We start from the raw sequence: 56,687 nt of genomic DNA on the forward strand, positions 1-56,687 counted from the left end.
CGGCGACGCGGCCGCGGGACGACACGGCCCCGACCAAGCCGGAGGCGCAGACAATCGAGCCGCAGAAGCCGGTCTGCGAGGTGCCCCAGGCGGAGCCCGCTCCGAATGCGGACGAGCTGGCACGAGATCCCGTCATCGCCGATCTCAGCCGCAAGATCACCGCCAACGCCAACGATGCCATCGCGCGCTACAAGCGCGGCCAAGTCTACGCGATCAAGCGCGCCTATGCGCTCGCGATGCCGGATTTCGACGCGGTGCTCCGCCGCGCGCCCAAGGACGCGGAAGCCTTGAACAACCGCTGCTGGACCCGGGCTGCGACCGGCGACCTGCAAGGCGCGCTCGCCGACTGCAATCTGGCGCTCCAGATCAACCCGGGCTTGAGCGATGCACTCGACAGCCGCGGGCTCGTCAACCTCAAGCTCGGGCGCAATGCCGAGGCGATCAAGGATTATACCGACGCGATCCAGCGCAACCCGCGCTCCTCATCATCGCTGTACGGCCGCGGCATCGCCGCGCGCAGAAGCGGCGGCGACGGCGCCACCGACATCGCGCAGGCGAAGTCGATGAACCCGAACATCGCGAAGGAATTCGCAGGCTACGGCGTGACGGAATGCGCGCCTTGAGCTGAGGCCGCCTTCCTGATCCAGACCTTGTTGTCGTGGAACGCCGCGCCGCCGATCGGCGCGATGGTGTCCGCGCCCGTCAGCATGTTGATGCCGCGGCCGCCGATGTGGTTGCTGTTGGGATGAACGGATTCGGCAATCAGGACGCCGCGCCGCACGCCCTCGAACAGCGTCGCGATCAGCGTGGTCTCGCCGCGGCCGTTGCCGAGCGTCACCGCATCACCATCGGCGATGCCGAGCGCGGCCGCGTCGAGCGGGTGGATCATCACGCTGGCCCTGCCCTCGCGTGCCTGCGAGGACGGCGTCTCGTTGAAGGTGGTGTTGAGGAAGCTGCGCGAGGGGCTGGTCGCGAGCCGGAACGGATGAACCTGGTCGGTGTGCTCGATCACCGCCCAATGATCCGGCAGATCGGGCATCTTGTCGACATCGCCCATGAGCTGGCCGAACGGCGGATGGGCCCAGTCGGCTTTGAAATGGAATTTGCCGTCGGCGTGAGCGAAGCCGTCGAGATAATGCGAGGTGCGGAAATCCGGCTGCAGGTCGCGCCAGATGTCGGCTTCGAGGCCGGCGATGTCGCCGTGATTGCTCAGCTGCAGCGTGGCGTCGATCAGTTCGCGCGGGCTCATCTCGAAGCCGGGATGCCTGGCGCCGAGCCGCGGCGCCAGGGCCTGCAACACCTCGTGGTTGGAGCGGCATTCGCCGGGTGGGTCGATCAGCTTCGGCCCGACCGAGATGTGCTGGTGGCCGCCGCCGTAATAGAGGTCGTCATGCTCCATGAACATGGTCGCCGGCAGCACGATGTCGGCCATCTGCGCCGTCTCGGTCATGAACTGCTCGTGCACCGCAACGAACAGATCCTCGCGCGCAAAGCCCTGCCGGACCAGCGCCTGCTCCGGCGCCACCGTCATCGGATTGGTGTTCTGGATCAGCATCGCCTTGACCGGGCCCTTGCCCTGCAGAGCTTCGGCATCGCCGGTGAGGATGCGTCCGATCTGCGACTGGTCGAGCGCGCGCGTCGACTTGTCGATGGCGTCGTGGGCCTCGATGATGGATTCGTTGAAATGCCACAGCGCGTAATTGTTGAAGAAGGCGCCGCCGCCTTCATACTGCCAGGCGCCGGTCACCGCGGGAATGCAATTTGCCGCGTGCATCTGAGTGGCACCATTGCGGCTGCGCGTAAAGCCATAGCCAAAGCGGAAGAACGTGCGCTTGGTTTCACCGACGGTCTTGGCGAAGGCCTCGATCTCCGAGACCGGGACGCCGCAAATGGCGGAGGCCCATTCCGGCGTGCGCGTCTTGAGATGCGCCTCGAGCTCGGCCGGGCAATCGGTGTATTTGTCCATGTAGGCGCGGTCGGCATAGCCGTCGCGGAACAGGACATGCATGACGCCGCAGGCGAAGGCGCCGTCGGTGCCGGGGCGCAGGATGATCTTGATGTCGGCCTGCTTCATGGTCTCGTTGTCGTAGATGTCGACCGCCGCGATCTTCGCGCCGCGCTCCTTGCGGGCGCGCGAGGCGTGCGTCATCACGTTGACTTGGGTGTTGACGGGATTGGTGCCCCAGATCACGACGAGATCGGACAGCGCCATCTCGCGCGGGTCGACGCCGGCGATCTTGCCGGTGCCGATCGCAAAGCCGATGCGCGCGACATTGGCGCAGATGGTCTGATAGAATCGCGAATATTTCTTCACATGCGTGAGACGGTTGAGCCCGTCGCGCATCACGAGGCCCATCGTGCCGGCGTAGTAATAGGGCCAGACCGATTCCGCGCCGAATTCGCGCTCGGCCGCATTGAAGCGGTGGCCGATTTCGTCCAAGGCCTCGTCCCAGGAGATCCGCGCGAACTGACCCGAACCTTTGGGGCCGGTGCGGCGCAGCGGATAAATCAGCCGCTCGGGGTGATGGATGCGCTCGGCATAACGGGCGACCTTGGCGCAGACGACGCCGGCGGTGTAGGTCTGCTTTTTCGAACCGCGGACCCGGCCGATGCTGCGGCCTTCGACCACCTCGACATCGAGGGCGCAGGCCGAGGGGCAATCATGCGGGCAGGTCGAATGGCGGATCTCGATCTTCGTGTCGATCTTGGCGTGCTGGTTCATGTCCCAGTTCGTAACACCAAAATACCGGCCAGCCGAGCGCATTTATCCGGCAAGCCCCATGCGATTTGCTCAAGCCCCGCGCGCGCCGGAGCTTCCTGCTGCGGTTGCGAAGGAAGCCCAGCGAGATGGCCGCGCTACGCAAAAGCGCAACCCGAGCTGCGCCTTTCGCTATTTGTGCAACTGGGTGAGACCGGTCGGCGGACCGTCGACAGCGGTCCAGCCGCCGTCGACGAACAGCGTGCTGCCGCTGACATAGCTCGCGGCGTCCGAGGCGAGATAGGCGACGGCGGTTGCGACCTCGTCGGCGCTGCTCCAGCGGTTGAACACGGTGTGGCCGGCGTAGAGATTGTAGATGTCCGGGCGCTGCTTGAAGGGGCCGGTCAGCGCGGTCTCGGCGATGCTCGGCGCGATCGCATTGACGCGCACGCCGGCGTGCCCGACCTCGGAGGCAAAGCCCTTCACCAGGAGGCCGATCGCCGCCTTGGTCGAGCCGTAGACGCCGAGGCCCGGCTCGATGGTCACCGCGCGGACCGAGGAGCAGGCGATGATGCTGCCGCCCTTCTGCGCGACCATGATGCGGCCGAAGGCCTGGAAGAAAAAGACCGTGCCCTTGACATTGAGGTTGAGAACGCGGTCGAGATCCTCCTCGGTGTAGTCGAGGATGGTCTTGCGGATGTTGAGCCCCGGTGTCGTCACGGCGATGTCGAGCCGCGGAAATTTCTGCATCACGGTTTTCGCGAGTGCGTCGACGTCCGCGGCGCTCGCAGCGTCGCAAGCCGCTGCTTCCGCCCAGCCGCCCCTCTCGCGAATGCCGGCGGCGGTCGCCTCCGCTGCGTCGAGCGCGCGATCGGCGCAGACGACGCGGGCACCGAGATCCGCAAGCGCTTCGGCCGACGACTTGCCGATGCCGGATGCGGCGCCGAGAACGAGCGCGGTCTTGCCGGTGAGATCGAAGAGCTTGCGATAGTCCGTCACTGACAATGTCTCCCTGGTGCGGCTAGCCCTTGTAGCCCATCAAGAGGCGCGGCAGCCACAGCGAGAATGCAGGGACGTAGGTCACGAACATCAGTGCTGCGATGAGCGCAGCATAGAACGGCAGGATGGTGCGCATCACCGCGCCGACCGAGATGCCGCCGATGGCGCAGCCGACGAATTGCGTGGTTCCGACCGGCGGCGTGTTGAGCCCGAGCGCGCAATTGATCAGCATCAGCATGCCGAACTGCACCGGGTCCATGCCCGCCTTCATCGCGATCGGCAGGAAGATCGGGGTGCAGATCAGGATGGTCGCCGCCATGTCCATGAACGTGCCGAGCACGAACAGGATGATGTTGATGAGCAGGAAGATCACCCAGGGCTGCGTCGACACCTTGCTCATCATCGCGCCGGCGAGATCCGCCACCTCGTAGAGTCCCATCAGGTACTGGAACATGGTGGAGACGCCGATCAAAAGCAGCACCACCCCCGTCGTCTTCACCGCCTTGGCGGCTGCGCGCAGGAAGTTGCCCCAGGTCATGGTGCGGTAGATGAAGAAGGTCAGCAGGATCGTGTAGGTGACGGCGATGGCCGCCGATTCGGTTGCCGTGAAGACGCCGGACAGGATGCCGGCCAGGATGATCCCGACGATCAGAAGTCCCGGCAGCGCGGCCGCCAGCGAGCGGACGACCTCGGCCCAGCCCGGGAACTTGCCGGCCGGATAGCCGCGCTTCACCGCGACTGCGTAGGCGGCAACCAGCATGCAGACCATCAGCACCAGCGCCGGCAGGAGGCCGGCGGCGATCAGCGCGCCGATCGAGACCTTGCCGCCGGCCGCCAGGGCATAGATGATCATGTTGTGGCTGGTCGGCATCAAGGCGCCCACGAGCGAGGCGTGGGTGGTGACGTTGACGGCGTAATCGGTGTCGAAGCCCTCCTTCTTCATCATCGGGATCATCACCGCGCCCATCGCCGACACGTCGGCCACGGGGGAGCCCGAGACGCCGCCGAACAGCGTGCAGGCGACCACGTTCGACATGCCGAGACCGCCGCGGATGTGCCCGACGAGGTTCTTGGCGAGCTGCACGATCTTGTCGGCGACGCCGCCATGCAGCATCAGCTCACCGCTGAAGACGAAGAACGGAATGGCGAGGAAGGAGAAGATGTTCATCCCCGACATCATCTGCTGGAAGATGACGGCGACCGGCAGGCCCTCGTAGAGGATGGTGCAGATGGCCGACAGGCCAATCGCAAAGGCGACCGGGACGCCGAGGATCAAAAAGCCGAAGAAGGTGGCGCCGAGGATGATCAGTTCCATGACGGGACGACCTCTTCGCCGCGCAGGAGAGCAATGATGTGCTCGATGGAAAATGAGACGATCAGGATGCCGGAGGCGATCAGCGGCACATAGCGGATCACTTCGGGCAGACCGAGATTGGGGATCTTCACGGTGCCGACCGACGCGCCGAGGATCCAGCCGTTATAGGCCATGGCAAGGCCGAACACGGCGACCAGAACGTGGATCACGATCTCGATCTTCTCCCGCACGCGATCCGAGAGCATGACCAGCAGGCTGTCCATGCCGATATGCCCGGCATCGCGTACGCCGACGGCGGCGCCGATCAGCGTGACGTAGAGAATCAGGACCAGTGCCAAATTCTCCGTCCAGGTCGGGCTGGAGTTGAGCACGTAACGTCCGAACACCTGGTAGAAGACGATGGCGACGATGACGAGCAGGCCGGTCACCGACAGGTACATGCCAAGGCGCGCGATGGGGGCATTGATCCGCGACAGCAAGCCCGTGGACGGGCGTGCCGCTACGGCCCCCTGCTCGTGACTTGCGACGTGTGGGTCTGTCATCCCGCGCCTCCTTTCGGGGTCGTCCGGTGCCGCCTCGCGGCGACGCCGGACCCGATCCCCTGACTTGTCTTACTTCGTGTCCTGGATGCGCTTGACGAGGCTCTGCAGCTTCTCGTCGCCGGCGAACTTCTGGTAGACCGGCTTCATCGCATCGACGAACTCCGCCTTGTTGCCGATCGTGATCACCTGGACGCCGGCGGCCTCGACGGTCTTGCGGGCGGCCTGCTCGCGCGCGTCCCAGAGCTTGCGCATCACGGGCACCGATTCCTTGGCTGCCTTGCGGACCATCGCCTGGTCCTCCTTGCTCAGCGTGTCCCAGACCTTTTTCGAGATTACGAGAACTTCGGGCGCGAGGGAGTGCTCGGTGATGTTGTAGAACTTGGCGGCTTCGAAGTGACGGGAGGATTCGTAGGACGGCCAGTTGTTCTCGGCGGCGTCCACGAGGCCGGTCTTGAGCGCGGTATAGACCTCGCCATAGGGCATCGGCGTCGGGTTGGCCCCAAGGCTCTGGATCATGCCGACCCACAGGTCGGATTGCTGGACGCGGATCTTCAGGCCCTTCAGGTCAGCCAGCGATTTGACCGGCCCCTTGACGGTGTAGATCGAGCGCGCGCCGCTGTCGTAATAGGCAAGGCCGACCAGACCCGCGGGCTCCATGGCTGCCAGGATCTCATCGCCGATCGGACCGTCGAGCACGGTGCGCATGTGCTGCGTGTCCCGGAAGACGAAAGGCAGGCACAAGGCGATGGTCTCGGGCACGAAATTGTTCAGCGGCGATGCGTTGATCCGCATCATGTCGAGCGCGCCGATCTTGAGTTGCTCGATCGTGTCCTTCTCCGAGCCCAGGGCGCCGTTCGGAAACACCTTCACGCCGAGCTTGCCGCCGCTCGCCGCCGCGAGCTGCTGGCCCATGAACTTGACCGCCTCGACGGTCGGATAATCGGCGGGGTGAACGTCGGCAGAGCGGAAATCGCGCGCGGTGGCCAGGGGTGCTGAGACCGCCAGTGCAACGGCTGTGATGATACCGGTGAGCGTCTTCATTTGGGCTTTCCTCCTGGGTTAATTGGATTGATTGTATCGTTGTCGGCCCGGCTGCAGGCCGCCTTGGGTCGCTCCGCTTCAGGTGTGAAGTCAAGCGCCAATGTCGTCCCTAGGGCGGGCGGCATTCTCTGTCCAAGCCAAATCCGGCATCGATCGATGCAAGACTTGCATCGATCGATTTCTGGCGCAATTCGCACTATGGTGGGTATGGCGGGCGGGCTCGACGTCGCTGGCCGGTGACTTGACGCCTCCAATCGCAAGTGCGCTCCCTCTCGCGCTTGCGGGAGAGGGCTGGGGAGAGGGTGTTTCCGCGCCGGGACAATCCCTAGAGGAGAAAAGCCTCACCCGCGCCTAAGCCTGTCATCGGGCGGCCCTTCGGCGCGACCCGGTGGACGCGACCTCTCCCGCATCCGCCTTCGCCAAAGGCTTCGGGGGACAAGAGCGGGAGAGTTTGGACCGAGCCCGCGGCGAGCAATTCCAATGCCACCGGGTTCAGGCAGACGGCGTCACTCGCCGTCGAGGCCGCTCTCGGCGAGCTCGCGCAGCGCGTCGGTATCCAGCACGACGATGGCGCCGTGCTCGAGGCGGACCCAGTTTCGGCCGGCCCAGGCACGCAATTGCTTGTTGATGCTCTCGCGCGTCATCCCGACCATCTCGCTGATCTCCTGCTGCGTGATGGCGAGCGTGCCGCTGCCGGAATCGAACTTGCGCTCTTCAGTGAGACCTAGCAGCGCACTGGCAAGCCGGCCCGGCAAATTCTGCAGGATCACCTGCTCGACCTGCTGACTGGTCCAGCGCAGACGCGCGCACAGCAGCTCGATGAATTTCATCGCCAGCGCCGGCTGGCTCTTCACGAACGGCAGGAAGTCTCGGCGATCGATGACGTAGAGCTCGCAATTGGTATTGGCGGTCGCATCCGCCGACCTGGGCGCCCCGTCGAGCACGGCGATCTCGCCAAAGATCTCTCCCGGACCGATCAGATTGAGGATCGCGTTCCGTCCGTCAGGCGAGGAGGAGGAAATCTTCACCGTGCCAGAAATCACCGCGAACAGATTGTTGCCGGGATCGCCCTTGGCGGCGATCGTGGCGCCACGCTTGACGTTGGTGTGCTTGGCGTAGCGGCAAAGCTGATCGAGCGCCTCCGGCTCCAGATCCGCGAAGATCGGGTGCTTGCGCAGGACCGATAGTTTGTTGCCCGCCTGTTGTCGGGGGTCGCCGGTCTTGTCCTGAGGCACGCCGGAGCTCCTAAGACTACGAGGCATCGAGTTCCTGCGTAGTCAACGTTACCAGGCATTTCAACCGGAAAGCACGCGCTCGATTTGAGCCAAATGCCACGAAAAGGCCGGTAACGTCGGAAGTCAGCAGCCGAAAGCTGCGGCGATGCGTCTTCTTCGACGCAGAGTTGCGGATTACGCAAACCGCGATTGCGTCGAGACGCTGCCGAGGGCCAGCGGCCGCCTGGGCAAGTATCGGCCCTGGCGCGCTGGACTCGGACCTAGACCTGAAGAAGCTTCAGAGCCTGGAATCCGGATCGAGCCGGCCCGCGCCGGTTTGCCGGTCGGCCTAAGCCAAAGCTACGGCGAACGCGACGAAGATCGCGACGACGATAACGGTCACCAGCAACGCGTCAGCAGGCATCATCCCCTCCCGGATTTGTCTCCGGCATGATTTTGCGGGGGCGTGGCCGCCGTCATTGATCGGGATCAAATTGCCGCGAGCGTCGCGGACAGGAGGTCAGGCTGCGGCGATGGCCTCGACGCGAGCGGGATCGAGCAGGCTGATGCCGCCGTGAATGATCTCGATCACGCCGAGACGCTCCAGCTTGGTAAAGGTGCGGCTGACGGTCTCGATGGTCAGGCCGAGATAATCGGCAATGTCCTGGCGGCTCATCGGAAGCGCGACCATGTCGGACGGACCCTTGAGCGCGACCAGCCGCTCACGCCAGCCGAGCAAAAAAGTCGCGACCTTCTCGTCGGCCGAGCGGCGGCCGAGCAGAACCATATGGTCGCGCGCCTGACTCAACTCGCGAACGGCCAGCTCGTTGATGCGCCTGAGCAATTGCGGCCGCTCTTCGGTGAAGCGGCCGAATGGCCCTCTTGGGAATTGGCACACGTTCACCACGCCGATCGCATCGGCCGAAAAATTGTGCCGGCCGGACAGATTCATCCCCAGGAAATCACCGGGCAAGGCAAAGCCGACGATTTGCCGCCGGCCGTCGGGCAGCAGTTTGTAAAGCCGCATGACGCCTTCGAGGACGTTGTAGAACGAGGTCGTGATGTCCTCCTCGGAAAACACGGTCTCGCCCGAATCAAAATGGACGCGGCGGCCGAGATGCTCGAACTCCCGGAGTTCGGCTGCATCGAGCGACGAGCAGACCGCCGCTCCGCGCACGGCACAATCGTCGCAAAAATGCCCGTTCGGCTCACTCGTGACCACGGAAGGCTTCATCCACCGCTCCCCCGCGCCGGCCGCTCCCGACGTCAGGCCGAGTCCACCGCGCGGCTGCATTTTACTGCACCGAACCGCAGCCGATTGACCCAGATCAAATTAGAGCGGCATCGCCGTCATATTCTGCTTCCACGGTTCGACGGGATGATTTTTCCATGCTGCAAAGCGCACGGCGCCACGGCCTGATTGGGCTGCTTCTGATCACGCCTGCGCTAGCGGCCCCGACCGCCGAACAACGCGGCAAGGCTTTTGCCCGAGCCAATTGCGCACGCTGTCACGCGATCGACCGTGCCTCCAAGAGCCCCCTGGAGATCGCACCTCCGCTACGCAACCTGCATCGGCGCTATCCGATCAACAGCCTTGGCGAAGCGCTGGCCGAGGGGATCTCCACCGGACATTCCGACATGCCGGCCTTCGAGCTCAGCCCGGACCAGATCCACGACCTGCTGTTCTACCTGAAGACGCTGGAATAGTCGGCCTCACACCGCCTGCACGGTCCACCCGATCAGTTCCTTCGCGATGCGTGCGAAGGCCGTATCGAAGGCGGCGACTGAAGCGGCCGGATCGACCTTGTCGAGCTTTTCGCTGGTCTCGATGAGCCGCGATGCGATCACCTTGCCGTTCTTGTCGACGATCCGCGCCGACAATCCGATCTCGGCCCGAGCCTCCCCATCCGTCGCGATCCGAAAGCGCCGGATGTCGATCAAGAGCTGGTAATCCGCCGGCCCGAGATCCGTCGTGCGCAGCGGGGCGTGGGCGATGTCGTAGTTCTCGAAACTGTCGATCAGGCGTGCCTGCACCAGCTTCGGAATGCTGTCAGCCCAGAGGAAGTCCGCAAAGCCCGGGCTGTCCCCGCTGGGCGCGAACAGCATGCGCTGGGTCTGCAGCATCGCCACCGCCGTCGGCTCGGGAATTGCCAGGGACGCGGACAGCGTTTTGCCGGCCGGCCCGAGATTCTGTGGCGTGCGCAGGTCGTAGGTGACCTTCTGCGCGGGCGTGCCGCCGCCGGTCATCTTGTCGAGGCCCGCCAGGATGCCGTCGACCTTGCCGGTGTTGCGCGCGAGGCCGTCGGAGAAGGTCTTGAAATTGGCGATGGTGTCCTTCAGCGGGCCGGAACTGTCCTGAAGCACCGTGTCGACCCGCCGCAGCGCATCCCGCGCCGCTTGCGTCATGCTCTGGCCGGCTCCGGCCTCCGCGATCAAGGTCGGCAGCTCGCCGGACCTGGCGACGATCACGCCGCCCTCCAACGTCACCACGGGAACGCCGGTCAGGCCCTGGAATTCGAGCCCGACCTTGGTGTCGGCACGCACCGGCGTCGCAGTTGCAACCGAGATCGTGGCATTGACGAAGCGCGGGTTATCAGGCGCTAGCCCGAGCTGGGTGACCTCCCCGACCCGAATGCCGTTGAACAGCACGCCGGCGCCGACGAGGAGGCCGGGCACCGGCCCCTGGAATTGCACGTGGTAGTTCGTGCGCGGCCCGATGCCGCCAGTGTTGTTCAGCCAATAGACGAAGCCGAACACCGCGACGATCGCGGCCAGCACGAAACTGCCGATCAGCACATAGGGAGCGCGGGTTTCCATCTCTCATCTCATCTCGTGTTGCAGCATCTGCGAGCGCTTGCCGTGAAAATAGGCGCGCACCCAGGGATGCTCGGATTGCAGCAATTCTCGCATCGGGCCGATCGCCACGATCTTGCCGTCGGCGAGCGCGGCGACGCGGTCGCAGACCGTGGTCAGGCTCGCGAGGTCATGGGTCACCATGAACACGGTGAGCTCCAGGGTCTTTTGCAGCGTCTTGATCAGCGCGTCGAATTCGCCGGCGGCGATCGGGTCGAGGCCCGAGGTCGGTTCGTCCAGGAACAGGATCGGTGGATCGAGCGCGAGCGCGCGCGCCAGCGCCACGCGCTTGGTCATGCCGCCGGACAGCTCCGTCGGATATTTGTCGGCGTCCTCGGCACGCAGACCGACCATTTCGAGCTTGGCGATCGCGATCTCGTCCATCAACTCCTGCGACAGGACGAGATTTTCGCGCAAGGGAAACTGGACGTTCTGGCGCACCGTCAGCGAGGAGAACAGCGCGCCCTGCTGGAACAGGATGCCCCAGGCCATCGCCGCGCCTCGGCCGTGGCCGCCGGTGGGTTGTCCCATGACCTCGATGATCCCGCTCCGGGGCGGGATGAGGCCGATGATGGTCCGCATCAAGACCGACTTGCCGCCGCCGGATGCGCCCACCAGCCCGAGAATCTCGCCGCGGCGGACGTCGAGCGACAGATGGTCGAGCACGGTCTGACGACCGAAGCCGACCACGAGATCGCGGACGCGGATCGCGAACTGATCTTGCGAGTCTTCCATCGTCACATTCCGATCGAGGCAAAGAAGATAGCGAACAGGCCGTCGAGCACGATCACCAGGAAGATCGATTTCACCACCGACGTCGTGGTCTGCCGCCCCAGCGACTCCGCGCTGCCCTTGACGCGCAATCCCTCGCTGCAGGCCACGATCCCGATCACCAGCGCCATGAACGGCGCCTTCAGGATGCCCACCTCGAAATGCGCGACGGAAATCGCCTCGTGCAGCCGCGCGATGTAGATCGCCGGCCCCATGTCGCCATAGAACTGCGCGACCAGCCCGCCGCCATAGAGCGCGGCAATCGATCCGATGAAGGTGAGGATGGGCAGCGCAATGACCAGGGCCGCGACGCGCGGCAGGATCAGGACGTCGATGGGATCGAGCCCCATGGTCGAGAGTGCGTCGATCTCTTCGCGCATCTTCATCGAGCCGAGCTCTGCGGTGTAGGCGCTGCCTGACCTGCCGGCGACCATGATGGCGACGATCAGCACGCCGAGCTCCCGCAGCACCAGGATGCCGACCATGTCGACCGTATACGACTCCGCGCCGAATCTGCGGAAGTGGAAGAAGCCCTGCTGCGCGATGATGGCGCCGATCAGGAAGGTGATCAGCGTGACGATGGGGATCGCCTGCCAGCCGATGCGATGGAGCTGATACACCAGGGAGGTCAGCCGCAGCGAACGCGGCCGGCGCAGCACGCCGACGACGGCCATGAACAAGGCGCCGAGCATCTGAAGGAAGATCGTGATGTCTTCCCGCGCCCCGACCGTGGACTTGCCGAGCTCGCCCAACCTCGCCAGAACCGGATTGGGCGCAGCGCTTGGAGCTGGCGTGCGACGGTTGACCTGGCGCACCTCGTCCATCAGCCCGCTGAAATGATCGGCGACGCCGACGAACTCGGCCGACCTGCCGGACGATGCGGCCCTGCGCGAGAGCTTCTCCAGGACCCAGGCGCCGAGCGTATCGAGCGCGCTGATGCCCGACAAGTCCAGCGTTACGGCGCGCGAGCGATCGACGTCGCCCCCGACCGACCGCGACAGCGTCTCCAGCGACACCACGTTCGCGGCGGTCCATGGCCCCTCGGGGCGCAATTTCAGCACGTCGTCGGACGGCGTCGCGTGCAGCAGCGGTTCGTGGTTCACGCCTTCCACCTCATCGGGACAGTTGGTCCCTTCAGCCGGCATTTCTAGGCCAGCATCTGGCGGTCGGATTGACCTGTCTCAAGACTCTGAGCGGGCTCCGCCTCTTGACGCAAATCAAGCGCGATCGCGCGAGCCGGTCTTAGGCTCGCTCGGATGCAATGAGGACACCAATCCATGTTCGACAGTGACAGGATGAGCGAGGAATTGCGGGCGCTGCAGGTCGACGTCACGCGCCTGTTGAGCACCGCCGGCGAGGAGATGTTCGAGAGCTCGAAAGCTCGCACCGAAGCGCTCGCCGATCAGATCAGGGCCGCGCTCGCCGAGCTCGGCGAGACCGTCGAACAAGAGGGGGAGCAGCTCCAGGGCCTCGTTGCGGAGCGCCCGATCACCTCGCTCGCCTCCGCCTTCGCGCTGGGCGTAGTCGTCGGCTTCATGCTGAGGAGACACTAGGTGAATACCGAGAATGTCGTCAAACATCTGCGCGTGCTGTGGCGAACCGACAGGATCATCGCGGACATCAGGCTGCGCCATTTGCTGATCGGCCTCGGCCTGCGCGCCTTTGCGGCGCTGATCGCCGCGTTCGGGCTCCTGATGCTGGAGCTGGCGGCCTATTTCGCGCTGGTGCAGATCTGGAGCGCGATTGCCGCGTCCGCCATCCTCGGCGCCGTCAACTTCGTCATCGCGGCCGCTCTCTTCCTGATCGCCGGCCGCGCCCCGTCAGGGCGTGACATCGAGCTCGCCAGCGAAATTCACGACACTTCGATCGAAGCCCTCCAGCTCGAGGCACGAGCGCTCCAGGCCCAGGTGTCAGGCGCGGTGCATCATCCGCTCAGCACGATCGTGCCGGTGCTGGTGCCGCTGATTGCGATCATCATCAAGAATCTGCGGACGACGGCCAGGACGTCAAACGATGCAAGTTCGGCCGAGGCACAATCGTAGCTGACGCGCTCAGAGCTTCAGCCTGACGTCGCAGATTTCAGGCTCGGCCGGGTCCGGCTTGACCTCGAAGCCGAGCTGCCGGCACATGTCGAGCATCACGGTGTTCTCCTGCAGCACGTCGCCCGATATGGTCTTCAACCCTTCCGACCGCGCGTAGTCGATGATCAGCTGCATCAGGGCCCAGCCGAGCCCCCTGCCCTTGAGGTCGGACCGCAGCAGGATCGCGTATTCGCCGGTCTCGTAGATCGAGTCGGAATGGAGCCGGACCACGCCGACCATTTCGCCGGTAGCCTCGTCGAACGCGATGAAGGCCATCGCGCGCGCATAGTCGAGCTGGGTCAGGCGTGCGATGAATTCGTGGGTGAACTCCTTCATCGGGGCAAAGAAGCGCAGGCGAAGGTCGTGCGCCGTGACGTGACGCAGGAATTCGTGGATGGTCGGCTCGTCCTCGGGACGCAGGGGCCGGACCAAGATGCGCCAATCGTCCTTGAGCTTGAGGCGCCGCTCCCATTGCGACGGATAGGCACGAACGGCGAAATTGGCAGGGCCAGAGCCGGCGAACTTCCGCTGCGGCGGCTCGACCGCGACGCGCGCATCTACCGCGGTCACGCCGGTTTCGTCCGCCAGCAGCGGATTGATGTCGAATTCGCGTATCTCGGGAATGTCGGCCGCCATCTGCGCCAGCTTGACCAGCACCATGGCGACGGCATCCTGCTTGACCGCCGGCACGTCGCGATAGGCCTTTAGCAGCCGCGACACACGCGTGCGATCGATCAGATCGCGAGCCAGTTGCAGGTCGAGCGGCGGCAGCGCCAGCGCCTTGTCGTTGATGATCTCCACCGCCGTGCCGCCGCGGCCGAAAACGACCACCGTGCCGAAGGTCGGATCGTCGGCGAGACCCAGGATCAGCTCACGAGCCTTTGCCTTGACGACCATGGCCTGGACGATGACGCCGCCGATGCGGGCCTCGGGCCGCAGCTTTCTGGCTCGCGCAAGAATGTCCGTGGCCGCCGCACGCACGGCCTCCGAGGTCGTCAGATTGAGCACGACGCCGCCGACATCGGATTTGTGGGTGATGTCCCGCGACAGGATCTTCAGGACGACGGTGCCGCCTTGCGCGAAGATGTCCTTTGCATAGGTCACCGCCTGCTCGACATCGGCTGCCGCATAGGTCGGCACCATCGCGATGTCGTAGGCTTCGAGCAGGTGCTTGATCTCGACAGGCTCGAGCCACTGGCGGCCATCCGCGATCGCGGCCGTGACGATCTCTCTGGCGCCCCTGGCATCCGGAACGAACGTATCGGGCATCGCGGGAGGGACCTGGCTCAGCTCCTCCACGACTTCGCGGTGCCGGACCAGATGCATGAAGCCGCGCACGGCATCGTCCTCGGTGGGATAGTTCGGCACGCCGGCGCTGGAGAGTGCCTGGACGATGTGCTGATCGGCGCCGACCCAGGCCGCCAGCACGGGCTTTGCCCATCGGCGGTGCTGCTCGCGATACTTAGCCACGAGCTCCGTCACGGTCTTGGCGATCTCGGCGGCCGATGCGATTGCCGTCTGCACGTTGAGGACGAGAACTGCGTCGTTGTCGCGGTCGGCCAGCAGTTCCTCCAGCGCCGCCGCGTAGCGCGAGGCGTCGGCGTCGCCCACGATGTCGACGGGGTTTGCACCCGACCAGGTCGGCGGCAGCGCCGCATCGAGCTTCCTGCGCGTATCGGTCGAGATGGTTGCCGGAATACCTCCGAGCTCGACCAGGCGATCGACGGCAAGGACGCCGATGCCGCCACCATTGGTCAGGATGGCGAGACGCTTGCCGGTCGGCGATTCGACGCGGCCGAGTGTCTCGGCACAATCGAACAGCTCGCGCAGGTCGGACACCCGCAACACGCCCGCGCGGCGGAACGCCGCATCATAGACAGCGTCGGCACCGGCGAGCGCCCCGGTATGCGTGGCGGCGGCCTTCGCACCCTGCGCCATGCGGCCGGACTTCACCACCACGACCGGCTTCACCCGCGCGGCCGCGCGCGCCGCCGACATGAATTTGCGCGCGTCCTTGATCGCCTCGATGTAGAGCAGGATCGCGCGGGTCTTGTGATCCATCGCGAAATGATCGAGCAGATCGGCAATGTCGACGTCGATCTGATCGCCGATCGAGACGATGCCGGAGAAGCCGACGCCGCGCTGCGCGGCCCAATCCACCATTCCGGCGGCAATGGCGCCCGATTGCGAGATCAGCGCGAGGTTGCCGGCCCGCGGCATGTGCGCGGCGAAACTGGCATTCAGGCTGACGCCCGGCATCATGATGCCGAGGCAGTTCGGTCCGATCAGCCGCATGCCGTGTTTGCGCGCGGCAGCGCTGGTCGCCTCGTGCAGCGATCCCGGTCCCTGGCCGAGCCCGGCCGAGACGATCAGCGCCCCCGCAGACCCACGGCGCCCGGCCTGGTCGACGATGCCTGGTATCTCGCCCGCGGGCGCGGTGACGACGACGAGCTCGGGCACGAAGTCCAGCCTGTCCAGGCTCTTCACCGCCGCGATGCCGCCGATCTCGGCGTGGCGCGGATTGACGAGGCCAAACCGCCCCTTGAATCCGGCCTTGCCAATGTTCTCCAGGACGGCGCGTCCCACGGACGCCGGACGCGCGCTCGCGCCGACGAGCGCGACCGAGCGCGGCGACAGCAGGTTGTTCAGACGATAAGTCGACATGAAAACAAATGCACCGCCTCGGCGGCGGTTCCGATGATTGACGATCCGGCTGGACGAAGAGGCCTAGTGCGAGATCATAACCCAGCACGGTGGCTGGCCAATGACGGTCTTTGTCACACCGCCCCACACGATCTCGTTCAGGCGCGAATGATGATAGGCGCCCATCACGATGGCATCGATGCCATGGGAATTCGCCCAGCTTCCCAGTACTTTGCCGGTCGAGCTGCCGCCCCCCTTCGTGGTTTCGAACGAGGCAAAGACGCCGTGTTCCCGCAAATGGTCGACGAGCGCCGCTCCGGATTGCAGGACCGCGTCAGTCTTGTCCTCCGCTACGGTCAGCACACGAACCGAGGTGGCAGCCTGAAGAATGGGCAACGCATCTCCCGCCGCACGCGCGGCCCGTGCGGAATGATCCCAGGCAATCACGACGTTCTCGACTTCGGGCCGGAGCTCGTCGGCGCGATGTTCGGGACAGAGCAGAAGCGGCCGTCCGGATTCGAACAACAACGCTTCGATGATGGCCTCCGTTCGACTGTCGTGCGGCTTCACGGGAACCAGCGTGAGGTCGCTGAAGCGAGCGTGCTCGGCCAGGATCGCTCCGATCTGATCCGCGGGCACCTTGCCCGACCGGCTCTGGGCGCGGATGTTGGCGCGGGAAGCCGCATTGCTGAAGGCATTCAGCAGCTGGTGCATGTCGCTGGCCTGGCGGCCGGCCTGCACGGAAGCGCGATCGTCGGGCAACATCACCTTCGGCCGCTCGAAGACATCTTCCTCGAGCGCGAGCGCGGTGATCCTGGCGCCGAGATCGGCGGCCACAGCAACGCATTTCTCGATCGCAACCAGGGCTGGCCCGCGCGGCTGGCCGACAAGGGGCAGAAACACATCCTTGATGGGCATCGGAATTCTCCTGAGCCACCATCATAGGCCGGCTGTCGTCGAGACCCTTGATCCGCGTCAAAGCACGAGATTCCCAAACGACCGGGACGCGCGTTGAGCAAGATCAAGGACTGGCCGCGATCGCGTTCTAGGGGTTAACCTGGTTGCGGCCGGACCGCCCTCCGACGCACCGAACGAGCCAGGAATGACTGACGATTCAGCAACCCAGGACCGGATCTTTGCGGCTCTCACGTCCGCCATGCAGCCTGACGTGAAGCGGATCGACACACACGCAGCTTCGGTGCTTCTCTACGGTGACCGAGCGCTGAAGATCAAGCGCGCCGTCCAATTTCCCTTCCTCGACTATTCGACGCTCGAGAAGCGCAAGGCGGCCTGCGAGGAGGAGATCCGGATCAATCGGCCCCTGGCGCCGCAGATCTATCATGGCGTCGCGGCGATCACGGAAGAGCCGGATGGATCGGTGAAGGTCGACGGCGCCGGCCGGCCGATCGAGTATGCGGTCGATATGTCGCGCTTCGACGAAAGCAGGACGCTGGATCATCTGGCCAAGGCCGGCCTGCTGGACGCGAAGCTTGCCTCGGCCGCGGCCGACGCAATCGCGGCGTCGCACGTGGCGGCGACACGCGCGGACGGACAAGCGTGGGTCTCCTCCATCCCGGCCCTGATCGACGGCAACACGGATGGTCTGCGGGCCGGCGGACATTTCGGCGCAGAGATCGAGCAACTCGGCAAGGCCTCGCACACGGCCCATCTGCGTATTCGCGCCCTGCTCGCAGAGCGCGGCCGCCGGGGCTTCGTGCGCCGCTGCCATGGCGATCTGCATCTGGCAAACATCGTCATGATCGATGATCGGCCCGTGCTGTTCGATGCGATCGAGTTCGATGCGCAGATGGCGACGGTCGACGTGCTCTACGATCTCGCATTCACGCTGATGGACCTGTTGCAGCATCATCAGCCGAGCGCGGCAAACATGGTGCTGAACCGCTATCTCGCCGCGACGCCGGCCGACAACCTCGACGCGCTCTCGACCCTGCCGCTATTCATGTCGATCCGGGCGGCGATCCGCGCCCAGGTGACCTTGGCGCGGCTCAAGCGGCCGCATTCCGACGGTCCCGGCATTTTCGACCAGGCACGACGCTATTTCGAGCTCGCAGGGATGCTGATCCGTCCTCCTGCTCCGCGCCTGATTGCGGTGGGCGGACTGTCCGGCACCGGAAAGACCGCCTTGGCGCACGCGCTCGCGCCGCTCGTCGCACCGGAACCAGGCGCCGTCGTGCTGCGTAGCGATCTCGTCCGCAAGCAGATGTTCGGGGTCGAAGACACCCACCGCCTGCCGCCTTCGGCCTATACGCCGGAGGTCACGGCCCGCGTCTACGACACGCTGGTCCAGCATGCCCGGCGCGTGCTGGCGCAAGGCCATTCGGCGATCATCGACGGCGTATTCGCGCGCGAGGACGAACGCGACGCGATCGCGGCTCTGGCGCGCGAGCGCAACGTGGCGTTGAACGGGCTGTTCCTGGTCGCGGACCTTGCGACCCGGAAGGCGCGCATCGGCGGCCGCCGGGGAGACGCATCGGACGCCACGCCGGAGGTTGCCGCGCTGCAAGAGCACTATAATATCGGCCATGTCGGCTGGGCGATCATCGATGCATCCGGGACGCTAGAGCAGACGCTTCAGAACTGCCGAAGCGCCATCGCTGAGGGGCAAACAAGGCAATCAGACTGATGCAGGCAAGGAAGTCGCGACCCACCACGCGCTCGACGGCGACCACGCATGCCGTGCCGGCAACGCGGCGCAGCGCGCTGCCGGCCTGCCTCAGCCCCGGCATGGCCTGCGACACGGCCTTCCGGATCATCGCCCGCCGTCACCTCGACGCTGTGATCGCTCAGCACGACGGCACCTGCCGCGGCGATCCCGATGCGCTGCACCAGATCCGGATCGCCCTGACGCATCTGCGGACTGCCATCCGCTTCTTCTCGCCGATGGTCGACGATGCGCTGCGGCCGGAGGTCTGGGCCGAACTGAAATGGCTGAACGGTCAGCTCGGCATGGTGCGGGACCTCGACGTGGCCATCGAGCGGATCGTCGCGGAGAGTGGCACCGAGCTCGCCGTGGTCGCCGAGCTTCAGCGCTGGGACGAGAAGCGCGCGGAGAGTCACCGGCTGCTGGCGCGCGCGCTGCAATCCGCGCGGTATCGCCGCCTGGTCGAGCAAACCTCAACCTGGATCGAAAGCGGACCCTGGTCGACCCGCCGCAGCAAGGAAGCCATCCGGCTGCGCCGCCGCACCCTCGCCGACCATGCGACGGAACGGCTGACCGAGTGGGAGACGACGCTGCTCAAGAAGGCCCGGAGGCTGAAGAAGCTCGATGTCGAGAAACGTCACAAGCTGCGCCTCCTCAACAAGCGGATGACCTATTCGGTCGAGTCGCTTGCGGATCTGTTCGCCGATGGGGCGGCGAAGCAGAAGTCCATCCTCAAGCAATTGCGCAAGGCACAACGGTCGCTCGGACAATTGAACGACGATGCACGCGGACAAGCATTGGCGGCGTCATTGAATGGCGCCGGCCTCGAAGCCAGTAATCGATTCCTCGATCGCAAGCGGGAAAAGAAGCTGTTGCGGAAGGCCTCGGAGGCCTACCGGAAACTGGACAAGACCAAACCGTTCGGCTCCTCGGATCTCGCGCCGGGTTCGGAGCCGGAGGCTTAGGGATCGTCGCCGCGGAGAACCAAGCTGATCGCGGCAGAGTTCAGCTCGGAATGACGGCGGTGGCTTCGATCTCGACGCGCGCCGCCTTCTCGACGAGGCGGACGACCTGAACCAGCGCCATCGCCGGATAGTGCGCTCCGAAGACGTCGCGGTAGACCTTGCCGAGCTCCTTCAGATTGGCCAGGTACTCGTCCATGTCGACGACGTACCAGGTCAGCCGCACGAGGTGCTCGGGCCGGGCACCGGCCTCGGCCAGGATCGCGGCGATGTTGTCGAGGGTCTGGCGCACCTGCGCGACGAAGCCGTCCGCAAGACGCTCCTCCGCGTCCCAGCCGATCACCCCGCCGGTGACGACGATGCGTCCCTCGGCAGCGATGCCGTTGGCATAGCCCTTTGGCAGCGGCCAGCCTGACGGCTGCAGGATCTGCGCCTTGATGCGCGTTCCATCCTCGGCTGCGGTTGGCAGCACCGCGAGTTGCGGGCTTTTCGGCGTCGTCACTGACAATTCTCTATCCTTCTCTCATTCCGCGGCGACGCCCGAGGACGTCACTGCAGCCTGCGCCAGCTGCCGCAGGGCAAAGCGCTTCAGCTTGCCGGTCTCGGTCTTCGGCAATTGCGCCACGAACTCGATGGCGCGTGGATATTTGTACGGCGCGATCTCGCGTTTGACATGCTCCTGCAACTCGGCCACCAGCTGAGCGTCAGGCGTCACGCCGGGCGCGGCAATGACATAGGCCTTCACGATCATGCCGCGGGCCTCGTCGGGCGCACCGACCACACCGCATTCGGCGACCGCCGGATGCGTGAGCAGCGCCGCTTCGACGTCAGTCCCCGCGATGTTGTAGCCGGCCGACACGATCATGTCGTCGGAGCGCGACTGGTACCAGAAATAGCCGTCGCTATCCATCAAATAGGTGTCGCCGGTGATGTTCCAGCCGTTCTGGACGTATTTCCGCTGCCGCTCGTCGGACAGATAGCGGCAGCCGGTCGGCCCGCGCACGGCGAGACGGCCCATCGTTCCCGGCGGCACATCGCGGCCCTCATCATCGACGATCTTGGCTTCATAGCCCGGCACGGGCTTGCCGGTGGCGCCGGGGCGGATCTCGTCCTCGGTCGCGCTGATGAAGATGTGCAGCATCTCGGTCGAACCGATGCCGTCCATCAGCTTGATCCCGGTCGCCTTGAGCCAGGCATCGAATGTCGGCTTGGGAAGGGTCTCGCCCGCGGAGACGCATTTGCGGAGCGAAGAAATGTTTCGGCCCGCGAGCTTGCCGAGCATGGCGCGGTATGCGGTCGGGGCCGTGAAGCAGACCGTGGTCTTGTACTGCTCGATCGCATTCAGAATGTCATCCGGCGTCGTCTTCTCGAGCACGACGAAGGAGGCGCCGATATGCATCGGAAACAGCACGCCGCCGAAGCCGAAAGTGAAGGCGAGCGGGGCCGAGCCGACGAAGCGATCCTTTTGCTCGGCGCGCAGGATGTTGCGTGCGTAGCCGTCGCAGACCGCGAGCATGTCGCGGTGGAAATGCATGGTGCCTTTGGGATCCCCGGTCGTGCCCGAGGTGAAGGCGATCAGGCAGATGTCGTCGGCGGCGGTATCGACGGCTTTGAACTCCGGGCTCGCATCCGCGATCAGCGCTTCGAGCGAATCCGCCGCGCCATTGCCCCAATAGATCACGTGTTTGAGGCCGGGTGCCGCAGCTTTCGCCTTCTCCATTTCCTCGGAGAGCTTACCGTCGCACAGCGCCAGCGTGATCTCCGCCTTCTGGATCGGATAGGACAGCTCCTTGGCGCGCAGCAGCGGCATCGTCGCGACGCAAATCCCGCCGGCCTTGATCACCGCGAGATAGGTCGCAACCATCATCGGGTTGTTGGCCGAGCGCAGCAGCACGCGCCCGCCGGTGACGAGACCGAGCTTGCCAACCAGCACATTGGCGATGCGGTTCACCAGCGCCTGCAGCTCGCGATAGGTGAAGCTGACGGCTGGGCTGATGACGCAAGGGGCATCGCCCTGGCCCTGCTCGACCCAGCGATCGAGGAAATAGCTGACGCAGTTCAGTCGCGGTGGATAGTGCAGCTCCGGCCGCGTGAAGATGAATTCGGGCCAGAGCTCGCGCGGCGGCAGGTGTTGCCGCGCGAACGTATCGACATGGGCCGTCGCGGCGCTGCCGTCAGACGAGCCCGTTACTTGAATCTTGGCGGCGTTGGCCATCGCACGCTCCTTTCAGCATGGATTGCACCCGGCAGCACGATCTGGAAAACATTTTAGGCTTAAAACAATTTCGCGCAATAGGGGATTTTGGGCATCCCGTGCTTTTTCATGCGGCAAAGGGGTGGGCGGCCTGTCGCGCCCGCACGGTCAGGGCCGGCGGCGGGCGGCCGATTTCTGCGCGGACGCCTTGGTCTTGGCGAGGAGGCGCATCAGTTCGCGCACGTCCTTCGGCGAGAGGTCGGCGAACAGATCGGCGATCCAGGCCTCGTGCTCGGCGGCCATCCTGCGGAACTCGGCACGCCCGAGCTTGGTCAGCCGGATCACCTGCACGCGACGGTCGGTCTCCGAGGTCCGCCGGTCGAGATGACCTGATTCCACCAACCGCTCCACGAGCCCGGTCACATTGCCGTTCGACACCATCATGCGTTTGGAGACATCGGAGAGCGTCATGCCGTCAGGCGCCTTGTCGAGCTGCGCCATCAGGTCGAAGCGCGGCAGCGTGACGTCGAACCGCTGCCGCAGCCGGCCGCGCACCTCGCCCTCGATCAGCGTCGTGCAGGTCAAGAGCCGCAGCCACAGCCGAAGCTCTTCGGCATGGTCCTCCGGTGTTTCGACGGCCTTGGTCTCGGAATCGAGCATGTCGATGCAGTCACTCACGGCCGGCATTGGCGCCGGCACGGATTCCCCAACATTTTGAGCTTCAAATAAATCCGAGCCGGCTGCAAGTCCAAAGCTGCAACAATCGACCGCACGCCGATTTCTTTAGGCTTCAAATAATTGGCGCGCGGCTTGCATGCACCGCTGCCCGCAGGATGCGACGCCTCGCGCTCGGCTTGCCGCGGCGGCCGTCATCGGCATAAGCTTTGGATTGGAGTACGTGGCTTGCAGCGCAAGCCAGTCGTCACGAGGGACAGATCATGAAGACGCAAATGACCTTGGCCGCAGCCGCGATGCTGCTCGGCACCGTGGCCACCCCTGCCCTCGCCCAGGAAAAAATCAAGCTCGGTGTGATCGTGACCCTGTCGGGACCCGCCGCAGCGCTGGGCCAGCAGGTTCGCGACGGCTTCGCGCTCGCCGTGAAGGATCTCGGCAGCAAGATGGGCAGCCGCGACGTCGAGCTCGTCGTCGTCGACGACGAGCTGAAGCCGGATGCAGCGGTGACCAAGGTGAAGGGCCTTCTGGAGCGCGAGAAGGTCGACTTCGTGGTCGGGCCGATCTTCTCCAACATCCTCCAGGCCATCCACCGGCCCATCACTGAATCGAAAACCTTCCTGATCAGCCCCAATGCCGGCCCGTCGACATTCGCCGGCAAGGACTGCAACCCGTTCTTCTATGTGACCTCCTATCAGAACGATCAGGTGCACGAGATCCTCGGCAAGGTCGCGCAGGATCGCGGCTACAAGCGCATGTACCTGATGGTGCCGAACTATCAGGCCGGCAAGGATTCGGTGGCAGGCTTCAAGCTCGACTACAAGGGCGAGATCGTCGAGGAATCCTACATGCCGCTGAACACGCTGGATTTCCAGCCGGAGCTCTCCAAGATCTCCTCACAGAAGCCCGATGCACTGTTCACGTTCATGCCGGGCGGCCTCGGCGTCAATCTCGTCAAGCAGTACCGGCAGGCCGGGCTCGCCGATACCATTCCAGTGCTGTCGGCCTTCACAGTCGATGAATCGACCCTGCCGGCGCAGCAGGATGCGGCGGTCGGCATGTTCGGCGGCGCGAACTGGGCACCCAACCTCGACAATCCCCAGAACAAGAAGTTCGTTGCCGCCTACGAGGCCGCCTACAATAGCGTTCCCGGCACTTACGCCTCCCAGGCCTACGATGCCGCGATGCTGATCGACAGCGCCGTCAAGGCCGTGAAGGGCGACCTTTCCAACAAGGACGCCGTTGGCGCCGCCTTGAAGAAGGCCGACTTCACCTCGCTGCGCGGGGCCTTCAAGTTCAACAACAACAATTATCCGATCCAGGATTTCTACCTGACCAAGGTCGCCAAGCGTCCGGACGGCAAGTTCCAGACCGAGATCGTGCAGAAGGTGTTCGAGAACTACGGCGACCGCTATGCCAAGGACTGCAAGGCGGCAAACTGAGCATGATCCGGACCCGAAGGGCCGCGGTAGCGCAAAATGCGCAGCGGTTTTCCGAACATGATCATGCTCTAACAAGAGCCGCGCAGCGCGTTACGGGAGGACTGCAATGAAGAACGAAATCACCGGGATCACGCGTGCCAATGAGGGAATCCAGGGCATTTCCTGGAACATCCTCGGCCAGACCTACGTGCCGAAGAGCTACGCCGAGAACAGCTTCTCCTGGCACGCAACGCTGCCGCCGGGCACCTTCGTGCCGCCGCACATTCATCCCGATCAGGATGAATATCTCTACATGCTGGAGGGAAAGCTGGATTTCGTGCTGGGCAATTCGGAGGCGCAGGCAACCGCGGGCGACCTGATCCGCCTCGGCATGGGCGTGCCGCACGGCATCTTCAACAAGTCGGAGCAGACCGCCAAGGTGCTGTTCTGGGTCTCGCCGAGCCGCAAGCTGTTCGACCTGTTCTGGGGCCTTCACAACATGAAGGAGCAGAAGCCGGAGGACGTCGTGGCCATGGCCGCCGAGTTCAACATCCACTTCCTGCCGCCGCCGCCCGGCAGCTAAAGCACGATGCGATTAGGATGGTTCGTCATCGCGCTTTAGGTTATTGTTTGAGCAAGATCTTTTCGGAAAACCGCTGCACGCTTTTCCGGATCATGCTCTAGCAGCCTATCTTAAGCGCGCACCGCCGCGAGTCCCGGCACCGCGGCGAAGCCCGCCTTGGTGGCATAGCCGCGTACGATGGCCTCGCGCTGGGAATAGCTCAGGACGTTGTCGACATTGTCGAAACCGTCGGGCGCGAGCTGCTCGACGGCGTCGATGACGCCCTCGGGGCCCCCGCGCCGGTTGGAGCGGACGATCTCGGCCGTCATCGGCAAGCGCTTCTTCTCGTACTCGAGCAAGGCCTGACGCGGGTGTTCGGCGCGCACCAGCGCATCCGCAAGGCAGCGCGCGTCGAGAATGGCCTGCGAGGCGCCGTTCGACCCCACCGGATACATCGGATGCGCGGCATCGCCGAGCAGGGTGACCCTGCCCGATGACCAATATGGCAAGGGATCGCGATCGCAGGTCGGATATTCGTAGAATTCGGGCGTTGCCGAGATCAGGCTCTTCACGTCGACATAGGGCACCGAGAAGCGCGCGACATGTGGCATCAGCTCTTCGCGGCGGCCCGGCCGCGACCAGTCTTCCTTCCGCGGCGGCGGCGCGTTGCCCTCGCCCACTTTCACCAGCACCGCCCAATTGGTCAGGCGGCTCGCCGGGCTCGATCCTTCCGCGATCGGATAGATCACCACCTTGGCGTTGAGACCGCCGGCCACGATCATCGATTTGCCCGTCAGGAACAGCGGCCAGTCACGCGCACCGCGCCACAGCATGAGGCCATTCCAGCACGGCGGCCCTTCGTTCGGAAACAGCGTCTCGCGGACGCGCGAGTGGATGCCGTCGGCACCGATCAGGATATCGCCGCGCGCGGTGTGGATATGGGCGCCGGAGCGATCGAAGAAATAAGCTGTGACGCCGCCCTCGTCCTGCGTGAAGGCGCCGAGCCGGCAGCCGGTGTGGATCGCCTGAGCCCCCAACCGCTCCTCGACGGCGCGATGGATGACGCCCTGAAGGCGGCCACGATGGATCGAGAATTGCGGCACGTCGTGGCCGGCGTCGATGCCGCGGGCTTCGCGCCAGACCTCCTGGCCGTGGCGGTTGAGATAGTAGAGCTGGTCGGTGCGAACAGCGACGTCGTCGAGCTTCTGCAACAGGCCGAGGCCGGCCAACTCCCGCATGGCATGCGGCAGCGTGTTGATGCCGACGCCGAGCTCGCGAATGGTGTCGGCCTGCTCGAAGATCTCGCAATCCAGGCCGCGCGAGCGGAACATCAATGCCGTGGTGAGACCACCGATCCCGCCACCGACGATAATCGCCTTCATCGCCCTAACTCCACTCGAAACACAGGCAATGAGTTAACGTCGCACGGGCGGTCACTCCGCCGCAAGCGGCTTTGTCGCCTCCGCCTTGAGCTCGGCCCGGGTCTTGGGCTTAGCCTTAATTCTCAGCTCCTCGAGATCCTGCCGGTCGCGCACGCTGTTGCGGAAAATCTGATCTTTTCCGGGCAGATATTGCGGGGGACAGAAGGCGTCGTTTGCCCCGTACCAGGCCGCCGCCTTCATGGTGAAGAAGGGGTCGACGAGATGGGGACGACCGAGGGCGACGAGATCGGCCCGGCCGGCGGCCAGAATGGTGTTGGCCTGGTCCGCCGTCGTGATGTTGCCGACGCACATCGTGGCGACACGCGCCTCGTTGCGGACCTGGTCGGAGAAGGGCGTTTGGAACATGCGTCCATAGACCGGCTGCGAATGGCGCACAGTCTGGCCGGTCGAGACGTCGACGAGATCGACACCCGCCTCGGCAAAAGCGCGTGCGATGGCGACGGCATCATCGCCGGTGATGCCGCCGTCCGCCCAATCGGTCGCCGAGATGCGCACCGACATCGGCTTGTGCGACGGCCAGACCGCGCGCAGCGCCTCGAAGATCTCGAGCGGGAACCGCAGGCGGTTGGCGAGTGAGCCGCCATATTCGTCGTTGCGGGTATTCGTCAGCGGGGAGATGAAGCTCGCGAGCAGATAGCCGTGGGCGCAGTGCAATTCGAGCATGTCGAAGCCGCAGCGCTCGCCGCGCTCGGCCGCCGCGACGAAAGCGTCCTTCACCGCATTCATGCCGGCACGGTCGAGCTCGCGCGGCACCTGGCTGTCGGGGAAATAGGGCAGCGGCGATGCCGAAATGATCTCCCAGCCGCCCTGCTCCAAAGGACGGTCCATGCCGTCCCACATCAATTTGGTCGCGCCCTTGCGGCCGGCATGGCCCAGTTGCAGGCAGATCTTTGCGGCCGAGTTGCCGTGGACGAAATCCACGATGCGACGCCAGGCGGCCTCCTGCTCGTCGTTCCACAGACCTGTGCAGCCGGGCGTGATCCGGGCCTCACGGCTGACGCAGGTCATCTCGGTGAAGATGAGGCCGGCGCCGCCGATCGCGCGCGAGCCGTAATGCACCAGGTGGAAATCAGTCGGCACACCTTCCTTCGCCGAGTACATGCACATCGGCGACATCACGGCGCGATTGGCAAGCTTCATCTCACGCAGGCGGAACGGCTGGAACAGCGGCACCATCGGCCGGTCGGTGTCGACATCGAAGCCGCTGCTGCGCACCTGCCTCGCAAACGACTTGTCGACCTCCGTCACGAAATCCGGCGCGCGGAGCTTGAGATTGTCATAGGTGATCGCCTTCGAGCGCGTCATCACGCCGAAGGCGAACTGAACCGGATCGAAATCCCAGAAGCGGTCGACATGCTCGAACCAGACCAGCGAAACGTCGGCGGCATGCTGCGTCTTCTCGACCTCCTCGCGACGGCCATGCTCATAGACCTCCAGGGCGGCCTTGATGCTGGGCGCCTTCTCCATGGCTTCGGCCAGCGCGATGGCGTCTTCCATTGCAAGCTTGGTGCCTGAGCCAATGGAGAAATGTGCGCTCGCCTTGGCGTCGCCGAGCAGCACCATGTTGTCCTTGACCCAGCGCTTGCTGCGGATCATCGGGAAGTTGCGCCACATCGAGCGGTTCGTCAGCAGCTTGTGCCCACCCAGGAACCAGCCGAAGATGTCGGCCATCCGCGCAGCGGACTGAGCCTCGTCGAGACCCGTCAGCCCCGCGCGTTCGAACGTTTCAGGGTCGGTCTCGAAGATCCAAGTCGAGTGCCCGGCCTCGTACTGATAGGCATGGGCGATGAACGGCCCCCACTCCGTTTCCTGGAAGATGAAAGTGAACGCATCAAGCGGCCTGGTCGAGCCCATCCAGGCGAACTTGTTCGCGCGCAGGTCGACCTCTGGCTGGAAATGCTCGACGTATTTCTCGCGGAAACGGCTGTTGATGCCGTCTGCGAGCAGGATGAGATCGGCATCGGCGAAGCGCGTTTCGTTGTCGATATCGACCTCGAAGTGCAAGGTGACACCCAGCTCGCGTGCACGTTCCTGGAGGATCAGAAGCAGCTTCTGCCGCGAGCAGCCGCAGAAGCCGTTGCCGCCGACGCGGTGCACGGTGCCGCGGAAGTGCACGGCGATGTCATCCCAGTAAGCGAACTCCTGGGTTATGCGGCGATAGCTCGGAAGATCGTGCTTCTCGAAATTGTCGAGCGTCGCATCCGAGAACACCACGCCGAAGCCGAAGGTGTCATCGGCCCGATTGCGCTCGTAGACCGTGATGTCCGCGCCCGGACGCTGCTTCTTGAGCAGGATCGCAGCATAGAGACCCGCAGGTCCGCCACCGATGATCGCGACTTTCATGGGAGCCTCGCCACTTCACCCGGCCATGAAAACTATTTTAAGCCTAAAATAATTTCCCGCAAGTCCCCCCTCGCTGAATTTGCTGCAGATAATTGCGATCGGCTCAGTCGCCCCTGAATACCGGCTTGACCTTGTTGGCGAAAGCCTCGAAGGCACGCTCGAAATCCGCGGTGGTCATGCACAGCGCTTGGGCGACGGCCTCCGCCTCGATCGCCTCCTCCACCGACATCGCCCATTCCATCGCCAGCATCCGCTTGGTCATGGTGTTGGCGAAGGTCGGGCCTTCCGCGACCTGCTTGGCCAGAACCTGCGCCTGGGGCAGCACCTGCTCCGGCGTGACGATGCGGCTAAAGAAGCCCCAGCGCTCGCCCTCTTCCGCGGTCATGAACCGGCCGGTGTAGAGCAGCTCGGAGGCGCGGGACTGCCCGATGATCCGCGGCAGGATGGCGCAAGCGCCCATGTCGCAACCGGCCAGCCCCACCTTGTTGAACAGGAACGCCACCTTCGCCCCGCTCGCCGCAAGGCGCATGTCCGACGCCATGGCGATGATCGCCCCGGCACCGGCGCAGATGCCCTCGACCGCGGCCACGATCGGCTGCGGACACGCCCGCATCGCCTTGACGAGATCGCCGGTCATACGCGTGAAGGCGGTCAGCCCCTTGGTGTCCATCTTCACCAGCGGGCCGATGATCTCGAACACGTCGCCGCCGGACGAGAAATTGCCGCCGGCACCCGTGACGACGATGGACTTGACCGCGTCGTCGAAGGCGCAGGCGCGGAAGAAATCGGTCAGTTCCCGATAGCTCTCGAACGTCAGCGGATTCTTTCGTTCGGGGCGATTGAGCGTGACCGTCGCAACGCCGTCAACCACGGCGAGCAGGAAGTGCTGCGGCGAGTAATCCGCAAGCGGCACGGTGACGGGATTGGCTGGTCTGCTCATGGGATCTCCTTGGCTTTTATGTTCCGGCCCTGCTTCGCCACGCTAGATTTCACCGCCGGCAACGGCGATCGCCTGCCCGGTGATCGCACCGGCGCCCTCGCCGCAGAGCCAGAGCACCGCGTCAGCCACCTCCTGCGGTGTGATGAGTCTTCCTTGCGGATTGTGTTTCGAGAGCTCGGCGATCGCCTGCTCGCGGGTTCGGCCGGTCTTCTTCATGATATTGTCGATACTGCCGGCGACCAGATCGGTGTCCGTGAAGCCGGGACACACCGCATTCACGGTGACGCTGCTACCAGCCAACTCGAGGGCGAGCGAACGCACCAGGCCGACAACCGCGTGCTTGGCCGCCGCATACGCGCTGACATAGGCGTAGCCCTTGAGGCCGGCCGTGGACGCCACCGCGACGATGCGACCGTAGGGACGATCCTTCATGCCCGGCAGCACGGCCTGGACGGCATGTACGACGCCCATGAAATTGACATCCATCATCCGGCTGAAGAGCGCGCCGTCCGATTTCGCGAACGGCGCCGATTCAGCGCTGCCCGCATTGGCAACCAGGATGTCGATCGGCTTGCGCGCACTTGCCCCGGCGATCGCGGCTTTCAGTGATGCTTCGTTCGCGACATCAGCGACAGCCGCAAAGTGCGCGGCACCTGCATTGACCGCCTCGTCGAGAACCGCCGCGTTCCGGCCAAGCACCGTTACGGTCGCACCAGCGCCGACGAGAGAGGAAGCGATCGCTCGGCCGATGCCGCGCCCGCCACCGGTGACCAGCGCGTGCGGCGAATGCGGCAATCCGGACATGCGCTGGCTCCCTCAGATCTCGTGATCGTGCTTCCGATATATTTTAACCTTCAAGTTTTTGCAACGAAAGCGGCGCGTGGCTTGGCGAATGCCGCCGCATGAGAGACGGCCCGAAAATTGCTTTAAGTATAAAATTATCGCTTCCCATCCCTGAAAGGCCTGTTAGCATCGAAGTGCCAGCAGAAGGATGTCGCGTGTCACAGCCTGCGCCAATGATAACAAAGGATGGACGCTTCGCCTACGAAGCCGCGGGCGATCCTGGCGCGATACCGCTGATCTTCCTGCACGGCATCGGCGGCGCGGCGCGAGCCTGGCGGCGGCAGCTTGCCACATTCGGAGGCCGCTTCCGCGCGATCGCATGGGACATGCCCGGTTATGGCGGTTCGGGGCCGCTTGCGAGCGTCAGCATCATTGCCCTGGCGGAGGCGCTGCAGCAATTCATCGAGCAACTTGGCGTCAGCAGGCCTGTTCTGGTCGGCCATTCCATCGGCGGCATGATCGTTCAGAGGTGGCTGGTTCAGTCCCCCAAACTGGCACGCGCAGTCGTGCTGGCGCAGACCAGCCCTGCGTTCGGCAAGGCTGACGGCGACTGGCAGAAATCGTTTATCGCAGCGCGGCTGGGACCGCTCGATCGCGGGGAGACGATGAAGTCGCTGGCGCCTTCGCTGGTAAGGGAGCTTGTCGGCGACGATCCCGATCCGAACGGGATGGAGGTTGCCCGCGAATGCATGGGGAGCGTGCCAGAGGCGAGCTATCGTGCCATGATGCTTGCTCTCATCGGCTTCGATCAGCGCAGCACGCTCGGGAACATTTCCGTCCCGACACTGCTGCTGTCGGGCTCCAAGGACAATAACGCGCCCGCGCCGATGATGGCCAAGACGGCGACCTTTATTCCAGGGGCTGAATATGTCGAGCTCGCCGGCGTGGGCCATCTCGCCAATCTCGAACGCCCCGGGGCCTTCGACGAAGCTCTCGGCCGGTTCCTGAACTCTCTCGCGACGAAAGCGTAAGGTGACTGCGCGATGACCATGCAAGTCCGCAAGACGATTGGGACGACCAACAAGGTCGCGCTGGACGCGCCGATCTTCGATCCTACTGCATTCGGCTTGAACGACGAGCAGGCCGGCATCATCACCCGCGCGAGAGAGATCGGCCAGACCGTGTTTGCCGGTCGGGCCGCCACTTACGATCGCGAGGCGACTTTCCCGACTGAAAATTACCGCGATTTGCATCGCGTCGGCCTGCTCGGCATCGCCGTTCCCAAGAGACACGGCGGCCTCGGCGCCGATTACCAGACCTATGCCCTTGCGGCAGCCGAGATCGGCCGCTATTGCGGCGCCACCGCGCTGACCTGGAACATGCATGTCTGCTCGACCCTGTGGTCGGGTCCCCTCGCCGACGATCTCGACATGGATGCCGAGACCCGCGCGGAGCATGAGCGACGGCGCGCGGTCCATTACAAGCGCATCGTCGAGGACGGTGCGATCTATTCGCAACCCTTCTCCGAAGGCGGAGCTGCCGCCGCCGGCGGCGTCGCTTTCGGCACAGAGGCAAGGCCCGTCGCGGGCGGTTGGATCGTCAACGGCAAGAAGATCTTTGCCTCGCTCTCGGGCCACGCGGACCATTACGGCGTGCTTTGCACCGAGATCGAGGAAGGCGAGAAGGCGTCGCGCCGCAACACGCTTTACCTGGCGATATCAGCCCAATCAGAAGGCGTCTCCGTCGTCGGCGACTGGGATCCGCTGGGCATGCGCGGAACGGTTTCGCGGACCCTGCTGTTCAAGGACGTGTTCGTGCCGGAAGATTCAGCGCTGATGCCGCGCGGCGTCTATTTCCAGGCCGCAATGCGCTGGCCGCACATGTTCCTGACGCTGTCGCCGACCTATATGGGCCTGGCGCAAGCCGCCTACGACTTCACCGTGCGTTACTTGCGCGGCGAAGTCCCGGGCATGCCGCCGGTCAAGCGGCGGATGTACCCGACCAAGCAGATCGCGGTGGCGCAGATGCAGATCAAGCTGGAGCAGATCAAGGCAATCTGGTTCCAGGCCGTGACCGAGGCGCGCGCCAATCCGACCAAGGAGCAGGTGCTGCGCGCCTATGCCGCGCAATATTCGGTGATGGAGGGCGCCAATGAGCTCGCCGCGCTCGCGATCCGCACCTGCGGCGGTCAGGCCATGCTTCGCTCGCTGCCGCTGGAGCGGATCTATCGGGACAGCCGCTGCGGCTCGTTGATGCTGCCCTGGACCGCCGAGCTTTGCCTCGACCGGATCGGGCGCGAAGCGCTGTACGAGGCCGGTGAAACGGACGACTGACCGTGGACCTCTGTAGCCTGATCGACCGCAACGCGGCGTTCGCGCCAGACAAGACGGCCATCGCCTTCGAAGGCAAGCGGCTGAGTTACGCGGCATTCGCCGCACGGATCGAACGGACCGCGACGGCCTTGAAGCGGGAGCTCGGCATCGGCCGAGGCGATCGCGTCGCGATTCTAAGTCTGAACCGGCCGGAATATCTGGTTCTGCTCTACGCCTGTGCGCGGCTCGGCGCGATCCTGGTGCCGCTGAACTGGCGGCTGGCCGTCGCCGAGCAGCTGTTCATTCTCGGAGATGCCGGCGCCAAGGTCCTGGTGCTCGAGCAGGCGTTCTCCGGAGTCCTCGCCGAGCTGGAGCAGACCGCGGTGGGGACATCCGTCGTCGGTCTCGACTTCACACCGCCCCGCGGCACGACGCTCGAAGATTTGCTGGCCCGCGGCGACGGCACGAGCCGAAATCCGCACACCGACCTCTCCTGCCCGCTGCTCATCGTCTACACGTCAGGCACGACGGGACGGCCCAAGGGCGCGGTGCTGCGCCAGGAGGCGCTGTTCTGGAACGGCGTCATGAGCCAGCACATGCACAACATGACGTCCGACGACCACGTGCTGACCGTGCTGCCGTTCTTCCACGTCGGGGGCCTCAACATCCAGACCACGCCCGCGCTCCAGCTGGGCGCAACGGTCACGGTCCATGCGCGCTTCACGCCGGGCGCCGCACTCGCGGCCATCGCAGGGGAACGGCCGACACTCACGGTGATGGTTCCTGCGATCCTCCAGGCGGTAAGCGAGCATCCTGCCTGGGCGACGGCTGATCTTTCCTCACTCAGGGCCGTCGCCACCGGCTCGACCATCGTGCCGCCGCACCTGATCGAGCGCTTCGTCGCGCGCGATGTCCCGGTGCTTCAGGTCTATGGCTCGACCGAGACCTGCCCGATCGCCGTTTACACGCGGCTTGGCGGCGATCTCTCGCGCCCGGGATCGACCGGCCTTGCCGGCCTGTGCTGCGAGGCAAAGGTGATCGACCAAGCCGGCAACGAACTTCCCGCGGGCACGCCGGGCGAGATCGCGGTGCGTGGTCCCAACGTATTCTTCGAATATTGGGGCAACGAGGCCGCGACGCGCGAGGCGCTACACGACGGCTGGTATCGCACAGGAGATATCGGCCTGTGCGATGCCGACGGCTATTTCTGGGTCCGCGACCGCAAGAAGAACATGATCATTTCGGGTGGAGAAAACATCTACCCGGCCGAGGTCGAGCGTGTTCTGCTCGAACACCCTGATGTCAGCGAATGCGCCGTGATCGGCCGGCCGGACCCGCGCTGGGACGAGGTGCCGATCGCCTATGTCATTGCGAGACCCGGCTGCCGGCGCGAAGCGGATGAGTTGAGGACACATCTTCAGGCGCAGCTCGCGCGCTACAAGGTTCCGCGCGAGATCGTCTTCGTCACCGACCTGCCGCGCACGGCGCTGGGCAAGGTCCAGCATTTCCTGCTGAAGCAGCTTGATGCGCAATCGCGCGCGCAAGGAGAAGCATCTTGAAGATTGCGGTTCTGGGTGGGGGAAACGGCTCTTTCGCGGCCGCGGGCGATTTTGCGCTGTCGGGGCATGAGGTGCGGCTCTGGCGCCGCGATGCCGGTCAGGTCGCCGCGCATCGCGCCGCCGGCTCGCGCATCCTGGTCAAGGATCATAACGGCCGCTACGACGTGAAGCTGGCGCTGGTCACGACCGACATGGCGGACGCCGTCGCCGGCACGGAGTTGATCCTGTGCCCGGCTCCTGCCTTCGCGCAAGCAGATATCGCTCGGCTGCTCGCCCCGCATCTGCGGGACGGTCAGGTCGTCTTTCTGCCACCGGCGACATTCGGCTCGATGATCTTCGCTCAGGCGGCGCGAGATGCCGGCAACCACGCCAAGGCCAGCTTTGCCGAAACGGGCACGCTTCCGTGGCTGACCCGCAAGCACGGACCGTTCGAGGTCGCGATCACCATCCGCGCCAAGCGGCTCCCGGTCGGCGTATTCCCGCTCGACCAGGCGCCCCGCGCGCTCGAAGTGATCGGACGCGCTTTCCCAGACGCGATCGAGGCGTGCGGAGACGCGCTGTCGGGCGCACTGATGAACGCAGGCCCGATCATTCATCCGCCATTGATCGTAATGAACGCAGGGCCGATCGAACATTTCGAGCGCTGGGACATTCACAAGGAAGGCACGCAAGCCGCGATCCGGCGGGTTACCGACGCGCTCGACGCCGAACGCATCGCGGTGCGCGAGGCACTCGGCTACGGCGCGCCACATTTTCCGCTCGCTCATCACTACGTGAAGGAAGGCGAGATCTGGATGTATGGCCGCGGCTCGCACGACCGGCTGACCGATTCCGGCGACTGGCGCGAACGGATCGTGCTGACCGAGCACCGCTACATGCGCGAGGATCTGCGGCTCGGGTTGTCTTTGCTGGTGTCTGTCGCCGGCCTCGCCGGCGTGGATACGCCGCTAGCCAAAGCATTTCTCTCGATCGGCGGCGCGGCCTGCGGCGAAGATTTCGCGCGTGGTGGCCGAACGCTCCAGACGCTGGGGCTCGGCGAGCTCAGCAAGACCGAGTTACAGACGCTGCTTCGCAATGGATTCTGATCGATGACGAATCGCGCCAATATTGCCTGTCTCGGCGCTGGCCGCATGGGCCGCGGCATCGCCGTTGCCTTCGCTTACGCAGGGCACAGCGTCACGATGATCGATATCAAGGCGCGCTCCGCGGAGGACTTTGCCAAGCTCGAGGCGGACGCAGTCGGCGAAGTCAGGAAGACCTTCGCCAGCCTGTCAAAGCTGGGGCTGCTGACCGAGGCAGACGTTGATCCGCTGATCGCGCGGGTCTCGGTGGTGCCGGCGAGCGAGAGCGGCGCAGCGTTGGCCGAAGCCGGCATGGTCTTCGAAGGCGTTCCTGAAGTCGTCGAGCTCAAGCGCGAAGTGCTGGCGGCCGCCTCGAGAAAAGTCGGCCCGGACACAATCATCGCGTCGACCACCTCGACCATCCTCGTCGACGATCTCTCCGGCGCAATCGTGAACCCACGCCGGTTCCTCAATGTGCATTGGCTCAACCCGGCCTATCTGATCCCGCTGGTCGAGGTTTCGCCCGGCAAGGCGACCGACCCGGCCATCATCGACGAGGTCAAGACGCTGCTCGAAGGCATCGGAAAGGTGCCGGTGGTCTGTGCCGCCACGCCGGGCTTCATCGTCCCCCGCATCCAGGCGCTGGCGATGAACGAAGCCGCGCGCATGGTCGAAGAGGGCGTTGCCAGCGCCGAAGAGATCGACAAGGCGATCCGCTACGGCTTCGGCTTCCGCTACGCCGTGCTCGGCCTGCTCGAATTCATCGACTGGGGCGGCGGCGACATTCTCTACTACGCGAGCAGGTATCTGGAAGGCGCGCTCGGCAGCGAGCGCTACCGGGCCCCGGACGTCATTTCACGCAACATGCACGAAGGCCGGATCGGCCTGCGCACGGGCGCAGGCTTTCTCGATTATTCCGGGCTCGATGTCGACGCCTATCGCGCGAAACGGCTCCAGGCGATGGTCGACCTGCTCCGGCACTTCGGCCTGGCGCGCCCCCCGGTGCTCGACCGCAACTAGCCAAACACGTCCTGGAGCACGCCTTCGCGGACGACGGCAATGCCGTCAAGCTCGATGGTCGTTCCCATCATCGGTAGGTCGAAATGCCCCGCCGTATAGCGCCCTGCGAATTCATTCGCGCCGGTCGAGAACAGGAAGTTGCCGGAGACGGCCCGGATTTCGGTGCCGTTGGTGTCGCGCTGGTCGTACATGGATAGCGCCTCATAACGCGCACCGGGGTTCATGCCGAAGCCGACATGCGACACGGCATAGGCTTCGCGATCGCCCCAGGCGGCGAGATAAGCACGCATCATCGCGGCATCCGTGCCTTCGCCCTCCAGCTCGACGACATAATCGTCCTTTAGAGTCATCTTCACCGGAGACGTCAGGTATCGCTTGAAGGTCAGGTTGATGTCGCCCGGCGCCATCACCAGCGTGCCGTTGATGGTCCCGCGCTTGGGAAAGCTGACGACGATGCCACCCGGCCAATGCGCCAGCGTGCCGGGCTTGTCGGTCCAGCCCCACACACCGACCGTGGAAGCGCCGACCATGTCGACGTCGAGAGCGGTGCCTGCCTTCGAGGTGACACGCATGCGCTTGGTTCCGCGCAGCATCTTGGCCGCGGCACGAACACGCTTTTCGAGCGCGGAATCTGGCACCATGCGCTCCAGCGCTTCGGGATGCTCGTTGGAAATCACCAGGATCCGCGCGCCGGCTTTGAGGATCTCCGGCGTCTCGACCGCGTGCATCAAGCCTTCGATCGTGCAATCCACCACGAAGCCCGCCTGCTGAAGCGCGGTGATGACCGGGCCAAGCCGCTGGATTGCCTCACTCGCCCCGGTCGAGCGTACCGGGACGATATTCCGGTTACGCGGTGTCGGCATCACCACATGAAACGGACGCGCCCCCATGCGCAGCAGGGCCAACTCCGCAAGATGCACGTTCAACGCACGCGACTGGGTTTCCGAGAGGATCGCGGCGGTATCGCCGGCTTTCACGGCGCAACGCTCGAAGATCTCGCAAAACGCGTCGATCCATTTTGCTTCGATGCGGTCAGCCAGCATGGTCCACTCCCGGCCTTCTGGATTCTTGTTTGTTACGCTTCGGGGAAGCCCCGGAGCAAGTACGAGCGCACGATCCCCAGCAGCCCGTTCAGGATCAAGCCCAGCAGCGAGATCGTGATCAGCGGCACGAACATGTCGACCGCCTGGAAGGTGCGGGCCGCAGTCACCAGCGCGTGCCCCAATCCGTCCGTCGACGTGATCATCTCGGCCAGAAATACCACGATGCAGGAAATGACAAGGCCGATCCGGCACCCGGTCAGGATGGACGGCATCGCCGCCGGCAGCACCACCTTGAAGAGAATTTCAAGGCGCGGCGTTCCCGCCGCCATGGCCGACCAGATCAGCTTCTGCTCGACGGTCGATGCACCGTAATAGGTCGAGAGCAGGATCGGGAAAAGAGCATCGGCAGCCACCAACGTAATCTTCGATCCGTGGCCAAATCCGAGCAGCAGCAGCAGTGCCGGATAGAGCGCGACCTTGGGCAAAGGCGCCAGAACGCGCACGATCGGCCGAACCACGGCGTTGATCGCCGGATTGGCGGCGGCGGCGATGCCGATGGTGACACCGAGCACGACAGCAATCGCGAAGCCGGCAAACAGCCTGATCAGAGTCGCCGCGATCTCGTGCTGGAACGTCGAAGTCACGAGTTGCTGGAGCAGCCGGCCGAAGACGAAGCCTGGCGGCGGCAGCAGAACTGCCGGCGCGAAGCCGAAAGACACCAAGCCTTGCCACAGCGCGATCACCAGTACGATCGGGGCGATCCCAAGAGCCATATTTGGGGAGAGAAACCGCGACATCATGAGAAGCTCAGCGGCATGTCGAACTGCGGCTCGGACCAGCGCACGAGCCTGGCACGAACCCTCTCGAAAATCGCATCGAGGCAGATTCCCATCGCCCCCACGATGATGATCATCGCAAAGACGGTGTCGTATTGGCCCATGTCGAGCGCGTTGAACAGGATGTTCCCGGCACCGGACTGACGGGCAATCATCTCGCTGGTGATCATCGTGATCAGCGCCAGCACCAATCCCGTACGACACCCCGTCAGAATTTCCGGCAGCGCCGCCGGCAGCACGATACGCACCAGGCGTTGCACCGGCGAGAGCCCCATCGCAGCGCCCGACCACAGCATCTTCTCTTCGACCGCCTTTGCGCCTTCGAAGCTGTGATAAATCACGGGCAGGCTGACGCCGAGGAAGATCACGAGCGTCTTCGTGATGTCGCCGACGCCCAGCCACAGCATGATGATCGGCATCAAGGCCGCCTTCGGCACCGGGTAGATCACCATCAGGAGCGGATTGAAGAAGGCCGCAACTGCACGGCTACGTCCCATCAAGAGGCCAAGTGGAATCGACACCAGCACGGCCGCGCCAAATCCCATCGCCATGCGCCGGAGCGAGGCCAGAATATTGACCAGCGATTCCTTGTCACCGAGGATGTCCGGAATCGCTCTGATCGCTCCGATCGCAGTCGGAAAGCTGTCGTTCTTCAGCGCCAGTGATGCGACCTGCCACACCACCAGCAATCCGATGCAGGCGAGCACCGGGGCAGCGCGCTTGGTCAGGCCGGCTGGCGACATCATGCGGGCGCCCCGGCTTCGTCGCTCTCATCGAACATGCGCTCGATATCGACGACGTACTTCTGGTAACGCGGATCGAGCAACAGCTCGTTGCGGCGGCGCGGCCGCGGCAGGTCGATGTCGATGACCTGCCGGATTCGCCCGGGCGATTTCGACATCATGACGACCTTGTCCGAGAGGAAGACGGCTTCGTCGACCGAATGGGTGACGAACAGCACCGTCTTGCGGTCACGCTCCCAGATATTCAGAAGATCGTTCTGCAGGCGCGTCCTCGTGTGAGCGTCGAGTGCCCCGAACGGCTCGTCCATCAGCAGCACTTCGGGATGGTAGGCAAGCGTCCGCGCCAGCGCCACGCGCTGCTTCATGCCGCCGGACAGCTCCTTGGGATAGAAGTTCTCGTAGCCCTTGAGGCCGACCATCTCGATCAGGGCCCGGCTCTGCGCTTCGGCGTCGGCGGCGCGAACCCCTTGCTGACGCGGCCCATACATCACGTTGCCGAGCACGGTCTTCCAGGGAAACAGCGCAAACTCCTGGAACACCGGTCCGCGATCCGGACCCGGCCCCGTGATCGCCTGCCCCTTCATCTTCGCCGCGCCCCTGGTCGGACTGACGAAGCCGCCGACAATGTAGAGCAGTGTCGACTTGCCGCAGCCGGACGGGCCAAGGATGGAGACGAAAGCTCCCTCCTCGATCGTCAGCGAGATCTCCGAAAGCGCAACATGATCTTTACGTGCCGAGGTCTGAAAGACCTGCGAGACGCGGTCGATCTCGATGATTGCGGAAGCCGGGTCTTGTTGCGTCACCGGTCTCACCCATTCGCTCGATCTCGCAGATACTACCGTCATCCCGCCTTCCGTCCCACTCGCCCGAGGATTCAGCGGCACGAGCTTAGCAAGAAGCCTGCCAGACAGGCTGTCATTTTCACACCCGTGCGGTGCGTCATTCGAACCACGGCCATTCCGCCGGGCCTTCATGCGTCACGGCTCCACCCGGCGCCTGCCCAACCAGCCGCGCATATTTTGCCAGCGCACCTGCACGGTGGCGTGGCGGGCGCGGCTTCCAATCGCGTCGCCGCGCGGCGAGCTCCTGTTCCTCGAGCAGGACATCCATCCGCCGATTTGCGGCATCAATCCGGATCCGGTCACCATTGCGGACGAGCGCCAGCGGACCGCAAACAAATGCCTCGGGGGACACGTAGCCGATGCACATCCCGCGGGTCGCGCCTGAGAACCGGCCATCGGTGATCAACGCCACTTTTTCACCCATGCCCTGCCCATAGATCAGTGCGGTGACGCCGAGCATCTCACGCATGCCGGGGCCGCCGACCGGCCCCTCATTGCGGATCACGAGAACCTCGCCCGCCTTGTAGCTGCGGTCACGAACAGCTGCGACGCAGGCTTCTTCATCCTCGAAAACACGCGCCACGCCTTCGAAGAACTGGCTCTTCAGGCCCGCGACCTTGATCACCGCCCCATCGGGGCAGAGGTTACCCTTCAGCACCGCGACGCCGCCATCAGGCATGATCGGCGCGCGAGCCGCGTACACGACCTCTCCGTCGGGCGCGTTGGCCACATCGTACTCTTCGGCAAGTGTGCGGCCGGTGATGGACAAGCAGCCGCCATCGATATGACCGCTCTGGATCAGCTCGCGCATGATGACCGCAGCGCCGCCGATATCGTAGACATCCTTCGCCGTATACTTACCTCCGGGGCGGAGATTGCCGATCAACGGCGTCCTGGCAAAGACCTCACCGACATCATCGATGCTGAATGCAATCCCGGCCTCATTCGCGATCGCCGGCAGGTGCAGCGCGGCGTTGGTCGAACCGCCAGTCGCCGCCACGATCGCCGCTCCGTTCTCCAGGGATTTCCGCGTCACGATGTCGCGCGGCAGCGGCCCGCCGCGGTCCAGCATCTCCATGATCAGACGGCCGGCGCGTCGCGAAATCTGCGCGCGCTCGGCATAGACGCCGGGCACCATCGAGACGTTGGGAATGGTCAGCCCCATCGCCTCCGATACCATGCCCATGGTGTTCGCGGTGAATTGGCCGGCGCACGCACCGATCGTGGGCAGACACGCGCGCTCGATCCGCTCGAGGGTGGCGCCGTCGATCTCGCCGGTCATGAAGCTGCCGACCGCCTCATAGGAATCGAGCACCGTCAGCGTACGTCCGTCTACGCGGCCCGGCAGCGAGCTGCCGCCATAGATGAAAATAGAGGGCACGTTGCAGCGGACCATGCCCATCATCACGCCAGGAAGCGTCTTGTCGCATCCGCCGTATCCGATGAGTGCATCGTAGGCCAGCCCATGGACCACGGCTTCGATCGAATCGGCGATCAGCTCCCGCGAGAACAGGGAGAACTTCATCCCCTCATGATTCATGCTGATGCCGTCGGACACCGAAACGGTCGAGAACTCACGCGGTGTACCGCCGGCCTGCTCGATTCCAGTCTTGGCTGCAGCTACCTGGAAGTCGTGGGTCATGTTGCAGGGCGTCTGCTCACCCTTCATGCTGACGATGCCCACCATCGGCTTGGCAATCGCGGCGTCATCGAGCCCCATGGCGCGCATGAATGCACGATGCGGCGCTCGGTCGAGCCCATCCGTGGTGACGCGTGATCGCAACTTCTTCATATCTGCATCTTCTTCATGCAGCGCCCCGGCTAGTCCGGAACACCACGATGTTACGCTCGGCAATTCGCCCGGCTTCTATTGCAGCGGCGCGACGATCGACGGATGCTTGAACTGTGCAACGTCCAGCTTCGGCAGCATTCCGGTCTCTGCATAGATATCCAGCATCTTCTGGATCGCCGGGAAGTTCGGCGCCGCGCCTGGATCGCGGCCGAAATCATTGTCCTTGAGCAGGTAGGTCTCGAGCACCGGGATGGGGGCTTTCAGCACTTCATTGACGACCTTGAGCGTCTCCTCGCGGTTCGCCAGCGCCTTCTTCATGCCCGAGGTGATATCGCGGACATAGGCCTTGACCAGTTCCGGGTTCTTGTCGACGAAATCGGCACGGCAGGCTTCCAGGATGTGCACGATGTTCGGCATGGCCTGGGACAGCGAGAACAGCTTCCTCGTGCCGCCCTTTGCCTCCGCGCGCGCAGCAAACGGCTGGTTCATGTTGACAGCATCGACGCGGCCTTGGCGCAGCGCGTCTTCGGAGACGGCAAAGCCGACCTCGACCAGCTTGATGTCCTTGGCCGGATCGACGCCATTCTGCTTCAAGAGCAGATTGAACGGTCCTTGCGTGCCGCCGCCGATCACGGAAATGCCGACCGTCTTGCCCTTGAGATCCGCGATCGTCTTGATCGGCGAGTCATCCATGACGGCCCAATAGACCGAAAATCCGCCGGGCATTTCGAAAACGTGTTGCGCCACGATGTAAGCCTTGAGATTGCCGCCGACGACACCGTTGGAGAGCGAGAGCGGCGCCTGCGTCGCACAGTCCAACGCACCGGCGGCCAGGGCCTGCGTCATCGGCGCGGTGCCCTGGAATTGGGTCCATTCGATGTTGTAGGTCTTGCCGAGATTGGGAAATTCGGCCGGCCTGCGCATCATCCAGTACTTGGACTCCTCCGCAGGGATGGTCCAGCCGACACGGATCGTCTGCTGCCCCCATGATGGGCTTGCGCCCACGCTCACGGCCGCTGCCGCCCCCAAAGCCAGGATCCACTTCGAAACGGTTCGCATCGTGCCACTCCGCTGCTCCGGCGCCCGCTGGCGCCCCCAACCCGACCGCCTCAAATGTTTCATGGTTCAAACAATCAGGCAAGCCATGCGAGCTGGGCGGTTTTGCCGTCCGATGCGCAATGTATGGTAAGGCGCGTCCCATTGCGACAGAAGGAGCAACCTATGGCTGACGACAGCAAGGCAAACCCGCAAGGCATCGAGAAGCTCGGCTATCTCGGCCTGGGACTCATGGGAACGCCGATGACCCGACGCCTGCTGGAGGCCGGCTATCCGGTCGCTGTCTGGAACCGCTCGGAGGGCAAGGTGGCGCCGCTCGTCGAGGCCGGCGCCGAGCGTATGGTCACGCCCCGTGATCTCCTGGCGAGCTCGGATATCGTCTTCATGTGTGTGACGGATGCGGCGGCAGTCGAGGAGGTGATCTTCGGGCCCGAAGGTCTGGCAGCAGCCCCTGGCGCGGGCAAGCTTGTGGTCGACTTCTCGTCAATCCATCCGGACGCGGCGCGCGACCTCGCAACGCGCTTGAAGGACGCGAACGGTGCGGGCTGGATCGATGCGCCGGTGTCCGGGGGCACGAAGGGCGCCGAGGAAGGCACGCTCGCCATCATGGCGGGCGGAGAAGCTGGCGACATCGACAGAGTGCGGCCCTATATGCTCGCCATGGCGCGCAGGTTTACGCACATGGGCCCGCTCGGCGCCGGCCAGACCACAAAGCTGTGCAACCAGGTGATCGTCGGATGCGCAATGGCCGTGCTCGCGGAAGCAACACGCCTTGCCGTGAACGCCGGAATTGACGCGAACCGATTGCCCGAGGCGCTCGCCGGCGGCTTTGCGGATTCCATCCCGCTCCAGCTGTTCGTGCCACGGATGGTCAATGGCATTCACACCCCGCCGCTCGGCCACATCGCCACGATGCTCAAGGATCTCGACACGGTCGCCGATGTTGCACAGGCGACATCGACGCCGGTGCCGATGGCCGCGCTTGCCGGACAGCTTTTCAGGCTGGCGAAGGCCGCGCGAGGTGCGGACGCGGACGCGCTGGAGATTTACAAACTTTCGGCGGCAGAGCGCAAACCTCTCTAAGGGGGCGCGTTACGGCACCTTGCGCTCATCGTCGGCCATGAAGCGACCGAACGCGCCTCGCGCAAAGAGCAGCGGCTCCTTCGCATTGTAGGTGTATGCCTCGACCGCGCCGAGAAAGATCACGTGGTCACCGCCGTAATAGCGATTCACGGAGCGGCATTGAAAGTTGGCGACGCTCTCGGCGAGCACTGGCGCGTTGCCGAGGCCGGGGGTCCAGTCGACGCCGGTGAACTTGTCGTCCGACGATTTTGCGAATTTGTTCGCTAGCGCCTGTTGCGAAGCGCCGAGAACGTTGACGCTGAAATGACTGGCGTTCTGGAAGATGGTCAGGCTGGAGGAATAGACGACGAGGCTCCACAGAACCAGCGGCGGATTCAGCGAGACCGAGGCGAAGGAATTGCATGTCAGCCCGTACGGCTTGCCGTCAGGCGCTGCCGCCGTGATGATCGTCACGCCCGTTGCATAAGTTCCGAGCGCGTTGCGAAAGTCGCGAGGATCGATCTGCGAGCTGTCGCTCGCGAACTCGTTGGCGGGATCCGGAGCGCGGGGATGCTTCGGCAGATCATTCATCGGCCGGCCTCACAGCGTGAGATTCTCGGAGGGCAGGCCGAGGGCCACCCGTCCGTAGTTGGTCCCGGCCGCATCGAAGTTGAATGCGAGATGTGAGTTGATCGCGTGCGCATCGCGGAACTGCCGCTGTAACACGCCGCTCGTGAACAGACCACGCGCGCCGCTGGCGGCAAACAGCATCGAGACCGCGTCCGTGCACAAATTCACGGAAAAGGATCCGTCACGGCGATATCTGGTCTTGGTCGCCATGTCAGGGATTTGGCCGCCCCGTGCATCCTCCATGGCATCGAGACAGGCCGACCGCATGATCAGGCGCGCAGCGTCGATCTTGGCCGAGGCCTCCGCGATCTTGATCTGCGTGCTTTGAAAATCGCTCAGTTTGGCGCGGTTGTAGGTCGAAACGCGATGACGCGCGACCTCCGTGTAATCGTCGAGGCACGCCTGTGCATTCCCCAGCGCGACACCGGAGAGGACGTAAGGAAACAGTGAGAAGACCGGCAGCGCATACAGCGGATTCGGATTGACCGCGCTTCCCGGCGTCGGGCCACCTGAGAGGTCCCCGACGGCGACGGTCATATGGTCAGCCACGAAGGCATCCTTGACCTCGACGTCGCAAGACCCTGTCCCGCGAAGTCCGGCGACGTTCCAGGTGTCCAGCACCTTGTAATCGCCGCTCGGCAGCAGAAAGATTCGATACTCGATGCCGTCGGCATCGTCGTCGGAATAGACCACGCTCGCAAGCATATTCCAGTCGCAGGAGGTAACGCCCGAGGAGAATGGCCAGCTACCATGCAACTGGTATCCGCCTTTGACCCGCGTCGCGCGTCCGGCGGGAAAGATGAACGAGGATGCGATCAAAGTATCCGGATTGCGGCCCCAGACCAGATCCTGCGCCCTTGGCTCGAACATGCCGAGCATCCAGTGATGGCTCGCCAGGTTGGCGAGATTCCAGGCGACCGACGCATCCGCCTGCCCGAGCAGCTCGGCGCAATCGACCAGAGCGACATAGTCGAGCTCAGCGCCACCAATCCGGGCCGGCTGGAGCATCCGGAACAGGCCGGCGTCGTGGAGATCCTTTTCGGTTTCCGAAGGAAGATGCCGCAGCTCCTCGGTCCGCGCCGCTCGCTCACGCAATTGCGGCAGGAGCGCCCGAGCCTTCGCGATCATTGACGCATAGACCTCTCCGCCGGCTTGCAGGCCTGCGGGCTGCGTCATGCTCGGCTCCTGGCCAGGCGCCATTCGTGTCCCTCGCTTTCACACATTTATGCGGCGGTACCTTTTCCAAATCAAGCCGAGCCAGTGCCTCAAGTCGACTTCGGAGGCTTGACCGCGCCAAAGGCGCCCTTTTCGGCAAAATCCGCGATCCGACGCTCGTCGTAGCCGAGCGTATCCTGCAGGACCTGCATCGTATGTTGACCCAACAGAGGTGCCGCGACGGGATCGACCGCGCCCGTCAAACTCATTGTGATCGGCGGCTCGATGTTGGGCACCCATTCTGCTGTCGGGTGCGGAATCCGGTTCACGCGATGGCGCTCGCGAGCCTCGGGGGCGTTGAAGCCCTCCTCGACCGTCCGGAGATAGCCGACCGGGATATTGGCCAGCTTCATCTTCGCCATCCAGTTTTCGAGCGTATCGCTGGCGAAGACTTCGGCAATGGCTGCCCGCAGGAGCTCCTTGTTCTCCGAGCGGGCTTTGCGCGTCGCAAACCGCGGATCGGTGATGAGATCGGGCCGGTTCAGCACCTCGACCACGAGCCGACGGTAGAGCCGGTCGTTGGCGCAGGCCATGTAGAGCGGTCCGTCAGAGGCTTCGTAGACGCCGACGGTGGGAGACCCGCTCGGCGAATTGCCGAACCGGCCGGGGTTTTCGCCGTTGATGAGGTAGGCCATCCCATAAAATCCGGTCATCCCCATCGCGACATCGAACAGGGCGACTTCGACGCGTTGGCCGTGGCCGAGCCGCTCCCGTGCCAGCAGCGCCAGCAGGATGGCATTGCAGGCGGACATCCCCGTCGCCATGTCGACGATGGGCGGGCCGGTGCGAACCGCCGGGCCGTCGGCAAATCCGTTGAGCGACATGAAGCCGCTTTCCGCCTGCGTGATCGGATCGAAGCCTAGCCGCGAAGCGAAAGGTCCGCTGCGTCCGTAGGCGGAGATCGAGCAATAGACCAGCCGCGGGTTGAGCGGCGCGACCGATTCATAATCGAGGCCGAACTTCTTCATGACCCCGCTCGAAAAATTCTCCACGACCACATCTGCCTTGCAGATCAGATCCAGCGCGATCTCGCGCGCCTCCGGCACGGCAAGATCGAGCGCGATGCCGCGCTTGTTGCGGTTCAAGCTGAGAAAGGCGGCGCTCTCGCCTCCAATCTCCGCGTGCTCATAGGCGCGGGTGTCGTCGCCGCCATCGGGATTCTCGATCTTGATGACGTGCGCACCGTAATCGGCGAGCGTCTGGGTGCAGGCCGGACCGGCGACCACACGCGTAAAATCGACGACCAATAGACCATCGAGCGCGGTCGGGCCTCCCGTCCCGTGCGAGGCACGTACCGGCAATTGAGGCTTGGTGGGCATCGATCGCGCTCTCCCTTACATCGGCTTATGGCCGCCGAATTTCCTGCAAGAGCAAACTTAAAGCCCGGCGCCCCCGACTTCGCAAGTCCCACGCCGGCATCGCTTCAATACGCAAAAAGGACCCGGCAGCCCCCAGGCTGCCGGGTCCTCGGACATTCCAGGCACGTACTTGCCATTCGACCGATAGACGGCGCGTTCCGTGCGGCGGCAAACCCGCTCAGTAAAGGCACTTCCGCCAATAGAGCGTATGTGCCCAGGCCCAAGGGGTCTCGGGCTCGAACAGCCGATAGCCCGCCTGAATGAAGTTGTTCGCCGATACCGGGTTGTCCGTCGTATCAGAGACGATGCTGTCCCATCCGATACGCCGTCCCCTCGCCTCGACCACACGCATCAATCTGCGCTGAAGGCCGCATCCCCAATGCCGTTGCAACACGCCAACTCTGGAGAAATATCCGCCATTTCGAACGTGCGTCGAGGGCACAACCCCGGCGAAGGCGACCGCGTCCTCGTCATGATAAGCCAGCCACCACGCGCCAAGGTCGAACGTGGGCAGCGCCGCGGCATCGAAGAACGTTAGTTGATGCAGATCGGCGAGGGTCTCGGCAACGTCGTCATCCAACGCATCGACGATACGGATTCTGTACATGAGCCACTCATTGGGCAGCAGATCTTGGGGCAGCAGATCTTGATCGGGCGCGGAACGACGGTCACCGCTGCCGTGAAGGCTCATTTGCCCAGCACGACCTTGACACCGAGCCAGACCGCACCCATCAGACCGGTGGCAATGACCGTGATCACCGCCTTAAAGGTGTAGCTCTGGGCCTGCTCCACGCTCTTTCGCCACCTCCGCAAGTGCTGAAAATCGGCTCGCAGCTCGCTGCCGACCCACTGCACGATCCAGATCGTGAAGGCATCCGCCGCGGCGCCCGCGCCGCCGATGTCGATGAAGGCACGCAGCGGAAGCAGCGGATCCGCGGCAACCTTCCCGATCCGCCCCTGCCCGCGCGCTTCCGAGAGCAGCGAGGCAAAATAGGCGCCCGCGAAGGCGCCCGCATACTCGCCCTCCCAGATGTGGTCGTAGCGCTCCGGATAAAGCTTCTGGTCGAGCAATCGCTCCTCCTCGAGCACATCAGGGAACCAGGGATTGTCGCGCCAATTGGCTTTCACCACCACGGCACCATCCGGCTGTCGCCCACGCAGAAAATCGTCGATCGCATCGCTCTTGCGTCGCGGATTCCAGCTCGCCCATAGCTCGGAATCCTTGGCGCGGATCGTCGGCCGCAGCAGCGCGAGGCTGCGTGCGCTCAAGGATTGCGCCTCGTCGATCCAGGCGATGCGAAACCCTTCCAGGGATTTGATCGAGTCGGCGGTGTGATCCTGAAGCCCGCGGAAGATGATCAGCCCGTCCCCAGGCGTCTCGATCTTGTCGCTGAACAACTTAAAGCCATGACCGAGCCCGAGGCTTGCGATCTTGCCTTCGATCAAGCGCTTCGACGATTGCGCCAGCGTGCGCTGCGCCTCGCGGATGCAGACCGCGAGCGTGCCACGCTCGGCCTGGCAGGTCTCGACCAGGAGCTCGCCGAAGAAATGCGATTTGCCCGAGCCGCGTCCACCATAAACGCCCTTGTAGCGAGCGGGTTGCAGCAACGGCTCGAAGATTTTGGCGGTCGGAATTTTCAGGATGGACACGAGATGCGCTCGTTTGCGAAAGCATCAAACAAAAACCCGCGCCGGATTTGCGTCCGCGCGGGCGATACCAACTTCTTCGATGATGCCATTCTGCCAGTGTTTTGCCCGACGGGTCAACGATCAATCGCGGCGCGATTGCAGATCGGCATCTCCGCCGTCTCGCGCGTCGTGACGGCATCACCGCTGTTCGAGCTTCCCGGATGCACGATGATGCGCTCGATCCGGTGAATCAATTCCAGCACGCCGTCTTCGCCGCCCTCCAGCTTCTGAGCGGCCTTGCCCCAGCCGCGGTCGAGGATGGCGTTGGCGGCCGAGACGCGGGCGGCCGGAGATGCGTCCTCGCTGCGCATGACGCCGACGAGCACCCTGATGGCGGTTCGGGTGTGGCTGCGCGCGAGCGAGCGGATCTCGGTCAGCGTGCGCGCCCTCGACGTCTTCCCTCGCGTGGGCAAGCGGACGGGTACAGGCTCAAGCTCGCATTCGATCTCTTCGCTCACGAGAACGTCTCCCACAGCACGATGGCAACGAGGCCCCCGAGGGCCAGCGATATCAGATAGGCGGTCATCGTCTCTCCTCGAAAAGAAATGCGCGGCAGATCGCGCGATGAGGCGCGATCGTTTCGGGCGCGAACCCTATCTCCGTTGAACCCGGAGACCGCAGCGGCGCGGGCAGAGAGCCCAGCGCCGCGGGCCGGCACGTTCGCGCGTGCACGGCCAGCAATAGGTTCGGACGGCGGCGCGCCGATCGGCGCTCCCTAACGCGTTTATCAAGAGAGTGCGTGGCCGCAATGCGCCGCCGCCGTCCGATCTCGAAATCGAGACGAAAAAACCCGCAGCGGATGTCGTCCCGCGCGGGTGAACCAAGCTCGTCTCGATGATGGCATGATGCCGGTGTTTTGCCCGACGTGTCAAACCCAGTGTTAAGCGCGATTGTCGTCACGCGAGGCGAAAATGAAAATGCCCGCTGCAGATTGCTCCGCGCGGGCCAACTCAAACTCGTTTCGATGATGCCATTCTGCCAGTGTTTTGCCCGACGTGTCAAACGAAGCGCAAAACGGAAAGCCCCTCCTCCCAGCTCAATATGTGGTGCGCAAGGGGCTTGCTTCAAGCCCCCGATGATCGCGTAAGACCCCTCGACCCGAACAACCAGTCGAGGGGTCACGACATGCCTTTCCTGCTTCCGACGTCCCGGTCGCGCAACCGAACCAGCGCAGAACGCGCAGCCGCCGGCCATGCGGTCATCATCGCCGGCGCCGGCCCGACCGGCCTGATGCTGGCCGCCGAGCTCGCGCTGGCTCGAATTGACGTCGCAATCATCGAGCGGCGCGCGAGCCAGGACATCGTCGAGACGCGCGCCGGCGGACTGCACGCGCGCAGCATCGAGATCCTCGATCAGCGCGGCATCGCGGGTCGCTTCCTGCGCGAAGGGCAGATCACCCAGCTCGCCGGCTTCGCCTGGACCAGGCTCGACATCGGCGATCTCCCCACCCGCCATCCCTACGGGCTCGCGCTGCGGCAGAACCACATCGAGCGCCTCCTGGCCGAATGGGTGGCCGAGCTCGCGGTGCCGATCTATCGGAGCCGCGAGGTGACCGGCTTTGCGGAAGACGAGACCGGCGTCGAGGTCACCCTGTCCAGCGGCGAGCGCTTGCGCGCGCTTTATCTCGTCGGCTGCGACGGCGGCCGCAGCCTGGTGCGCAAGAGCGCCGGCATCGACTTCCCCGGCTCTGAACCTTCGCTCAGCAACCTCATGGCCGAGGTCGAGATGCGCGAAGAGCCCCAATTCGGCCTGCGTCACGACGCGCTCGGCTTTCACGGCCTCAGCAAGACCGAGAGCGGGCGCGTGCTGGTCGTGCTGACGGAGGCAAGTCTCGTGCACGATGGCGAGCCCTCCTTGCGCGATCTCAGCGCGGCGCTTGAATCCGTCTACGGCACCGATTTCGGCGTCAACAATCCCGCCTGGATCTCCCGCTTCACCGACGCGGCGCGGCAGGCCGCCTCCTATCGCAGGGGTCGCGTGCTGCTCGCCGGCGATGCCGCGCACATTCATCATTCCGTCGGCGGCCAGGGCCTCAACCTCGGTGTGCAGGACGCGGTCAATCTCGGCTGGAAGCTGGCGCAGGTGGTCCATGGCATCGCGCCCGAGAGCCTGCTCGACACCTATCACGGCGAGCGCCATCCCGTGGCCGCGCGCGTCTTGAAGAACACCATGGCGCAGATCGCCCTGCTCCGCCGCGGCGACGACGGCCGCAAGGCCGCGCGCGAGGTGATCGCCGAGCTGCTCGCCATGGACGAGCCGCGCCGGCGCCTCGGCGCGATGATGAGCGGGCTCGACATTGCTTACGATCTCGGCGAAGGCCACGCGCTGCTCGGACGCCGCATGCCCGATCTGGATCTCGTGGTCGACGGACAGGCGCTGCGATTGTTCACGCTGCTGCACGGCGCGCGCGGCGTGCTGCTCAATTTCGGAAAGCCGGGCGGCATCGACATCGCGCCCTGGGCGGATCGCCTCGCAACCGTCGATGCCGATTACGACGGCGCCTGGCAGCTTCCGGTCATCGGAGCGGTCACCGCGCCGCGCGCCGTGCTGGTGCGGCCCGATGGCCATGTGGCCTGGGTGGGAGAGGAGAGCGGCCGCGGACTTGCGGAGGCGCTAACGCGGTGGTTCGGGCCGGGCGGTGCGTGAAAGCGTCTCATGCGCTGCCAAACAAACAAGCCCGCGGCAGATGCGCGGGCTTGTTCCGAATTCTTCGATGATGCCATTCTGCCAGTGTTTTGCCCGACGTGTCAAACGACGCTCGCTCCGCCGCAAAGGTCATTCCGGCGGAAGCAAAGGCCGTATCCAGCGCGAGAACCATTCCTCGCTGTCATTGTGCGGATTGACAGGGCCGTTCACTCCGAAGATCGGTGGAGGAATGAGATAGCTCGGCTCGTCCGCAAACACGCCGATCGGCTTGCTCGGTTGCGGCTGCTGGCCGCCAGCGGCCGGGGCGGTCCAACTGCCAAACCGCTCGTCGAATTCGGTAGACGGCAGATACGGGACTGGCGCGCTGCCCGATGTGAATACGTTGCCCGCGTTCGTCTCATTCACACGGGCGAGACGCCGGACATCTTCGGGCGCGACTGATCCTGCGGCAGACGTGGGGGCGACTGGGAGATCTTTCGCGGGCATGGTGCCAACCGGGGTGGTGGCCCATTCCCCGAAGCGATCGGCAAAAGTGCCAGCGGACGCCTCTCGATCAAACGAGGAGGCTTCGCCGGGCTGGGGCCTCGTCCTGCCGACGTAAAGCCGATCGCCGTTAGCATTGAACGCAGGCGCTCCAGTCGAGAACACCCCTCCGCTAGGAGTAGCAGCCTCCATCGTCGCGCCAGAACTACTTTCCTCCGCGTTGGCCAAGCGCGTACCGGCTAAGATGGCTCCTAGAGCAGCCAGCCAGCCGGGAAGGAAGGGAGCAGCTACGGCGGCCGCGACCCCTCCAGCCAGCCAAGGAAGTGCTGCATTGCGCATCACAGGTGTGCCGCCCGCTAAGGGATTTTCGTAATATGGATCCGGCATTCCGGAGTGCGGATCGGATAGGAGCACCAGCGGGGCCGATGGCGCGGCCGTTGTAGGAGGCAACCGACCGAGCGTTTGTTCATTTGGATCCGGCGCTGAAGAGGGTGGCGGCCCGCTCGTGAAGCGTGGATCACTTCGCGCGAACCCTTCTGACTCGTTCAGCCATTGGACAGAGGGAGGAACGAAGGGTGGTGGCGAAGGAATATCGGCCGGATCGGCCGCGGTCGTCGGCGGGATCTGAAAGACATCATCGACTGGCGTAAACTTTGAATATCCCGTCCCGCCCAGATGCTTGTTTCCAGACGTGATACTGACGTTTGGATTCCTCTCAATTGCCTCGCTCAGTAGTTTTTCTCTTCGAGCATCGCCCCGTATTGCAGACCATAGCAGCAGATGGTCTTCCCCGGCCTGCAAATCGCTCCGCTCACTATCCCGAAGGCGTTGATGCAAGTCGGGATAGCGCTCAAGATACGACTCGTTCTTCTTGATGACGTTCTCGATACCCTGCTTGACATCTTCTAGAGTTTTTCCGGTGGGCAAGTTTGTGTAGAGATCACCCTTGGCGAAGCCAATGCGCATTGCATCCATGAGTGTTCTTATCTTTACCGCGCGAATCTCCGGCTGGGGAATTTCAGCGATGCGATCGAGGACGCATTTGACCGCTCCGTAGTAAAGGGGTGTATGCCCACCGGGATGTGGCGATATGCCCATGCTTGCGGCCAGCTGATAATCCACCGGCAGATAGATTCCATTCGCGCGGGAGTAAACTCCCAATGTCTGTCTATCGATTCCATCAAACGCACGATGACCATCGAACTTTTGCGAGATCATGTGATGATAGGCTAAAATCGACATGCTGCCCCGATGTTGGATTGTTTGGGTGAACTGCGTCTGATCGGATTCCGGGAAACCTGCTCAAGCCTGAGATGCAGTTCGGCCCTGGAATCGACGCACACGGGCACCGGCTGCGCTCGCAGCTCGGCGCCGTTAGGAGGCTGAATGAACACTTGAGAGTTTCGGCGACCTTTGCCGCCGATTAGCCGCGCTTAGACGACATCGAGCGCGGATCGGCACAGCCGAACCAGCGCCTGGAGCAACGCAGCAGCCATCGATGACAAACGACGGCGGATTCTAAATCTCGGTCGGAGGCTGCGTTTGACCTATTGTCGCGAGAGCATCTTCCACGAAAAGGCATCGTGGCTCGGGCCAAGCAACAATCGGGAGAGAGCGCCTTTAAGATCTTCGGCGCGGGATCAGAGGAAGATCCGAGGCGTCTTCGAACAACATGCCCCTGAGACCCGCCGACCTCCACGCATCCTTCAGAGCTCGGTCGCATATGACACATTGGGTGGCGTACGCCATTCGGAATACGTGCGCATCGCCGACCAATTCGTCCTTGAAAACGAGTTCGACATCACCCCAAAAATCGTAGACTTTCTGACCAAAATATCGAGAGCCTGGATCGTCCCGAATCCCGATGGTCAACCGCGACCGTTCCTCATCCAATGCGTCCAGAACACGACGCACATCGCAGAACCAGTAGCGCGGCCCATCCCAGACCCCGTTCAAAACCTGCACGTCGCAAGCGACGAATGAAAACGCCTCTGGGTCGACGGCCTCAAACACGGTCTTAGCGCGATCAGAGATCAGCCAGAATGCATACCAGAGCTCAGAGTCCAGAGGCCGACGCCCTCGCGGATTGAACGTGACGCATGGCGTCGGCCCAGCAAAATCTGACAAGTGCCCCGGGTCAAGGGGAGAGGGGCCATCATCAGTGATCTCGAAACCACTTGGGTTGCCCGTTCGATAGAACTCCATTCTGTAGAATTTGCGTTTCCGCAACGAGGAGAACTTGTTCTGCTTTGCCTGCTTGCTGCTCATCGGAACACATCGTCGTTATTCGAGATCTCGGCGAATAAAGAAGCGTGGCTGTTCTGCCTTCCGAACAACAGCATGGCCTGTCGCCACACTCGGGACCTATTTTGTAGAAGCGGCGCTTGCGTGCTCTGGATCGCTTCGCAACTGGAATCGCGTTCTGGTCCGTCATAACTGAGCCTCGTTGAATACCGCGCCTGCAGCGACACCCGGCCGAGATCACGATGAATCACACAAAAATAAAGCCCGCGGCGTTCCGCGAGCTCCGTTCGTGACTTTCTCAATGATGCCATTCTGCCAGTGTTTTGCCCGACGTGTCAAACGATTGCCCTCGAACAGCTTCCACACAACGCCGCAATCTGCTGAGGATGCCCACTTACGTAAAATCATCCGTACAAGAAAACACCGGCATATCTCCAAAAACATCAGAGTTCTTGTAGCGCACTGAAATCCGCTCGCTCGCACTTGCTCCGATCGTATCGCCGTCCTTCACCACGTTTCCATGCTCGATCAGATACACGGAAAGTCCTGCCACCTTCTCGAACAACGCCGGGAGCGCGAGCTTACCGGTCACGAATTCGATCTCACGGCCGACGAAGGCGGACAAGCCCATCGTGATCGCTCCGATCTTTGCACCCGACCGGAACGGAAGAATGTCGACCCATAGCCTGAAGGGATAGTCCGGATATGGTGCGAGCGACCACCGCGAGGTTTCGAGCCATAGATCGGCAGCCCGCGCCACCCGGCCCGCCCACACCACGCCACAGCATTCCGGTACGGTGGCAATCAACGCACCGATGACCGCAGTCGTGAGGCGCGCGGCGACCAGCGGCTGCTGGCTTTTTCCGAGCAGCGAGACGATGATGTGGCCTTGATGGTCTGTTGCCACAGCCTCGCTTTCCGGCCAGGTTCGCGCAGCGCGCGCCCACAGCCCCGGATCCTGCGGAATGGGTGCCGGCATCGACATGACCGCAACGAGCTCGTTGCCGCAACGGATGAGCGGCGAATTCGCTTGAGCCGGTTGCGGCTCTTCACCGTTCGTCGCCTCTGTTGCCAACTCCGGATGCCGGAGGTGAAGGGCTTTGGCGACTGCTGACATGTCGGGCGTCACCGGCCTGCTCAACAGGACCAGAGAAAGAAGCGAGCCACTCATCAACTAACCCCCGCAGAAAATCCCGGTGAGCCCAAAACTTAGTTTTTCGCCCAGAGGTTGAAACGTAAAGCCTCATTAGAACAAATAGAGAACAATGTCAATCGACGTTTTTCGCTCGCGCCAGATTTCCGCAAGATAGCTATACCCAAACTCTGAAGCGGACTGGCGGCCGACCCAGCATTGGCGCCGCACTGCAAGGGCGGTTCGCAATAGCACTCGCGGAAAAGGGGTTCACGCAAACATCAACGAAGACCCCGCGCCGTCCTCAGGGGCGCCGCGACGTTCGCCACACACCCGGGCAGCCCCACCAGGAACAAGCGTCAATACACCGCGTTGCACCGCCATGCATGGATCAACCGACGATCCCCTGTTGGCGCGCGCCGATGCCGCCCTCCGCGAAGCCGAGCGGCTTCGCCTCGCCCTGATCCGCGAGCGCGCGATTGCACAAGCCATCTGTGACGACGCCGCGCAAACCCGCACGCTGCAATCAGGCCTCTCGCCGGCGGTCGCGATTGCGCTGACGGTCAACGCTCCTCGTTCGACATAGCGTCGGTGCCCGGACCGAAAGGTTCGTGCGTCCTGCGTCCCAGAAACGTATCGGGTGGCGGCTGCTTCAACAGCTCGCGGCATTCGCGCACGATTCCGCGCATGTATTCAGCCTGGTCGTGGTCGACAGGCAACGGCCGATAGACGGGCATCGCGGTGCTCCCTTGCTTTGCAGGCGGGAGCGCGCTCGGTCTCTCAGCCACCGACGCCTACGGGCAGAGCCTCGGCCGGTGATGTGACCACAACTATCACAGGTCGCTTTGGTTCAATATTGAACTTTAGGACTCGCGGGACACATAATGAGTAAACCGCTCAACATGCTCAAACTTCTCGCGAAAATTAATCCGCGCAACGTATCAAATGATGTGACTCCGCTGTGCCGGAAGCGTAAGGTAAATCATCACCGCAAGGCCCGTGGCATCGATCGGTGATGAGAACGCCGATTGCGCTCCCGCCCGACCTCAAACGAGGGAGCAGCGCCATGCTGACACGACGTCGTTTCAAACAGACCAGAACCCTGACCGAAAGACTCGCGGACGAAGCCGCGCGCTGCCGCGAGGAAGCCCGCACGCTGACGCCCGGCCGCCGCCGCGACATGCTGCTGCGCCAGGCGCGGCAGGACGAGACCGCCATGCAGATCGACGCCTGGCTGCGCTCGCCCGGCCTGAGGGCGCCGACATGATGCAATATCGCGCTTATCTCATCGGCGAGGATGGCGTCTTCCGCTCCGCCGAAGCGTTCGAAGCTCCCTCGGATTCCTCCGCCCTCAGCTTTGCGCAGCGGTTCACGCGGCTCGGCAAGGTCGAGGTCTGGCAGCTCGGCCGAAAGATCGCCGTGCTGGACTCCGAGCAGTCTCGGCCGCCGTTGCACGAGCCGTCCCGGCCGACGCTGACGCGTCAATGACCGCGTGACTGCGGCTGCGACCTAAGATCTTCGATCTGGAAATTGAACCTCACCTGCATGATCGGGCCGCTCGCATCGCGCACCTCGATCGCCATCTCCTGGCGGTCGCCGGTGAGCCCCGCCGAGAGCATCGCATCGCGCGCAAAGTCGGCAACCGACTTGGCGGCCTCGGCCTGAACTGCGCGCGGGCCGGACAATTCCAGGCCCTCCTCGTCCAGAGCAATTCCCTTGTCGTCGCGAAGGTCAAAGTAATATCGCGTCATGACCGTTATCCTCCGCCCTTTATAGTGCAGATGACGAGCGAAGGTTTCTAACGGACCGCCAAAAATCGCTTGGAA

Annotated in this window: 52 protein-coding genes and 1 pseudogene (1 of these 53 running past the window's edge); 18 read left to right on the forward strand and 35 right to left on the reverse strand. The window is 64.0% G+C overall.

Features of this window, described 5'->3' with window-relative positions; all coding sequences use genetic code 11:
* Positions 1-623, forward strand: partial view of a caspase family protein gene (locus tag XI05_RS21550; RefSeq protein ID WP_271505356.1) — the 3' portion only. 751 nt of this gene lie to the left of the window's left edge; the window shows 623 of its 1,374 coding nt (coding positions 752-1,374); the start codon falls outside the window, past its left edge; the stop codon is at positions 621-623.
* Here the strand turns inward: XI05_RS21550 and XI05_RS21555 are convergent.
* The 7 genes from XI05_RS21555 to XI05_RS21585 all read right to left on the reverse strand — a co-directional run bounded on the left by XI05_RS21555 (position 596) and on the right by XI05_RS21585 (position 9,043).
* Positions 596-2,722: a molybdopterin oxidoreductase family protein gene (locus tag XI05_RS21555; RefSeq protein WP_271505357.1), complete on the reverse strand. Its 2,127-nt coding sequence runs from the start codon at positions 2,720-2,722 to the stop codon at positions 596-598. The genes XI05_RS21550 and XI05_RS21555 overlap by 28 nt on opposite strands.
* A 168-nt stretch (positions 2,723-2,890) precedes the next feature.
* Positions 2,891-3,697, reverse strand: a complete 807-nt coding sequence (locus XI05_RS21560) for an SDR family NAD(P)-dependent oxidoreductase (RefSeq protein ID WP_271505358.1) — start codon at positions 3,695-3,697, stop codon at positions 2,891-2,893.
* A 22-nt stretch (positions 3,698-3,719) separates the two neighbouring features.
* Positions 3,720-5,012 carry a TRAP transporter large permease gene (locus XI05_RS21565; protein ID WP_271505359.1) on the reverse strand — a complete coding sequence of 431 codons (1,293 nt, stop codon included), beginning with the start codon at positions 5,010-5,012 and terminating at the stop codon, positions 3,720-3,722.
* Complete coding sequence (locus XI05_RS21570; protein WP_212255458.1) at positions 5,003-5,554, reverse strand: TRAP transporter small permease; 552 nt, start codon at positions 5,552-5,554, stop codon at positions 5,003-5,005. Before XI05_RS21570 ends, XI05_RS21565 begins: the two co-directional genes overlap by 10 nt.
* A 69-nt stretch (positions 5,555-5,623) precedes the next feature.
* Positions 5,624-6,595: a TRAP transporter substrate-binding protein gene (locus XI05_RS21575; protein ID WP_172785410.1), complete on the reverse strand. Its 972-nt coding sequence runs from the start codon at positions 6,593-6,595 to the stop codon at positions 5,624-5,626.
* 506 nt (positions 6,596-7,101) lie between these two features.
* Positions 7,102-7,830, reverse strand: a complete 729-nt coding sequence (locus XI05_RS21580; RefSeq protein ID WP_271505360.1) for a Crp/Fnr family transcriptional regulator — start codon at positions 7,828-7,830, stop codon at positions 7,102-7,104.
* Between the two features lie 499 nt (positions 7,831-8,329).
* On the reverse strand, positions 8,330-9,043 hold the full coding sequence (locus XI05_RS21585) for a helix-turn-helix domain-containing protein (protein ID WP_271505361.1): 714 nt from the start codon (positions 9,041-9,043) through the stop codon (positions 8,330-8,332).
* Positions 9,044-9,198: 155 nt separating this feature from the next.
* On the opposite strand from XI05_RS21585, the gene XI05_RS21590 reads away from it, so the two are divergent.
* Positions 9,199-9,516 (forward strand): c-type cytochrome, encoded by a 318-nt coding sequence (locus XI05_RS21590; RefSeq protein ID WP_271505362.1) that lies wholly within the window; start codon positions 9,199-9,201, stop codon positions 9,514-9,516.
* A gap of 6 nt (positions 9,517-9,522) precedes the next feature.
* Here XI05_RS21590 and XI05_RS21595 read toward each other — a convergent pair whose 3' ends face one another.
* From XI05_RS21595 to XI05_RS21605, 3 genes are read right to left on the reverse strand one after another with little or no spacing between them, the layout of a single operon-like run.
* Positions 9,523-10,626: an ABC-type transport auxiliary lipoprotein family protein gene (locus tag XI05_RS21595; protein ID WP_271505363.1), complete on the reverse strand. Its 1,104-nt coding sequence runs from the start codon at positions 10,624-10,626 to the stop codon at positions 9,523-9,525.
* Between the two features lie 3 nt (positions 10,627-10,629).
* Positions 10,630-11,397 carry an ABC transporter ATP-binding protein gene (locus tag XI05_RS21600; protein WP_271505364.1) on the reverse strand — a complete coding sequence of 256 codons (768 nt, stop codon included), beginning with the start codon at positions 11,395-11,397 and terminating at the stop codon, positions 10,630-10,632.
* A 2-nt stretch (positions 11,398-11,399) separates the two neighbouring features.
* Positions 11,400-12,536, reverse strand: a complete 1,137-nt coding sequence (locus tag XI05_RS21605; protein WP_271505365.1) for an ABC transporter permease — start codon at positions 12,534-12,536, stop codon at positions 11,400-11,402.
* A 174-nt stretch (positions 12,537-12,710) separates the two neighbouring features.
* Between XI05_RS21605 and XI05_RS21610 the strand changes: the two genes are divergently transcribed.
* Both XI05_RS21610 and XI05_RS21615 read left to right on the forward strand, forming a co-directional pair.
* The gene (locus XI05_RS21610; protein ID WP_271505366.1) at positions 12,711-12,986 is read left to right on the forward strand and encodes a hypothetical protein; all 276 of its coding nucleotides are present in this window, start codon (positions 12,711-12,713) and stop codon (positions 12,984-12,986) included.
* Positions 12,987-13,475, forward strand: coding sequence for a phage holin family protein (locus tag XI05_RS21615; RefSeq protein ID WP_271505367.1), 489 nt, complete (start codon positions 12,987-12,989; stop codon positions 13,473-13,475). It abuts the gene before it with no gap.
* Between the two features lie 9 nt (positions 13,476-13,484).
* Here XI05_RS21615 and XI05_RS21620 read toward each other — a convergent pair whose 3' ends face one another.
* Together XI05_RS21620 and XI05_RS21625 are read right to left on the reverse strand one after the other, a co-directional pair.
* Positions 13,485-16,178, reverse strand: coding sequence for a bifunctional acetate--CoA ligase family protein/GNAT family N-acetyltransferase (locus XI05_RS21620; protein WP_271505368.1), 2,694 nt, complete (start codon positions 16,176-16,178; stop codon positions 13,485-13,487).
* A 63-nt stretch (positions 16,179-16,241) separates the two neighbouring features.
* Positions 16,242-17,075, reverse strand: coding sequence for a universal stress protein (locus XI05_RS21625; protein ID WP_271505369.1), 834 nt, complete (start codon positions 17,073-17,075; stop codon positions 16,242-16,244).
* A 184-nt stretch (positions 17,076-17,259) separates the two neighbouring features.
* Between XI05_RS21625 and XI05_RS21630 the strand changes: the two genes are divergently transcribed.
* Both XI05_RS21630 and XI05_RS21635 read left to right on the forward strand, forming a co-directional pair.
* Positions 17,260-18,801, forward strand: coding sequence for a bifunctional aminoglycoside phosphotransferase/ATP-binding protein (locus XI05_RS21630; RefSeq protein WP_271505370.1), 1,542 nt, complete (start codon positions 17,260-17,262; stop codon positions 18,799-18,801).
* Complete coding sequence (locus XI05_RS21635; protein WP_271505371.1) at positions 18,801-19,784, forward strand: CHAD domain-containing protein; 984 nt, start codon at positions 18,801-18,803, stop codon at positions 19,782-19,784. The genes XI05_RS21630 and XI05_RS21635 overlap by 1 nt, the downstream gene beginning before the upstream one ends.
* 40 nt (positions 19,785-19,824) lie before the next feature.
* On the opposite strand, the gene XI05_RS21640 is transcribed toward XI05_RS21635, so the two are convergent.
* The 3 genes from XI05_RS21640 to XI05_RS21650 form a co-directional block, all read right to left on the reverse strand.
* Positions 19,825-20,283 carry a RidA family protein gene (locus XI05_RS21640; protein ID WP_373569536.1) on the reverse strand — a complete coding sequence of 153 codons (459 nt, stop codon included), beginning with the start codon at positions 20,281-20,283 and terminating at the stop codon, positions 19,825-19,827.
* A 21-nt stretch (positions 20,284-20,304) separates the two neighbouring features.
* Entirely contained in the window at positions 20,305-21,996 is a 1,692-nt protein-coding gene (locus XI05_RS21645) for a benzoate-CoA ligase family protein (protein WP_271505372.1), read from the reverse strand.
* Positions 21,997-22,143: 147 nt separating this feature from the next.
* Positions 22,144-22,662, reverse strand: a complete 519-nt coding sequence (locus XI05_RS21650) for a MarR family winged helix-turn-helix transcriptional regulator (RefSeq protein ID WP_271505373.1) — start codon at positions 22,660-22,662, stop codon at positions 22,144-22,146.
* A 251-nt stretch (positions 22,663-22,913) separates the two neighbouring features.
* Here XI05_RS21650 and XI05_RS21655 point away from each other — a divergent pair, with 251 nt between their 5' ends.
* Both XI05_RS21655 and XI05_RS21660 read left to right on the forward strand, forming a co-directional pair.
* The gene (locus tag XI05_RS21655) at positions 22,914-24,089 is read left to right on the forward strand and encodes an ABC transporter substrate-binding protein (protein WP_271505374.1); all 1,176 of its coding nucleotides are present in this window, start codon (positions 22,914-22,916) and stop codon (positions 24,087-24,089) included.
* A 106-nt stretch (positions 24,090-24,195) separates the two neighbouring features.
* Positions 24,196-24,651 (forward strand): cupin domain-containing protein, encoded by a 456-nt coding sequence (locus XI05_RS21660; protein ID WP_271505376.1) that lies wholly within the window; start codon positions 24,196-24,198, stop codon positions 24,649-24,651.
* Between the two features lie 110 nt (positions 24,652-24,761).
* Here XI05_RS21660 and XI05_RS21665 read toward each other — a convergent pair whose 3' ends face one another.
* The 4 genes from XI05_RS21665 to XI05_RS21680 form a co-directional block, all read right to left on the reverse strand.
* Positions 24,762-26,012, reverse strand: a complete 1,251-nt coding sequence (locus XI05_RS21665; protein WP_271505378.1) for a flavin-dependent oxidoreductase — start codon at positions 26,010-26,012, stop codon at positions 24,762-24,764.
* 51 nt (positions 26,013-26,063) lie between these two features.
* A complete protein-coding gene (locus XI05_RS21670) occupies positions 26,064-28,415 on the reverse strand; it encodes a bifunctional salicylyl-CoA 5-hydroxylase/oxidoreductase (RefSeq protein WP_271505381.1) in 2,352 nt (783 codons plus the stop codon).
* Positions 28,416-28,518: 103 nt separating this feature from the next.
* A complete protein-coding gene (locus XI05_RS21675; protein ID WP_036043936.1) occupies positions 28,519-29,355 on the reverse strand; it encodes an enoyl-CoA hydratase family protein in 837 nt (278 codons plus the stop codon).
* 42 nt (positions 29,356-29,397) lie between these two features.
* Complete coding sequence (locus XI05_RS21680; protein ID WP_271505384.1) at positions 29,398-30,159, reverse strand: SDR family NAD(P)-dependent oxidoreductase; 762 nt, start codon at positions 30,157-30,159, stop codon at positions 29,398-29,400.
* A gap of 194 nt (positions 30,160-30,353) precedes the next feature.
* Here XI05_RS21680 and XI05_RS21685 point away from each other — a divergent pair, with 194 nt between their 5' ends.
* From XI05_RS21685 to XI05_RS21705, 5 genes are read left to right on the forward strand one after another with little or no spacing between them, the layout of a single operon-like run.
* The gene (locus XI05_RS21685) at positions 30,354-31,169 is read left to right on the forward strand and encodes an alpha/beta fold hydrolase (RefSeq protein WP_271505456.1); all 816 of its coding nucleotides are present in this window, start codon (positions 30,354-30,356) and stop codon (positions 31,167-31,169) included.
* Positions 31,170-31,181: 12 nt separating this feature from the next.
* A complete protein-coding gene (locus tag XI05_RS21690) occupies positions 31,182-32,471 on the forward strand; it encodes an acyl-CoA dehydrogenase family protein (RefSeq protein ID WP_271505387.1) in 1,290 nt (429 codons plus the stop codon).
* A gap of 2 nt (positions 32,472-32,473) precedes the next feature.
* On the forward strand, positions 32,474-34,009 hold the full coding sequence (locus XI05_RS21695; protein WP_271505392.1) for a class I adenylate-forming enzyme family protein: 1,536 nt from the start codon (positions 32,474-32,476) through the stop codon (positions 34,007-34,009).
* Entirely contained in the window at positions 34,006-35,094 is a 1,089-nt protein-coding gene (locus tag XI05_RS21700; RefSeq protein WP_271505395.1) for an NAD/NADP-dependent octopine/nopaline dehydrogenase family protein, read from the forward strand. Before XI05_RS21695 ends, XI05_RS21700 begins: the two co-directional genes overlap by 4 nt.
* 3 nt (positions 35,095-35,097) lie before the next feature.
* On the forward strand, positions 35,098-36,090 hold the full coding sequence (locus XI05_RS21705) for a 3-hydroxybutyryl-CoA dehydrogenase (protein WP_271505398.1): 993 nt from the start codon (positions 35,098-35,100) through the stop codon (positions 36,088-36,090).
* On the opposite strand, the gene XI05_RS21710 is transcribed toward XI05_RS21705, so the two are convergent.
* The 6 genes from XI05_RS21710 to XI05_RS21735 form a co-directional block, all read right to left on the reverse strand.
* Positions 36,087-37,133 (reverse strand): peptidase M29, encoded by a 1,047-nt coding sequence (locus XI05_RS21710; RefSeq protein ID WP_271505401.1) that lies wholly within the window; start codon positions 37,131-37,133, stop codon positions 36,087-36,089. The two genes, XI05_RS21705 and XI05_RS21710, sit on opposite strands and share 4 nt — an antisense overlap.
* A 32-nt stretch (positions 37,134-37,165) precedes the next feature.
* The gene (locus XI05_RS21715) at positions 37,166-37,933 is read right to left on the reverse strand and encodes an ABC transporter permease (RefSeq protein ID WP_271505403.1); all 768 of its coding nucleotides are present in this window, start codon (positions 37,931-37,933) and stop codon (positions 37,166-37,168) included.
* Positions 37,930-38,715, reverse strand: coding sequence for an ABC transporter permease (locus XI05_RS21720; protein WP_271505406.1), 786 nt, complete (start codon positions 38,713-38,715; stop codon positions 37,930-37,932). The genes XI05_RS21715 and XI05_RS21720 overlap by 4 nt, the downstream gene beginning before the upstream one ends.
* Complete coding sequence (locus XI05_RS21725; RefSeq protein WP_271505409.1) at positions 38,712-39,557, reverse strand: ABC transporter ATP-binding protein; 846 nt, start codon at positions 39,555-39,557, stop codon at positions 38,712-38,714. Before XI05_RS21725 ends, XI05_RS21720 begins: the two co-directional genes overlap by 4 nt.
* Before the next feature lie 94 nt (positions 39,558-39,651).
* Positions 39,652-41,346 carry a dihydroxy-acid dehydratase gene (ilvD, locus tag XI05_RS21730; protein ID WP_271505458.1) on the reverse strand — a complete coding sequence of 565 codons (1,695 nt, stop codon included), beginning with the start codon at positions 41,344-41,346 and terminating at the stop codon, positions 39,652-39,654.
* Between the two features lie 75 nt (positions 41,347-41,421).
* The gene (locus XI05_RS21735; RefSeq protein ID WP_271505411.1) at positions 41,422-42,405 is read right to left on the reverse strand and encodes an ABC transporter substrate-binding protein; all 984 of its coding nucleotides are present in this window, start codon (positions 42,403-42,405) and stop codon (positions 41,422-41,424) included.
* 162 nt (positions 42,406-42,567) lie between these two features.
* On the opposite strand from XI05_RS21735, the gene XI05_RS21740 reads away from it, so the two are divergent.
* Positions 42,568-43,485, forward strand: a complete 918-nt coding sequence (locus XI05_RS21740) for an NAD(P)-dependent oxidoreductase (protein ID WP_271505459.1) — start codon at positions 42,568-42,570, stop codon at positions 43,483-43,485.
* Between the two features lie 9 nt (positions 43,486-43,494).
* On the opposite strand, the gene XI05_RS21745 is transcribed toward XI05_RS21740, so the two are convergent.
* From XI05_RS21745 to XI05_RS21770, 6 genes and pseudogenes are all read right to left on the reverse strand, one after another.
* Complete coding sequence (locus tag XI05_RS21745; protein ID WP_271505414.1) at positions 43,495-44,055, reverse strand: flavin reductase family protein; 561 nt, start codon at positions 44,053-44,055, stop codon at positions 43,495-43,497.
* Positions 44,056-44,064: 9 nt separating this feature from the next.
* On the reverse strand, positions 44,065-45,270 hold the full coding sequence (locus XI05_RS21750; RefSeq protein WP_271505418.1) for an acyl-CoA dehydrogenase family protein: 1,206 nt from the start codon (positions 45,268-45,270) through the stop codon (positions 44,065-44,067).
* Positions 45,271-45,359: 89 nt separating this feature from the next.
* Positions 45,360-46,628 (reverse strand): CaiB/BaiF CoA transferase family protein, encoded by a 1,269-nt coding sequence (locus XI05_RS21755; protein ID WP_271505421.1) that lies wholly within the window; start codon positions 46,626-46,628, stop codon positions 45,360-45,362.
* Between the two features lie 217 nt (positions 46,629-46,845).
* The gene (locus XI05_RS21760) at positions 46,846-47,274 is read right to left on the reverse strand and encodes a GNAT family N-acetyltransferase (protein WP_271505461.1); all 429 of its coding nucleotides are present in this window, start codon (positions 47,272-47,274) and stop codon (positions 46,846-46,848) included.
* Positions 47,275-47,696: 422 nt separating this feature from the next.
* A pseudogene (locus XI05_RS39555) lies at positions 47,697-48,317 on the reverse strand (PBSX family phage terminase large subunit); the annotation flags it as partial.
* Between the two features lie 113 nt (positions 48,318-48,430).
* A complete protein-coding gene (locus XI05_RS21770) occupies positions 48,431-48,769 on the reverse strand; it encodes a hypothetical protein (protein WP_442869304.1) in 339 nt (112 codons plus the stop codon).
* A gap of 712 nt (positions 48,770-49,481) precedes the next feature.
* On the opposite strand from XI05_RS21770, the gene XI05_RS21775 reads away from it, so the two are divergent.
* Complete coding sequence (locus XI05_RS21775) at positions 49,482-51,002, forward strand: FAD-dependent monooxygenase (RefSeq protein WP_271505429.1); 1,521 nt, start codon at positions 49,482-49,484, stop codon at positions 51,000-51,002.
* A gap of 129 nt (positions 51,003-51,131) precedes the next feature.
* On the opposite strand, the gene XI05_RS21780 is transcribed toward XI05_RS21775, so the two are convergent.
* From XI05_RS21780 to XI05_RS21790, 3 genes are all read right to left on the reverse strand, one after another.
* On the reverse strand, positions 51,132-52,727 hold the full coding sequence (locus XI05_RS21780) for an AHH domain-containing protein (RefSeq protein WP_271505432.1): 1,596 nt from the start codon (positions 52,725-52,727) through the stop codon (positions 51,132-51,134).
* Positions 52,728-53,105: 378 nt separating this feature from the next.
* Positions 53,106-53,753, reverse strand: a complete 648-nt coding sequence (locus XI05_RS21785) for an imm11 family protein (RefSeq protein ID WP_271505435.1) — start codon at positions 53,751-53,753, stop codon at positions 53,106-53,108.
* A gap of 370 nt (positions 53,754-54,123) precedes the next feature.
* Positions 54,124-54,900, reverse strand: coding sequence for a DUF4261 domain-containing protein (locus tag XI05_RS21790; RefSeq protein ID WP_271505437.1), 777 nt, complete (start codon positions 54,898-54,900; stop codon positions 54,124-54,126).
* Between the two features lie 370 nt (positions 54,901-55,270).
* Here XI05_RS21790 and XI05_RS21795 point away from each other — a divergent pair, with 370 nt between their 5' ends.
* The 3 genes from XI05_RS21795 to XI05_RS21805 all read left to right on the forward strand — a co-directional run bounded on the left by XI05_RS21795 (position 55,271) and on the right by XI05_RS21805 (position 56,349).
* Positions 55,271-55,447: a hypothetical protein gene (locus tag XI05_RS21795; protein ID WP_271505439.1), complete on the forward strand. Its 177-nt coding sequence runs from the start codon at positions 55,271-55,273 to the stop codon at positions 55,445-55,447.
* Positions 55,448-55,927: 480 nt separating this feature from the next.
* Positions 55,928-56,128: a hypothetical protein gene (locus tag XI05_RS21800; RefSeq protein ID WP_212255394.1), complete on the forward strand. Its 201-nt coding sequence runs from the start codon at positions 55,928-55,930 to the stop codon at positions 56,126-56,128.
* Positions 56,125-56,349, forward strand: coding sequence for a hypothetical protein (locus XI05_RS21805; protein WP_172785458.1), 225 nt, complete (start codon positions 56,125-56,127; stop codon positions 56,347-56,349). Before XI05_RS21800 ends, XI05_RS21805 begins: the two co-directional genes overlap by 4 nt.
* Here XI05_RS21805 and XI05_RS21810 read toward each other — a convergent pair.
* Positions 56,343-56,612 (reverse strand): DUF6894 family protein, encoded by a 270-nt coding sequence (locus tag XI05_RS21810; RefSeq protein WP_271505441.1) that lies wholly within the window; start codon positions 56,610-56,612, stop codon positions 56,343-56,345. The genes XI05_RS21805 and XI05_RS21810 overlap by 7 nt on opposite strands.
* Positions 56,613-56,687: the final 75 nt, after the last annotated feature.

Origin of the sequence: Bradyrhizobium sp. CCBAU 11357 (genome assembly GCF_028128865.1) — a bacterium.
Lineage (GTDB): Bacteria > Pseudomonadota > Alphaproteobacteria > Rhizobiales > Xanthobacteraceae > Bradyrhizobium.

What these genes read in the sequence shown, in the direction of transcription:
- XI05_RS21555 (WP_271505357.1), bottom strand. Translation starts at nt 2,722, where the DNA reads ATGAACCAGCACGCCAAGATCGACACGAAGATCGAGATCCGCCATTCG.
- XI05_RS21565 (WP_271505359.1), bottom strand. Translation starts at nt 5,012, where the DNA reads ATGGAACTGATCATCCTCGGCGCCACCTTCTTCGGCTTTTTGATCCTC.
- XI05_RS21570 (WP_212255458.1), bottom strand. Translation starts at nt 5,554, where the DNA reads ATGACAGACCCACACGTCGCAAGTCACGAGCAGGGGGCCGTAGCGGCA.
- XI05_RS21575 (WP_172785410.1), bottom strand. Translation starts at nt 6,595, where the DNA reads ATGAAGACGCTCACCGGTATCATCACAGCCGTTGCACTGGCGGTCTCA.
- XI05_RS21585 (WP_271505361.1), bottom strand. Translation starts at nt 9,043, where the DNA reads ATGAAGCCTTCCGTGGTCACGAGTGAGCCGAACGGGCATTTTTGCGAC.
- XI05_RS21590 (WP_271505362.1), top strand. Translation starts at nt 9,199, where the DNA reads ATGCTGCAAAGCGCACGGCGCCACGGCCTGATTGGGCTGCTTCTGATC.
- XI05_RS21595 (WP_271505363.1), bottom strand. Translation starts at nt 10,626, where the DNA reads ATGGAAACCCGCGCTCCCTATGTGCTGATCGGCAGTTTCGTGCTGGCC.
- XI05_RS21600 (WP_271505364.1), bottom strand. Translation starts at nt 11,397, where the DNA reads ATGGAAGACTCGCAAGATCAGTTCGCGATCCGCGTCCGCGATCTCGTG.
- XI05_RS21610 (WP_271505366.1), top strand. Translation starts at nt 12,711, where the DNA reads ATGTTCGACAGTGACAGGATGAGCGAGGAATTGCGGGCGCTGCAGGTC.
- XI05_RS21620 (WP_271505368.1), bottom strand. Translation starts at nt 16,178, where the DNA reads ATGTCGACTTATCGTCTGAACAACCTGCTGTCGCCGCGCTCGGTCGCG.
- XI05_RS21625 (WP_271505369.1), bottom strand. Translation starts at nt 17,075, where the DNA reads ATGCCCATCAAGGATGTGTTTCTGCCCCTTGTCGGCCAGCCGCGCGGG.
- XI05_RS21630 (WP_271505370.1), top strand. Translation starts at nt 17,260, where the DNA reads ATGACTGACGATTCAGCAACCCAGGACCGGATCTTTGCGGCTCTCACG.
- XI05_RS21635 (WP_271505371.1), top strand. Translation starts at nt 18,801, where the DNA reads ATGCAGGCAAGGAAGTCGCGACCCACCACGCGCTCGACGGCGACCACG.
- XI05_RS21645 (WP_271505372.1), bottom strand. Translation starts at nt 21,996, where the DNA reads ATGGCCAACGCCGCCAAGATTCAAGTAACGGGCTCGTCTGACGGCAGC.
- XI05_RS21650 (WP_271505373.1), bottom strand. Translation starts at nt 22,662, where the DNA reads ATGCCGGCCGTGAGTGACTGCATCGACATGCTCGATTCCGAGACCAAG.
- XI05_RS21655 (WP_271505374.1), top strand. Translation starts at nt 22,914, where the DNA reads ATGAAGACGCAAATGACCTTGGCCGCAGCCGCGATGCTGCTCGGCACC.
- XI05_RS21660 (WP_271505376.1), top strand. Translation starts at nt 24,196, where the DNA reads ATGAAGAACGAAATCACCGGGATCACGCGTGCCAATGAGGGAATCCAG.
- XI05_RS21665 (WP_271505378.1), bottom strand. Translation starts at nt 26,012, where the DNA reads ATGAAGGCGATTATCGTCGGTGGCGGGATCGGTGGTCTCACCACGGCA.
- XI05_RS21670 (WP_271505381.1), bottom strand. Translation starts at nt 28,415, where the DNA reads ATGAAAGTCGCGATCATCGGTGGCGGACCTGCGGGTCTCTATGCTGCG.
- XI05_RS21675 (WP_036043936.1), bottom strand. Translation starts at nt 29,355, where the DNA reads ATGAGCAGACCAGCCAATCCCGTCACCGTGCCGCTTGCGGATTACTCG.
- XI05_RS21680 (WP_271505384.1), bottom strand. Translation starts at nt 30,159, where the DNA reads ATGTCCGGATTGCCGCATTCGCCGCACGCGCTGGTCACCGGTGGCGGG.
- XI05_RS21690 (WP_271505387.1), top strand. Translation starts at nt 31,182, where the DNA reads ATGACCATGCAAGTCCGCAAGACGATTGGGACGACCAACAAGGTCGCG.
- XI05_RS21705 (WP_271505398.1), top strand. Translation starts at nt 35,098, where the DNA reads ATGACGAATCGCGCCAATATTGCCTGTCTCGGCGCTGGCCGCATGGGC.
- XI05_RS21710 (WP_271505401.1), bottom strand. Translation starts at nt 37,133, where the DNA reads ATGCTGGCTGACCGCATCGAAGCAAAATGGATCGACGCGTTTTGCGAG.
- XI05_RS21715 (WP_271505403.1), bottom strand. Translation starts at nt 37,933, where the DNA reads ATGATGTCGCGGTTTCTCTCCCCAAATATGGCTCTTGGGATCGCCCCG.
- XI05_RS21720 (WP_271505406.1), bottom strand. Translation starts at nt 38,715, where the DNA reads ATGATGTCGCCAGCCGGCCTGACCAAGCGCGCTGCCCCGGTGCTCGCC.
- XI05_RS21725 (WP_271505409.1), bottom strand. Translation starts at nt 39,557, where the DNA reads ATGACGGTAGTATCTGCGAGATCGAGCGAATGGGTGAGACCGGTGACG.
- ilvD (WP_271505458.1), bottom strand. Translation starts at nt 41,346, where the DNA reads ATGAAGAAGTTGCGATCACGCGTCACCACGGATGGGCTCGACCGAGCG.
- XI05_RS21735 (WP_271505411.1), bottom strand. Translation starts at nt 42,405, where the DNA reads ATGCGAACCGTTTCGAAGTGGATCCTGGCTTTGGGGGCGGCAGCGGCC.
- XI05_RS21740 (WP_271505459.1), top strand. Translation starts at nt 42,568, where the DNA reads ATGGCTGACGACAGCAAGGCAAACCCGCAAGGCATCGAGAAGCTCGGC.
- XI05_RS21745 (WP_271505414.1), bottom strand. Translation starts at nt 44,055, where the DNA reads ATGAATGATCTGCCGAAGCATCCCCGCGCTCCGGATCCCGCCAACGAG.
- XI05_RS21750 (WP_271505418.1), bottom strand. Translation starts at nt 45,270, where the DNA reads ATGACGCAGCCCGCAGGCCTGCAAGCCGGCGGAGAGGTCTATGCGTCA.
- XI05_RS21755 (WP_271505421.1), bottom strand. Translation starts at nt 46,628, where the DNA reads ATGCCCACCAAGCCTCAATTGCCGGTACGTGCCTCGCACGGGACGGGA.
- XI05_RS21760 (WP_271505461.1), bottom strand. Translation starts at nt 47,274, where the DNA reads ATGTACAGAATCCGTATCGTCGATGCGTTGGATGACGACGTTGCCGAG.
- XI05_RS21775 (WP_271505429.1), top strand. Translation starts at nt 49,482, where the DNA reads ATGCCTTTCCTGCTTCCGACGTCCCGGTCGCGCAACCGAACCAGCGCA.
- XI05_RS21780 (WP_271505432.1), bottom strand. Translation starts at nt 52,727, where the DNA reads ATGTCGATTTTAGCCTATCATCACATGATCTCGCAAAAGTTCGATGGT.
- XI05_RS21785 (WP_271505435.1), bottom strand. Translation starts at nt 53,753, where the DNA reads ATGAGCAGCAAGCAGGCAAAGCAGAACAAGTTCTCCTCGTTGCGGAAA.
- XI05_RS21790 (WP_271505437.1), bottom strand. Translation starts at nt 54,900, where the DNA reads ATGAGTGGCTCGCTTCTTTCTCTGGTCCTGTTGAGCAGGCCGGTGACG.
- XI05_RS21800 (WP_212255394.1), top strand. Translation starts at nt 55,928, where the DNA reads ATGCTGACACGACGTCGTTTCAAACAGACCAGAACCCTGACCGAAAGA.
- XI05_RS21805 (WP_172785458.1), top strand. Translation starts at nt 56,125, where the DNA reads ATGATGCAATATCGCGCTTATCTCATCGGCGAGGATGGCGTCTTCCGC.
- XI05_RS21810 (WP_271505441.1), bottom strand. Translation starts at nt 56,612, where the DNA reads ATGACGCGATATTACTTTGACCTTCGCGACGACAAGGGAATTGCTCTG.